The following is a 55,998-nucleotide window of genomic DNA, read 5'->3' on the forward strand; positions in this document are numbered from 1 at the left end:
CGTAAGAAGTTCCTTTTATTTTTATACAATGGTGTTAATTTAAATATATTTAATCCTTTATTTTTGCACTTGCTTTTAAGTAAGTGCTATTTTTTTACAGCATAAAATACATTGGAAACAAGGGGTATGGAAATCTCCACCGTTGTATACATTTATCTACGTCTATGGTTATAGGCTTCCATTCGTTATTACTATCTTTAATAAACTGATGAATTTCTATATCAGTTCCATTCGTAAGCTGAAAGAATTGAAATTTATATTCATGTCCATCATTACCAGCCATATATATATTTTTAATGTAGCCCTTTTGTTCAGTTGGATATCTTTTTTTAAGAAGCTTACACCAGCCTCCATAAACTATATCTACGTAAAATTCTGCATTATGTCTCCATCCGTGATAAGCCGCACATAGAAAATCTTCGCTCCTTAAATCTATATCAGAAATTTTATATTTTCCATTTTCCTTTTCTATATATACAAACCCATAATAATATGCAAAACTTGTATTACCTTTTATAGATGGCTCTATTGTTTCTATTTCAATAAAATATTTGTAAGTTCCATTTGGAGTAGTTTCATCAGTTACATTATTAAGCTTAATTAAGTTAATGTGTCCTATATCTTTGAAGAAATTTAAATAAGTTTTATAATCTACATTACTTTGATATTTTGAAGTAAAAAAGTTGTATGAAATGGGATATGGGATTTTGACAAGTCCAATTGTACCGCAGCCTCCTGTCGATATATTTTCTGCCTCTCTTAATATGCTAAAATAATTTATGATAGTATCTTCAGGGGAAGTAAATAGCCAATCAGGCAAAATAATTTTATTATAGTCTTCATTTGAATACTTATCAAAAAAATCAAAATTAAAATTTTTATTATTTAAAGCTGGCAGCGGTGAAGGCCTGAAATATTTTTCATTAAAATTAGCTTCACTAAATCTAGTACTTGTTGCATAGTTCAATGTATATACACTCCATATTAATACTAATCAATAATATTATATTCCACTTTAAAAAATTTTCTACTATGATAGAACTATAAGTGGATTTTTAATCATTAATATACTTATGGTTCTTTTTATTTTGTTGAATATAGGTTATAATTACTCGGAGAAAGAGTGTTTAGAAAAGCAGTACTAATGTAAAAACTAAATATATGAACTTAAAGTTAGGAGAAGTTTTTATGAGAGATATAGTTTCAATAATAATAAATGTTGTGGTTATGGCTTTTATAGTCTATGGCTTTGTAATTACAGGTGGCAAATTGAGCACTTTTGGTATAATAATCAATACTGCAGCTATAATAGCTGTAATAGCTAGTACATATATAAATATTAAAAATCTTAAGAAAAGAATTTAAAGGAGTACATTAAAAATGAGAGCAAGTTACAAAAATCCAAAGGAATTGGCAAGTAAATTGAGAGACTTAGTTGATACATATCTTGAGGGATTACTAAGCTATGAGGAACTAGAGAAGACAGTTGTAGCTATAATAAATGCTAATGGAGATAGGGTCTATAAAAATGGATTTATGCCAACAAGGTTATCTGGAGTTCTAGGTCCTGAAAGAGTGGATATTATAAATAAGATAGCAGAAACAATAAAATAAATCATATATTATAAAATTATATTGAAGAATGTTTAAGGTAAAAAGTCCAGTGGTTGATTCAAATCAATTACTGGGCTTTTCATATTTTTGTTTTGATGAAAAAGTAAAGATAGGATATAATATGCATATATTGCACTAATTTGTTAGTGGTTTTATTATCACCTTTATAACGGAGCAATATAATGCGCCTAATGTAATTTTAGGATTTGAATAATATTTTTAGGAAAGGAAGATTATAATGAACATTACAATTAGACAAGCGTCTATAGAAGATGTAGATGAAGTAACAAAAGTAGAAGCAAGTTGTTTTCCAGAGGCAGAAGCGGCTACAAAGAAATCCTTAGAGCAACGTATTAATACATTTCCAGAAAGTTTTTTTGTAGCAGAAACAGATGGCAAAGTAATTGGATTTATCAATGGTTGCATTATCAATGGAACTGTTATATATGATGAACTCTACAAAGATTCAACATTACACATTCCAGATGGAGACTATCAGACTATTTTTGGACTTGATGTAATACCTGAATATCGTAACAAAGGGATTGCAGCGCAATTAATGAATTATATGATAGAAGTATCAAAAGCAGCAGGTCGTAAAGGTGTTATTCTGACTTGCAAAGAAAGACTTATCCATTATTACGAAAAGTTTGGATACGTAAATAAAGGCATATCTGAATCAGTACACGGCGGTGCTAAGTGGTATGATATGATTTTAGAGTTTTAAACTCATTAAAAAGTATTTATGTAACAAAGAACTATGAATAATGATAATAAGTCAAATATTCAGATCGAGTAGTTATAACATTTTTAAATACATTAAATTCAGAGTATTTAAATAAACTATTAGACAAAAATAGTAAGAATTGTTATTATAATAGCGTAAAAGTTGTATTAATTACATTTACAAGGCTCCTTGGTCAAGTGGTTAAGACGCCACCCTCTCACGGTGGAATCAGGGGTTCGAGTCCCCTAGGAGTCACCAAAATGCTGTAACCTAGTAATATGAAGGGTTATAGCTTTTTTTATTCCTACAAATATTATACACCATTTTGAATTTTACACCATTTTTACACCATTATAAAATTTACACCATATTCAATAGACTTAAGGTATCAATAGCCTTCTCCTTTTCTTTTTTCATTACATGTGTGTAAGTATCAGCAGTAATATCAATACTAGCATGACCTAATAATTTAGATATCGTTAATAATGGTCTATCATTTTAAAATTGCAAGGTAGCATAGGTATGTCTTAAGGCATGAAATTTCTTGTGAGCAACGCCACATCTTTTAAGAAAATATGTCCATGATTTATTTAAATTGCTCGCTTCAATGTATTCACCATTAGCAGCTAGAAAAATTAAGTCTTTATTTTCTTCATTAAAACTGCTTGTGGCTTTCAGCATATCTAATTTTTTAAGGGCTATAGATTGCTTAATTATTTGTATTAATGATTTAGGCAAAGGAATATCTCTTACAGATGTATAAGTCTTTGTGTCATCTAAAAATGTTTCTTTATGTTTATTACCTTTATCATCAAACACATAAGTTGTTACCAGAGCTCTTCTTATGTGAATTTCATTATTACTATAATCAATGTCGGACTCCTTCAAGCCTAAAATCTCACCTCGTCTCATGCCAGTAGCATAAGAAATTAGGGCTATATATCTTATTTTTGTATCCTCTTTTTGATTTAATATTTTCTCCATTTCTTCTTTAGAAAATATAGGTAATGCTTTATCTTCTTTTCTTTCATTACTATCTTTAGGAATAATAACTTTCTTTCCATCACATGGATTTTTTAAAATATAGCCACAATCTACACAGTAATTTAAGAATTGTTTAAGTAACTTATTGGCATTCTTAATCACATTACTACTTTTACCTTTTTTAAATAAATCATTATAATATCTTTGTATATCAATAGGTTTAAGCTTATCTAATGCTAGGCATGCAATAGTGGATTTTTCAAAATAGTTTCTATATATGCCTTCATATTTGGAAAAGAAGCAGGCTTTATTTGCCCCATTTTAACTACTTCAAACAACCAACTTTTCATAGTTGCCCCTAGCCACATGGATTTAGTTTCAACTATTCCACTATTAATTTTATTTATATACTCTAATTTTTTCTGTTCTGCTTCTTTTTTACTTTTGCCTAAAAACTGTTTTCTAATTCTTTTACCATTTGCATTTATTCCAACATCATAAGTAATTCTATAATACTCTTTACCATTTATCTTTGTATTTGTTTTTACTGCCACAATATCACATCTTTTATACGAACTTATGTTCTGATAAAAAGTAAAAAAATATAATGCTATCTTAAACATGTATATATGAATCACAATTTTTACATTCAATAACTCCATGCAAAGAATCACTAAACATAGCTAGTGCTCCATAAGCTTGATTTTGGCAAATAGGACATTTCAATTTTGTATTAATCAAGGTATTGAAATATCGGGAGAAAAGAAAAAAGTAAGGTTTAGATATAACTTAGAAAGATTATTCAACATATCAAAGAAAGGAGAATAAGAAATGCTAAAAATAAGAATCATTGAGGAACGTACAGGTGAAGTTAAAGACATAGAGTGTGTAGGTGATGAAGTAAGGCGTGATGATGATGTAATGTGGATTAAGAAAGCTCCAAAGCAGCTCACAGAATTAACAGGATATATGTTCATTGTAGAAAGCAGAGAATTTTGGATGTCTAGGATCAGCACTGATCAGATATTATGGCACCTATATTCAGTATTAAGGCAAATAGAAGATGGAAGCAAGTTAAGAGAACCGGATTTAAAAGGATGGAAAGAGGTAATAGGAAACTTAGGGCTAGGATGGGAAACAACATTAAGTCCTGTATCTAACATAATGGATGGCTTTAATAAAGAAGATTTTGCAATGCTAAAGAGAGCAGATAGGCAAATGAAATTTGATTTTAATAAAGCAGAATAAAAAACCAGGGGTGAAAAGACCCTGGCATAAAGGCTATATAAATTGTATCAATATCATAACAACATTTAAAACTGTTTATTGACAGCAAATATTATCAGGAGACACGAATCCAATGATATAACTTTTACAAAAATAGAATGTGCAGAATTAAGATTATTATTCTGGTAAATGTAGGTGATTAGATGGCAATAGATATGGTAGACATAGCCAAAGAGATATACACTGCAGCTAAAAGACTTCAAAAAAGTGGAGATAAGCTTTTTGCATTAGCTAGGGAATATGCAGAAGCTGAACAAAAGTATAGACAAGCTTTAGGAATAGAACTTCTTAAGCTAAGAGAGCAGAAAGCTCCTGTCACTCTTATAGGAGATGTAGCAAGGGCAAATATATCTGACTTAAAATTCAATAGAGATATGGCCGAATATAAATATAAGGCAGGCAGAGACAAGGCACAAGCATTGCAAGCTGAAATAAGTGCACTACAAACATTATATAAGCGACAGGAGGATATATAGGTGAAATAATGATTATGAATTGTTCTAAGAAAGACTTCTGGTATAAAAACAGTATAGGAAAGACATTCGAAGTTAAAAGAGAAGATAAGAATAGATTCTATGTAAATCAAAAGGGTGTGTTAGTATCTGTACTTAAGTCGGATGCTGAGGTAATAGAAAAGTAGTAAATTAAAGTAGTATAAATTAATCCTCAAGAGATTTTAAAAAGCTCTAGTTTTACTAAGGAACCATAGAATATAACTACTACAAATAATTAAATTAGCAACTATTATAGGTATTTCAACGCTATGCTTTTCTTTAGATTCTATAGAAGACAATGATATCCATATGCTTATACAAGTAAGGATTGATACTATAAAAAAAGTAAAAATAAATGCGCCGAACAAGCTACCATCATTACCAATATGTAATCCATAAAGTAAAAAGAGTAGAGTAGAGATTATTAGTAGAGATATAAGAGGATATATCCATGAATGTTTAAACAAGTATATCACGACCTTTGCTGTGAAAATGGAATGTTATGTAATGATTTTACCAAGAATTTATAAATAAATCAAATGAAAGAGAGGAAAATGCAATGTATCCAACTAAGGTAAGCATAAAAGACTTCTTAGGAGGGACAGAGATAAGATTTGAGAGTATACACAGGCCTGTATATCATAGTTGCAGATATAAAATAGATGGACGTTGGAAAAGGGCAAGGATACGCTTTCAGAATGGGAAAATAAAAGTAAATGGACAAGTAGTTAGGAGATGCAATATATGTTAGCAATAGTAATTCTAACTACAACTATAACCTTAATAATAGTAGCTCCAGTTGTAGCCATAGCTATATGTAAGACAGCAAAAGAACTTAAAGAGGAGGACAACTATGATAAATGAAGAGAATTTTAGAAAAACAGAAGGCAGACTATATAGGCATTATAGAAAACTAAAGGAAATAGATAAACTAGAACATAGAATAAATATATTAGAAAATCAAAAAGAAGAGATAAGGCAGGACTTAAGAGAAACTAATATAACAATAGAGCCAGAAAGTAGGAGTATAGATTATAGCCAGGAGAGAGTTCAAAACTCCTCTTCTGGAACCTCATATGCAGAAGCAGCAGCCATAAGAGAAATAGAAAAATTAGAAGAAGAATTAAAGCGTACTATAAGGCAAATTCGTAAGCTTAGAGCCAAAATAAGAGAGATAAAGAATCAAGATTCAGACATTGAACATGCTATAGGGTTGTTAGATGAAATCTATAAACAATTTGTTCTATTAAAGTATAAAGACGACCTATCGGTTGAGCAAATAAGCAGAGAACTACACATGTCTTCAAAGTCAACCGTAAGCGATTGGAGAGAAAAGGTAATTATAGACATAGCTAAGTTGCTATATAAGAATGCTGGATAACATGAAAAATTTGCGACGTAACTGCTGAAAACATAAATATGAAGGATGGTCTTTGAAAACCGAATAATGTGGTGTTAAAAATTCCTATGATTTTTGCAAAGTAATGAATGTACATGGATATTATGGTATAATTTTCATATAAGTTAAACAACAATTGCAATTTATTATGAATTAAAAAGGGGAGTTTTAATGAGTAAAAATACAAAATTACTTTATTGCATTTTGGGGAGTGCTATACTTGCTCTATCAGCTAATCCTGTATTTGAATGCGCTAAACTTGGAATGTTTCCAAGTGGTTATGGAGGGCATTTATTTGGAGAGTTAATAGTTATATTTACTAATATCATATCATTAGTTGGATTTATATTAGTAATAGTATTCTCCATTATGTTAATCATAATAAACATAAATTTCAAAGATAAATAAAAAATTAGAGCAATATATTAGCTCACAATCTTCTTATTTGACGCAACAACTGAAAAAACGACCAATTTACATGGACACCGCATTATTCATGAATTGAATTTTGGAGTGCTTTTACGTCGTATTTCAAAAAAATTATGACATCATTTATGCCAAAACAAGATGGTTTGTTATCAATGTAATATCTTATATTGATTTACACAAAATCATATGGTATAATATGGAATATAAGGTATTTTATGGGAAACGGGATATCTTATGTAATACAATCTAATTTATGCAACGAAAGGGGATATGCATATGAAATTAAAAAGTAAATTACTATCGTTGGCTCTTTTAGCTATGCTTGCAGTTCCTTCAACTGCATTTGCTGCAACAAATGAAATTACTCCACAAGCAGCTACTCCAGAAGGAATAGTTCATCAATTAGGTGCTCCAGTTTGTCCTGTTTACGATGATGGGCATAGGCTTTACAACAAAGTATTTCTAAGAACTGAAAGTGACAAAACCACGCATTATGAATGGGTTGGCGACAATCCACACCTATGCACAATTACTACAACCTATAATGTATTTAGATATCAGTGCGCTTGTGGGTATTATACTCCTAGCTCAACTTTTAGAGAAGTTGTTAATACAAGCCATCAGTGGAATTAAAAAGAGATAATGATTTTATCAATACCTAATTTAGAAAAAATGTTTAAAAACAATAAAAGGGATATATGTATAATATATCCCTTGTTTATATGTTTTATGGATAACTTGTTAATAACTTTTACTTCGTCATACAAGTATAAAATGCCGAACGAAGTCCGAACGATATTACACTAAAAATATTATATAATAAGTATAAGGAAAATTGGATGTGGTCACATACAGCAGGGAAAACTGTGTGGCAACAGTCAGAGTAAGGATTTGCAGTGAACAACTGCCACCTTGCTCTTTTTTAATGCAAAAAATTAATTAAGGGTGAGGATTTAATATGGTAGAGAGCTTTGGAAAAGAAGTCTTTAGAGATATTGAAGGATATGAAGGTTTATATCAAGTTAGCAACTTAGGTAAAGTTTAAAGTGAACAACATAGAAAAAAATTATTATATACACAGATTAGTAGGTCAAGCCTTTATAGCTAATCCTAATAATTCACCCGAAATAAACCATAAAGATGAGGTTAAAACAAATGATAAAGTTCAAAATATTGAATGGCGCACTAGAAAATATAATGTTAATTATGGCACAAGAAATATAAGAGTTGGTTTGCATAATAATAGAATGAAGAGAGAAATTATGTGTTTAACAATAAATGAAACATTTAATTCAATAAGTGAAGCTGCTAAAAAATATAAGATAGATCGTTCAAGCATAATACAGTGCTGTAAAGGAAAAAGAAACTCAGCTGGAAGTTTAAATGGCAAAAAACTTCAATGGATATATGTATTATAAATTTATATGGCAACAGTAAAGCACTTGGAGAAATCTGAGTGCTTATTTTATTTTCATAATAATTTAATACATATGCAATAAAATCGTAACAATAAACCTATATAATAATAAGTGCCTTAAAAGTTAATTTTTATAAATGTCAGTTATTCATATTTTAAGCATTTGGAGAAATCTAAGTGCTTGTTTTTTAAAATACACCAAAAATGTAATAATTTGTTTATAGTTATGTAATAATTGGACGATATAATAATTATTGTCATAAACCGTTGTAAGTATGTAGGATAAATTCCCGATTCCTATGATACAATACATTTGACCAAGCACTGGTGTAAAAGCTGGTGCTTATTTTTATAAATTGTTAAAAAATGATATGATTATTTTACAATATGTTAAAAAAATGCATGGTTATTTAATAGTAATTACATATTGGTGTAACAATTAGTACTTATAATAATACATATCCCTTTTACAATCATATTTGCTGAAGCACTGGTAGAAATACTGGTGCTTCTTTTTTTAGAGAGGCAGGTGAGAGTTATGCAACTAAGAGAGCTTTTAGAAAAGCATATATTCACTATAAAAGATAAAATAGAGCTAAAGAAGCCAATAAAGATAAAGGGGAAGCAATACTGCAAAGACTTTCAAAAAGGTAAAAATGGTTTTTGTAAGTATTATATTGGCTGTAAATATGAAATAAAAAGCTGCATAGATCAATGTGGCAAATAAAGAAGTAATTATAGATATAAAGGAAGTGAGAGGCAATAAAAATAGAGCAAGTAATAAAAGAACAGCAACCAGATATACATAAAAAACTAAATAATAAACCAAGAAAGAAACGCAGGAGAGGTAAAGAAAGCCTCTCCTTTTCTGATTTGGAAAATATGATGAGACATGATAGTTATAGGCGAGGTAGAGGTGGAGCTATAAAGAGAGTGCGATAGATTAATAATAAAAGTGTACTTAATATTAAGTAGTGGTATACTATAACAAAGAGGTGATGATATGGGACGTAAAAATGGTAGAGGTAAAGGAAAAGAGTTAACTGATTTTAGTCACTTAATTAAGGTTGAGGAGAAAAACACTAGTGAAATAGAAGAATCAAAAGAGAAAGAGGATTAACAACCTTCTTTTTTTATTCTAAAAAAAATGATATAATAAAAGCGTGTTAAATACAAACATATATAAAGGCGTTTAGGTCTTAGGACTTAGGCGCCTTTATTCTATTAAATCAAGGTTATAGTAATATTTACAAATCCCTCGTAATAATTTTTACTAGTAATCGATTTGGAGGGATTTAATTATGGAAATAACTAAAGCTTGCAGCGAATGTCATGAGGTGAAGTTTAGAATAAAATCTCAATCAGGCAAGTACAAGGCTATATGTGTTAACTGTGGTAATGTTGAAGCAGAAGTAAATATAGAAAGGTATGAAAGAGTAACCACTACTTGTCAAAACTGTGATAGTAGAACTTTTAAAATAAGGTCTTTAAAAGAAGGAAGAACAGAATATTGGAGCTTAAGGTGCTCTGAATGCGGAACTATTCCAGAGTTTGAGTATTGTGATGAAAATGGAAGGGGAATAGATAGAAACACAAGAGAATTACTATTAATACAGGATTCAATATCTGAACTAAAAGAAAAAGTAGACTCTTTAGAAAGTGATATAAATAGTTTAGAAGGAAGAGTAAACATAATAGATAACTCGATAGATACTTATGACTATGAGCTTAGAGGCTTAAAAGGAGATATAAGTAGTATGGAAAGTAATATATCTAGTTTAGAAAGTGACATATCTAATTTAGAATGGAGAATTGGAAATATAGAATAATAGGTTTTAATAAAAAATTCTTTAGGATAAAAGAAATTCAGAGAGCTCATAAAGGGCTCTTTTTTCATGTACAAAACAAAACAGATGAATTTTAACATTTGTGCATAATTAACGTATAAATCACTGGAATATGCATAAATATTAGAATTTTAGAATGCATAAATGAATAATTAATAAAATACAACAATGTTAAAATAAGAAAATGGCTCAACCAAGCTACTTATCAGGTAATCATCAACTTCGCTAAATATAGTTTATTCGAAGTTGTAAGAAAATAATGTATAAATAAAAACAAACGAGGTGGTGACAATGTAAGCATGGCTAGAGTAAGAAGTCCAGATAGAGATAAAGCTTATGAAATATATAAAGAACATGCTGGAGGTATTGATTTAGTTAAGATAGCAGATATTTTAAATCTTTCACCTGGGACCATAAGAGGATGGAAGAATAAAGATAAGTGGAATGATAAATTAAACGTAACGTTCCAAAAGAATACGGAACGTTCCAAACGTAAAAAGGGAGCTCCAAAAGGTAATAAAAACTCTGTAGGCCATGCATCCAGTGTGCCTAAAGGAAATAAGAATGCTGAAACTCATGGCTTTTTTTCTAAGTATCTTCCAGAGGAAACATTAGAAATAATGCAAGAGATTGAACAAAAGAATCCGTTGGATATACTATGGGAAAATATCATAATTCAGTATGCTGCTATTATAAGAGCACAGAGGATTATGCATGTTACTGAAAAGGAAGAAATAATTAAAGAGCTTAAGAGGTCTAAGGTTAAAACTAATAGTAAAAGAACTGAAAAAACTTCAAGCAACTCTTCAGAAGAAGAATATGAATATGAGTTTCAGTTTGCATGGGATAGACAGGCCACTTTTTTACATGCTCAGTCTAGGGCAATGGCAGAACTTCGCGGCTTGATTAGGCAGTATGATGAGCTATTAAATGCTAACAGAGAATTAGCTACAGAGGAGCAGAAACTTAGAATAGAAAAGCTTAAGGTTGATATAGCAGCCTCGAATAAAGAAACTCTAGATAATGAATTAAAAATAGTTGTAGATTATGGTGATGAAAATGGCAATAGTTAAAGCTGAATTTAATCCAATTTTCAAAGAAGCCAATAACACAAAGAAAAGATACAGAGCTATGAAAGGTTCAGCTGGTAGTGGTAAATCAGTTAATGTAGCTCAAGACTATATACTTAAGCTTGGAGATAATAAATATCAAGGGGCCAACCTATTAGTTGCAAGAAAATCAGAATCTACACATAAGTATTCAACCTATGCAGAACTTACAGGTACAATAAATAGAATATATGGGCCGTATGCAGATAAATACTGGATTATCAGACTCAACCCTTTAGAAATAATAAGTAGAGTTACAGGAAATTCAGTCATTTTCAGAGGAGTAAACGATGCAAGACAAAGAGAAAAGTTGAAATCTATAAACTTTTCAAAGGGTAAACTTACATGGATATGGTGTGAAGAAGCTACTGAACTTATGGAAAATGATGTGGACATATTAGATGATAGACTTAGAGGTATTTTAAATAACAATGAACTATACTATCAAATGACATTTACATTTAATCCAGTATCAGCTACACATTGGATTAAGAGAAAGTACTTTGATTTTAAAAGTGAAGATATATTCTCACATCATAGTACTTATTTAAACAATAGATTTATTGATGCAGCTTATCACAGACGTATGCTTATGAGAAAGGAACAAGATCCAGAAGGTTATAAAGTTTATGGGCTTGGTGATTGGGGAGAAACTGGAGGCGTAATTCTTCATAATTACTTAATATATGAGTTTTCAACAGACTTTGAATGTTTTGATAATATGAGACTATCTCAAGACTTTGGATTCAACCATGCCGATTGTATTTTAAGAATAGGATTTAAAGATGGAGAACTTTATATTTGTGATGAAATATATGTATTAGAAAAGGACACTTCAGAAATAATTCCTATAGCTAATGAAAAAAGATTTGAAAAAAGTTTATTTATGTATTGTGATAGTGCTGAACCAGATAGAATAAAAATGTGGAAGAAAGCAGGATATAAGGCTAAAGGTGTAAAGAAAGGTCCAGGTAGTGTTAAGCTCAAATAGATCACTTAAAGCAGTTAAAAATACACATACACCATTCATGTGTAAATACAATAAGAGAGATTCAACAATGGAAGTGGAAAAAGGATGAAAAAACGGGATTATATCTTGATGAACCAGTAGAGTTTATGGATTATGCTATGGCAGCGTTAAGGTACTCAATAGATAATATGTTAAAAGGCAAAGGAGTATCAGTATTAAAATAAAAGTAGGAGGTGATATTTTGGCTATAGAAAATCTAAACTTAGAAAAAATAAAGAGAAAATTAATTAATCATCAAAATACAAAAACTGAAATGTTAAAAGCGAAAAGTTACTATGAAAATAAAACTGATATAGAGCAATGTGGTGTTATACCCAAGAATTCAGAAAACAAAGATCCTTTAAGAAATGCAGATAATAGAATAAGCCATAATTTTCACCAAATATTAGTTGATGAAAAGGTAGCTTATATGTTTACTTATCCAGTGTTATTTGATGTAGACAATAGCAAAGAGATAAACGATAAGGTCAATACAATGCTAGGAGATGAGTTTGGGAGAAAAATAAAAAACTTAGCTATAGAAGCATCAAACTGTGGCGTGGAATGGCTGCATTATTGGATAGATGAAACAGATCCAAGTAATAAGACTTTCAAATATGAAAACTAATTTTGATTACTTTAGTAGCTTTACTTGCCTTTTGAATGTATTCTTTTCCTTGTTCAATATAATCTGGTGAATACTTATTTAATATTTCTAAAAAAGCTATATTTTTTTCATCATCAGAAACTTCAGCTGCCCTTCCAAATACAATTGCACTCTCATATTTTGTACTAAATTTATCAGGTAGAATTTGAGTTTGACCAACTATGCAAAAAGATACTTTATCATTATTTTTTATATTATCTAATTTATGTCCTTCTACAGCACAATGAAAATATATTGAACCATTGATGTAAATATAACTTATTGGTACGCCATAAGGATACCCACTTTCACCTACAGTTGACAGAACACCATAAGTATTGCTATTTAAAATTTCGATAGCTTCATCATTTTTCAGTTTTCTATCTTTTCTTCTCATTTCTCTAATCATTATAATTCTCCTTATCATTTTAAAAATCTTCTTTTGGTTAATTCGCTATAAAATACGAATATAACTTTACGTATTAATGCAATTATACAATTTTTACCAATACAAATAAAGGAATTAATAAGTAGTCCTGCATTCTTTTAATCAAGAGTGTAGGACTTGTTAGTTTTACGATATATAAAGATTGCGTATTAGTTTTGGTACCGAAAATGCTTATACTGTTCGCAAAGTACCAAATTCAGTTAATAAATTCTGAAACCTACATTTTTCATGTTCCATCACAGGAAAAAGCGGATTATATAAATAATGTTGCAAAACATCTGCATCTTTTAATACTTCATCAAATGCAGAATGAGTAGTCGCCTTTGAACTGTGGTTGCGAATAGCTGAACATAATAAATCTGTTTCATTATCAGTTGTCAATGACAACTCCTCAAGAATTTGACGTGCTAAAACTGCACCGTGCTCAGCATGATTTTCAGTATTCATGGCTTTGTAAGAATGTAAATCATGTAACATACCAGCCATGGTCGCCAATTCAACATCTTGATTTCTTTTTAGAGCAATCATAGCACATGCTTGCGAAACTCCATAAAGATGGAGATACCCACACCTTCTTTCTTGAGTGTCTTTCATATTTAATAGAATATCATCAATATACTTTCGAAGTCTTTCAATGCGATTTTCCATATCTTCAGCACGTCCATTATGTAAATACTTTTGAATTTTTTCAATATGGTTTTCCATGGCTTCCTCCGCCCATTATATAAATTTTCTAACTTCATAGTTTTAATCTTAAGTTTACAATAATTTACAACTGCGAATTAACTGAAAAAATAGTGTGTTTATTTTGTATGATTTTTATTTATATATTTATGAAGAGCATTTATGTGCATAGGATAAAATTTTTCAGGATTTCTTTCGAGCAAACTTTCTATATTTGATAATAGCTCCCAACGAATATTGATTGTCTCATTTGTTTGTTTTAAAACTTCACCTTCTGCACGACAAATAAATGTTTGGAGTATTATAGAATATCCACCTGATAAATTTTGAGTGCAACAAAATGGTATGTAACTAATGGTTTCATAACCATCATCAACTGAAACTATTTTGTCTTTTTCTCCTACTATTTCTGTTATATTTAATCCAGTTTCTTCCCAAACTTCACGTCTCAAAGCATCAAAAATATTTTCGTATTCTCTTATTTTTCCTGCTGGAATCTCAATCATTCCCGTTTCTATAGCAGCATTATCCTTGTTCCTATCTTGAATTAAAATATACCTTTTATTATTGCCTATTTTTTCAATTATTGCACCTACTGCTGGTTTTGCAAAAACTTCCACCATTTTTATTTCCTCCAAATAATTAATAAATATTCTTTATGCACACTTATTTGCGAATATGACTTATGTATTAATATAATTATATAGTTTTTGCCAATACAAATAAAGGAATTTTATTAAAGTAAAAGAGCCTGTATCTACTTAAGACGCAGGCTCTTTGTTAAAAATCCTTTTCTTGTACACTTCTTATATGTCTAATAAAAAATGCTGCTAATACTGTTATATATATATATAAAATAATATAATTGCACTTCCAAAACCGTAATATACTAGTTTTATTAATTCTAGTTCCATGATTTTACCTCCAAGAAGAAAACTATTACCTATATTCTTAGCAAGAAAAGAGAATTGTAAACACTTTGCAGAATATATACATAAACTAATGATATGAGGTGATTGTATGGGATGAAAAATAAGCTTAAAGAGATTAGAATGAAGGAATTCATAATGGAACAAGGGGAATTTGCAAAATTATTGGGTGACAGAGCTATATAAATTATATGAGGCGCAAATATGGATTATAATACTTATCATATCTATAACTTAAAAGAAGAAATATTTGAAAATGAACATATTGATAATACTATAAACAGTTATACTGTCTATAATTATTAAAGCGTTGCTTATAAACATCAAACTTAAATAATAAAAAGGCTTATAGTTAAAATGTCTATAAGCCCTTTTAATAAATATTTTATATTATTCTATCAAAAGTTATGCATTCAATACTTTTAAACAAAGTCATTGTAAATTATTTAGACTCTGGATTACGAACTGTAACAACACAAGTAGCGGTCTTACCTCCATCAACTGTAGTTGCTGTAATAGTAGCAGTACCAGGATTCATTGCAATTAATAATCTATTTTTATGCACCGATACCACAAGAGGATTTGAAGATGTCAATATTACTTCTTTATTTAGAGCATTAATTGGGGTTATTGTTGCTATTAGTATATCTACTCCTCCTACTGGTAATATATCAGAAGTTTTATCTAAAGATAGTGATTCTACTGAATTTAGAGAATCAACTACAACAGTACAAAAAGCAGTCTTATCTCCAGCAGTTGCAGTAATTAATGATATTCCTGGACTTACTGCTTTTAAGTTTCCAGAGGATACCGTTACTACATCAGGATGTGAAGATGCCCATGTTATGTCCTTATATATAGCGTCACTTGGAATTACAGTTGCTGTTAAAGTATCTGTTTCTCCAACTATTAATTTATCTGATAGTTTGCTTAAAAGGATTCCAGTATTAGGACTTCTTGAATTTGAAGTTGTAGTATCTTCTGTAACGTTATAAGCCTGTACCTTTGTATTAATCCCTAATAATCCATAAGAAATTAATCCTAATGATAATGCTAAGGATACTATTTTTCTTATTAAATTTTTGGATAAATAATTTTTGATATACAATGCAAATCCTCCTTCATTTTATTGGTTTTACAGTACTAATTTATATATATGCTTTTTGACATCATTTTTTTACTATTGCATTAAATAATTTATTACATTAATTAAAAAAAGTTTAAGGTATTTCCTACGTCTTAACTTCATAAGTTTTAGTGTCATAACCTAAAAGCTAGTAAGATAGACATTGAGATCTATAAGGAGAATGAGAACATGGAGTTAATATATCCCTTTATTATATTATTTATGGATAATCTGTTGATAAATTTGTTTATAATTTTAAGCTCGTAAAATAAGAAAAATGTGAATTAAAGTTAGGTAAATATTAATTAAGGGTTAAATCATTTCTATTCTCTTTCTTTATGGATTCGATTCCCTCCAAAAGCATGAATTGTTCTTGTTCCTGCAATACACTTTCCTCCTTGTATTGTTCCTTTCGGAATAAAGAGTTCGTCACCTGCATTTAGGATAAATTCTTGTCCATTCATAGTGACAGTATATTGTCCACAAACACAAACCATATATTCATCAAATTCATGTTTATGTTCTTTAGAGACTCTATCAGAATAGCATGTCCAGAAAGCCATCTGACTACCATCTGCACCTTCAAAAAAATAACCGTTAATATCCTTTGTATTTTGTTGATTACTACTAATATGATTCTTCTCATTTTTCATAAACTCTGGAAAGTCCTTCATTGTTACTACCTCCTATATATAAATAACTTTCATAATAACTTACTGTTCAATCACTTCATGAGAATATTGTGATTTACTTTCGTTGATTTTCGTTAGTTAAATTCATTTCTTGTAATCTTTTCTCTGCTGCTTTAATTGCTTCAGCACCTGTTTTAGTCAATACATTGATACCTTTCACAATTGTTACAATTACAAATGCTTCTACTAATTCTTCCATGGTTAAGCCTGATTCTATAGCAGCAACAGCATGTGCCTTAGCACCACTTACTTCATCATCTAAACTATCTAATATCGTGAAAATTAATTCTCTTGTCTTTTTAGGCAAATGTCCATTTTGAATAGATTCACGCATTACTAAATATCCTTTTAATCCATCTGGAGAATATTTAGAGAGTACTTCAGCAAAAGGTGGGTTCCATTTCAATTCATCCTTATAATAGTTAAGTATACTTTCAAAATCGCTCATAACTAAATTTAACCTCCGTTTTACTTCATATTAATTTATGGATATGATTTTATGTATTAATATAATTTTTACCAATACAAATAAAGGGAAATACTGCCTAATAGCATTTCCCTTAGATTTATTTTTGTTGTTGCTTTTCTTTCTCATTTGTATATTTTTGTTTTGCAACCTCAACCGGACAGGTACCGAATTCCTTATCTGTGCGCATAAGGCATTTTTTAAATTCACAATTCTTACAGTTCAATGTTTGAAACTCCCTTCACTAAGCTTTTATTATAACAATTATACAATCTATTACAGGGGATATAAAGCCCACGTAGTTAAAAGACCAAATAAATCCTGTAATAGTTATTTTGTAACTGTATAAACTATAGATGAAAATCTTTACGATTAGCCTCCTAAATTATCTATATAAAGCCTGTATCTAGAAGTAGATGCAGGTTCTATTATTTTGTCTAAAATAATAGAATTTTTAGTGACATATTTAGAGGGAATTGAATATTTATATTAATGGGAGCCCCCTATCCCTAACCTAAATTAACAGATACGTTTATGTGGGCCTTGATCGTAGCATTTCTCTATTTAATATAAAGTTTATAAAAGATTATATATAGAGGTATCTTTCGGCGGTACCTCTTTTTTATTTGATTTCATAATGATTATTGTAACAAATAATCTATGACCGAATATAATATAATTATAGATTTAATATAAGATTGCATAACATAAACTCCTAAATGACCACCTTAATTGCTATATAGTTTCAGCCTGTATCTATTTAAGATGCAGATTGTTCTATTTTCATTTAAAATATTATTCCACAAATTAGCCCCACAATAAAAATACAAGCTATAGTTATAAGTACATCTATTCTTATATAACTTTTACTTTTCAAAGTATCACATCATTATAAGTCTGGACATAAAGATTTAGGTGATATTAATAAGGTAATATTTTTTACACCATTTTTACACCAAAGTCATTTTTAGATATAAATATTTATAAATGCATATAGCCTATAAATGTTGATACATAAGCATTTATAGACTATCGCAATTATTTATAAAGCATTTTAAAAGGAATCAGGGGTTCGAGTCCCCTAGGAGTCACCAAGTATGCAAACATAAGAGTTTCAAGGATTTGAAGTTCTTATGTTTTTGTTTTCCCACACTTTTCCCACATTAGTTTTAGATGAGCCTAGAAGATTAGCCAAATAATGAATTTAATTTTTCCACAGCGTTAGTTTTCTGTTTAGGCATGACATGAGTATAAATATCAGCTGTTATGGACATATCGGAGTGGCCAAGTAGTATTTGAACTGCTTTTAAAGGAACACCAGCTTCGAATAACTTAGTTGCATAGGTATGTCTTAAAGCATGAAATTTTTTATGTTTTATTTTGGCTTTCGCTAATAAAGCCTTATAGCTCTTGAACAGGTTTTTAGCATTGATAGGATTGCCGGTAACTGTAGGAAAAACAAATTTATCATCAGTATAAAAAGGACCTGCTTTTAATTTTTCATGCTTTTGTAGTAGTTAATGTTCCTTTATTATTGGAATTAAACTTGATGGAATAGGAACAGTGCGATTGCTATTTTTAGATTTTGGAGGCTGCAGTATAACTTCAGTTTTTCTAGATCCATCGTTTTCTAATTTTCTGGACTTTAATTTCATATTGTTATTAATGTCTATATCCTCCCATTTCAGAGCTAGTAATTCACCTTGCTTTAAACCTGTACCTAAGGCAATTAATATTAAACTTTTTAATCTATGACCTTCTAAGACTTTTTTTAAGCTATCTATTTCATCATTTGTAAAGATTTCAACTTCTTTTGTATCTGTTACATCCTTTTCAGATGGAATGACTATCTTTTTACCACTGATAGGATTTTTTAAAAGATACCCTTCATCGACAGCATAGTTTAAAAATTGCTTTAATAACTTATTTAAGTTTTTAATTACATTACTACTAATACTATTATCAAATAATTTGTTATAATACCTTTGAATTTGGATATACTTCAAATTTGATATCTTTAAACCATATAGTTCACATTCACTAATGTAATTTCTGTAAATGCCTTCATATTTTTGAAATGATGACGGTTTTACTTTAAGCCTAACAATTTCAAAGAGCCAAGTGTGCATTAATCCACCTAAAGTAGCATTTTTAAAATCTACATTCAGACCGTTTTTTACCCCTGATAAATATTCATCTCTTCTAGCTTCTGCTTCTTTCTTGGTTTTACCATAAAACTCCTTTCTTATTAGCTTTCCATTTAAATCTCTGCCAATGGAAGCTGTTATTCTAAAGTAATCACTACCGTATTATTAAAATATTTTTAAAACCCCAAAATGAGGTTTAAAATATACTAAATAGTTATCAATTTCGCAATAAATCCCATACTTTTCTCTATAGTGATTTATTGCTTTATTCAAAAAATCTTCAGTGATATTTAAGTATTCAGCTAATTCGTATTTATTTCGAATACCTCTTTCAAATGCATTTACTAAAGAGATAATACCCACTAACTTTTCATAGGCCCAGTTTCTAGCACGCTTTTCCTGCTTTATATTGTTTATATCAGATTGATCTAATATATTTCCATAAGTGGTATGGTGATGTCCAAGATCTTCTGACAGTATACATTTTTTCTCAGCTAATGTATCTATTTTGTTATCTATAGCGATTGTATTATCACCATTTATAAAAGTATTAAGGATCCGGCCAAGATAACAGTTGTAAATGACAAGAATGATGAACTTATTAATTACATGTTAGTTCTTAGGGACTGGCCGGAAGAATTATATAAAGCATGTAATGCACTTCCTTATAGTGAAAGTCTATATGAAAAATATAAGTGGGAGCCGGTACCTGATGATAACTTAGAAAGAGCAGTAAGGTTTTTCTATAAAATGAGGTTAATATTCTCGTCCAGTCAGGACCGAATTGATTTTAATGAATTATAAACCTATAGGGTTTGAACAATTAAGTATAATTTAGCAAATATAAACATGAGTTCAGGCACATTTACGACTTAAATGTATTAGTGAAATAAAACAATAATACAAAGGAGGATACTAATTTGAAAGAGCATAAATGCTGCGAGGAGTGTAATAAGAACGTAACAGAGTTACATCATATCGTATTTAGATCACAGGCTCCTTATATGGCTAATATAAAAATAAATTTTAAGTATTTATGCCCTGAGGATCACAGAGGCAACAATGGTCCTCATATGAATAAAGATATTGATTTTAAATATAAATATGAGCTGCAGACAAAGCTATTTGAAATGTTCAATAAACCATATTGTACAGAAAAAGAAATAAAGGAATTACTAAAAACCACATCAAGCGAAGTTAGAAAAATAGTTAAAAAGCTTAAGCTTTATAAAGAAGGCACATATTTTGAAGAAAGAGAAGTTCAATTTGAGGATGGTAAGTTTGTTGCAGCTCCAGTAAAAATTAAGGATGAACAAATGAGTATTGAAGATATAGGTTAGCAAATAAAAAAACCAGGGATGAAAAGCCCTGGCATAAAGGTTATATCAATTGTATCAATATCATAACAACATTTAAAACTGTTTATTGACAGCAAATATTATCAGGAGACACGAATCCAATGATATAACTTTTACAAAAATAGAATGTGCAGAATTAAGATTATTATTCTGGTAAATATAGGTGATTAGATGGCACTAGATATGGTAGACATAGCCAAAGAGATATACACTGCAGCTAAAAGGCTTCAAAAAAGTGGAGATAAGCTTTTTACATTAGCTAGGGGATATGCAGAAGCTGAACAAAAGTATAGACAAGATTTAGGAATAGAACTTCTTAAGCTAAGAGAGCAGAAAGTTCCTGTCACTCTTATAGGAGATGTAGCAAGGGCAAATATATCTGACTTAAAATTCAATAGAGATATGGCCGAATATAAATATAAGGCAGGCAGAGACAAGGCACAAGCATTGCAGCCGAAATAAGTGCACTACAAACATTATATAAGCGACAGGAGGATATATAGGTGAAAATAATGATTATGAATTGTTTTAAGAAAGACTTCTGGTATAAAAACAGTATAGGCAAGACTTTTGAAGTTAAAAGAGAAGATAAGAATAGATATTATGTAAATCAAAAGAGTGTGTTAGTATCTGTGCTTAAGGCAGATGCAGAGGTGATTTAAGTGTACAAAGTTAAGAGAATCAAACTAACTTTTATTTGATCCTCTAACTTGAGTATAAAGGAGTGACATTATAATGGCTAATAAAGCAATATCAAATAATGCACAAGCAACAGAAAAGGTTTTGAGACTAGGTATAATAACAGTATTAAAAAATAATAAAACTAGGCTTAAGTACAAAGGAGTATTGCTTATATTTTTTCTTTTATTCATAATTAAGACCTCCGAGTATTTTAGTTAAATTATAACATGACATGGGTTAAATGAAAATTAATTTTAAAATATATAGGAAACATATAAAATACTTTAGTTTCAATTTAAAACCAACATTGAGGAGGATAGAACCATGGAACAGCTTAAGAAAATATTAATTCATGACTTCTTAGCTGGGACAGAAATAAGATTTGAGAGTATACACAGACCTGTATATCATAATTGCAGATATAAAATAGATGGACGTTGGAGAAGGGCAAGGATAAGCTTTCAAACTAGGAAAATAAAAGTTAATGGACAAGTAGTTAGGAGGTGCAACATATGTTAGCAATAGTAATTCTAACTACAACTATAACCTTAATAATAGTAGCTCCAGTTGTAGCAATGGCCATATGTAAGACAGCAAAAGAACTTAAAGAGGAGGACAACAATGATAGATAAAGAGACTTTCAGAAAAACAGAATCAAGGTTATATAGGCACTTTAAGCAGTTAAAACTAATTGAAAAATTAAAACATAAAGTATTAATACTATGGAAGCAGAAAGAACAGGTAGAAAAGGATATTAAGAATAATAATGTAACTATCGAAACAGGCCTAAACATGGGAATAGACTACAGTAGAGAGAGGGTACAACAGGCTATGCAGAACAGGAAATGATAAGGGCTATAGGAAAACTTGAAAGAGAGTTACTGAATAAAAAGAAAAAGATATTAAAGATTCATACTAGAATAAGAGAGATGGAAGAACAGGTCCAGGATATGCAATTCAATTTATCTATGTTCAATGAAGAATCTAAAAGGTTTATAGAGTGGAAGTATGGAGAGTGTAAGAGCGTTGAGTGGATAGCTAATAAAATGTATGCAGGAGCTAGGGCAACAGCTTATAGGAAGAGAGAGGAACTTGTAGAGGATATAGCACAGTGGTGTAATTTTGCAAAGTGAAGATAAATTGAGGATTTAATAGAATCTTTGTATTGAAATAAATATTTTAGATTAAAGTATATTATAAAGAGGTAGGATTGTCCAAACCTACCTCTTAAAAAATATTGAACTTACTATTCTTTTAATATACCTTATTTTGTTAGAAAGGTTGTACCAGTATAGTAGAAATCAAGTGTTGCAGTGTTAATTGTATTTCCACTACTATCTAGTGCTTTTATTTCAACCTGATAATTGCAATTTGGGTGAGCCATGGCATTATCTGCGAAAATATCTTTTCTAATATTTGAATAAGTATATATGCCATTATCAGCGCCACCTATTTGTTGATTAGTGTATGGAGCTGTTTTATTATATATTTTGAATTTATAAGTCGTAGCATTTTTTTGAGGGGTCCAATAAAGTACTCCATCTGTACTAACTGCTGGTGATAATGAAACAAACGAAGCTGCCAAAACATTAGAAATATTAGTTTGCACAATATTCTTTGCAGGTGCTGCTTGTACATTAGCAAAAGTTAAGCTAGAAGCTAATAACACGCCACATAGAGTAGAAGTTAAAAGTTTAATTTTTTTGTTCATAACATAAATCTCCTTTTGTAATAAGTTTTACATAATATTCGTCTACAACAAAAATTTTACAATAATTAAGTAATAATGTAAAATTCCAAATTTAGTCATATTTAACTGTAAATTGGATTAACACGCTGATATGTTAATATAATCTAAATATGGTAATGATTTTGAAAGATTTCTTGTAAAATATGAGACGAATTTGAGACAAACTTGAGATAAATACATTAAATATATATTATATAATAAGTATAAGTAAAATTGCCTAATGGTTGTAGTGGGGATTACATACTGTGTGGCAACAGTAAAGCACTTGGAGAAATCTGAGTGCTTATTTTATTTTCATAATAATTTAATACATATGCAATAAAATCGTAACAATAAATCTATATAATAATAAGTGCCTTAAAAGTTAATTTTTATAAATGTCCGTTATTCATATTTTAAGCATTGGTAGAAATACTGATGCTTATTTTTTAAATATACAAAAATGTAACAATTTAGCTATAACTTTGTAATAATTGGAAGCTATAATTATGATTGTCCTGAGTTATTAAAAGATTAGGAGATAGATTACCCAATCTTATCAAACAATACATTTGACCAAGCACTGGTGTAAAAACTGGTGCTTATTTAATATTAAGAACAAATAAAGTAGTACCAAAATATGGAATGTTAAATGTTAACTTTAGGCAAATTATACTTTAAAATAAAATTTTTACTCAAATTTCAACATATGTAGACATTTATAATAATTTGTATTACGGTTTTCGTTGCAAGCTTAGCTAAGGGCATTTAAAATAATTATTGGACATGTTCAAAAAATGTTAAAAATTATTCTAAATGGAGGAATATTGAATGAGTAAATTTAAGAGTTTTATAGATGAAATTATATTGGTATTTTGTATAACTTTAATATTCGGAGTTTGTGTAAGCAGTAGTGCAAAAGCAGATGATATATACTCAAGTAATTTAATTCCTGTGATGAGAGACTATACTAATCCTAGTGGACAAGTAATTTATAGTAACGATCGTTCCTATGGTGAAGCGTGGAAAGCGTTTAATGGAACAACCAATGATTGGACAGACAGATGGTTTGCAACTTCTAAAACTGGGTATATAGGTTACAAATTTGTATCTCCTCAAAAAATATGTAAATATGTGATAACACCAGTTGTTGGAGATAGTATAAATGGAAGCATTAGATGTTGTAAGAGTTGGACTTTTGAAGGTTCAAATGATGGAAAGTACTGGTATACATTAGATAAAAGGACTGATATAACAAATTGGCAAAATGGCATTAAAAATGAATTTGTATTTAATAATCAAAATGAATATTTATATTACAGGATAAATATTACAGATATAAACGGTGGGGACTGTTTAGAAATAGGTGAGCTTGAAATGATGTCGAGAGTAGAGATTAAATCAAGCAATATTTCAATTAATAAAACAGCATTAGATATGAAGGTGGATCAAATAGATGTTCTAACAACAACAATAACACCAGATAATGCAACAAATAAAACTGTAACTTGGAAAAGTAGTAACGATTCAATAGCAAAAGTAGATGTTGCTACAGGAAAAGTTACAGCAGTAGGAGTTGGCACAGCAACAATAACAGCTACAACTACAGATGGAAGTAATTTAAGTGCTTCATGCACAGTAAATGTAACAGCTCCAACCACAACTAGTAGTGGAATAGTATTAAATATAGAACCTGAAAAAACTAAAATAAAGACTACTGAAACCGTATCTGCTAACTTAGTTATTGATAATATAAAAGAAATAGCAGCAGAAGATGTAAGAATAAAATACGATAATACTAAATTAGAATTCTTAGGCATGGATGAAGTTGATGGAATTAAATTAGTAAAAAATGATACTCAACCTGGGGAACTAAGAGTTATAGTTGCAAGCAAAGGAGCTGATAACGTAGTTAATGCCAAAAAGGCATTATTAAAACTAAACTTTAAAGGAATAGCAGCAGGTGAAGCTTTAGTTGATGTAATTAAAGGTAGAGTTTCAGATGGTATTACAATGGAGAAAGATTTAACAGACGCAGAGTGTGGACAGGCTACAATAACTATAGAAGATTTAAAGGATGTAAATAACAGTGGAGAATTTACACTTTTGGACTTAGCTATAGATGCAAGGCACTTAGGGAAAGATCCTAAAACACTTACTCAGTACAATACAGATATAGTTGAAAATAATGCTATCGATGATGATGACCTGTTAAAGATAGGAGAATACATGTTAGCAAATCCTAATTATAAATTTTAATAATATTAATTATGTAAGACAGGAGAAAAGAAATGAAAAAATTTTATAAAAGTTTTATTTGTAAAATAGGATTAGTATTCGCGATGGCTCTAATGTTTGGAGTTTTGGGACATACTAATGTTTATGCTGCAACTATAGGACAGCAATTAACTTCACCAGAAGCTGGGTGGCAAAGAATTGATGATACAGATTCTAAAATATAATATATAGGTGGCGTTTGGAGCGCTCATAATAATGATAATACAAATATTTCACCTAGCTGCTATAATAAAACCTATCATAATGGAAGTGGAATAATTAAATTTAAATTTAAAGGTACTAAATTAAGGATTATAGCATTCTATACTCTATCTAATCGCTCAGATAATATTCAAGTTAACATAGATGGAGTTAAAATTGGTAGTTATTCGCAGTCAAAGGCAAATACAGGAGCACAAATATTATTATTTGAAAAACCAAATTTGAATGATGGAATTCATACTGTTCAAATAATAAATAATGTACAAGGAACTATCATTGATTTAGATGCAATAGATATAGATGATGCAGGAAAATTATTACCATATGATTATACAACTTTAACAGCAGTAGCAAATACTACAAATCAAGCTATAACATTAAACTGGGACAAGGTCGAAGGAGCTACAGGATATAATATTAAAAAGTCAACTACTCAAGGAAGTGGATATACAACAATAGCCTCAAATGTTATAGAAAATACTTGTAATGACAGAGATGTAGAAGCAGGAAAAACTTATTACTATATAGTTACACCTATAATTAATGGCCAAGAAGGTACTCCGTCAAATGAAGCTTCTGCAACAGCTAATAAACCAACTGAGACAGGAAATGCAATATTAACTATAACTATGACAAATGGAAATGTAAAATCATATACAGTAAGTATGGCTAAAGTAAATGACTTTATAAGTTGGTACAACAGTAGATCCAGTGGAAGTAATGGAAGCCCATGTTATACATTTGATAAAACAGATAGTTTACAACCATTTACAAAGAAAACTGAATATGTAGTATTTGATAAAATATCATCTTTTGAAGTAGATGAATATAGTAAATAGAAATAAGTAATATAAGAAATAAGGCACTTGGTTAACTCCAGGTGCTTATTATTTTACAAGTTGTTAAAGAAGTATATGATTATTTAACAATAATGACACAAGGATGTAACAATTGACATTTATAATAATAATTGTCCTAAGCTAATAAAGCTTAGAGGAAGAAATAATGCTTTTAATGCATAATAGTCCCCCTTATTATATATAAAATAAGCACTGGTAGAAATACTGGTGCTTATTTTCGTTTCAAAAAGTTATACACAACATATTGTGGATAGTGTGAATAACATATACTATATATTGTTAAAAGTAGGTGAAGAATATGTTAAATATCTATACGAGTTATAAATGTAAAACATGTAAATTAGAATTTGTATTACTATCAGAAGATGTAGATAAAATGGCTAAGGATAGATATCTAACATGTCCTTATTGCAGTAGTAAAAGAGTGAATAAGGAAAAGACCACAGATAGTCTTAAGGAATGCATGAAGCAAAGAAGTTATAGAAGAAATAGGCGTGGAGCTATTGAACAGAGATAAAAAAATAGGGTAGAAACAATCCACCCTATTTTAAACGTGCAAGTATGTCTTCTTTAAAGAATATTTTAGTTTTAGATAAGCTACGTATAGGGGTTAACTTACCTCTTTTGACAAGATCGTTAAGGTTTTGCCTGCTGCATTGAAGGAGTTCGGCTGCTTTTGAAGTATCTACAACCTCCGAAGCAATAAACTGAGCTAACTCTTCTTTAGAATTAAAACTAAACATATAAGCACCTACTTTCTAAGCGTTAGAACTAATGTTATTAAAATAATAACTATGGTTATACTAATTATTGCTAGAGTTATCTTTTGAATATTTTTCATAGTAACACTCCTTTTAATAATATTTTAATTATGATATTATTAAGGAAGAAGAAGTTTTAAGGGGAGGGCTATTTGTTAGCCCTCAGCATGAAGATTATTAGGTTTATCAAAGCTATAATCAAGTTCGTTATTGCAGTTACCAACTGGATTATAGCTTTTTTATCCGACCCTTTCGACTTCTTCTTTTTCATGTTTATCACCTCCCTACAATTATGCTACATCAAAACTATTGACGTACATCAATTAAATTTAAGAAATAAATAGAATAAATGTTATAATATTCAACAAGGTAATATAAATAATTCGACTTTTTGAAGGAAACCTCCTTTTAACATAGAAGTTATTTATAATGTATTCTAAAATTGGAGGTTGAGAAATGATACTTATTAAAAAGGAAACCATGTCAGACATAGAGCGATGTCAACAAGTTCTTGAAAAGAAAGATATAGGAGAAGCTAAGAAATTATTAGAAATTTTACTTGGAGCATATTCCGATTACATTCCAGGCATAAGGAACAACTTAGATTTTTACTCTTATCATTATAGTAGTCCTGTAGATTATTTAGGGGATATAGAAAAGATGAAAAGAAAACTGGAACTTTTTTTAGGTAACGGATGTGTAGTTAACAATGGGCAAGCAAATGGTAATATTCAAATTAATAATACTAATGACAATAATAATGCTAATACAAATACTAACACAAATACTAACACAATAGATTTAAATGTATTATTTGATGAAACTAGACAAAAAATCGAAAATGATGAAACTCTAGGAGAAGAAGAAATTAAAGAAATATTAGAAAGAATAGATGAGATAAAAGTTGTTCACGAAAGTGGCGAACCTAGAAATAGAAAGTGGTTTAGATTAAGAGAGTTAATGTCATGGGTGGGAACTAAGGGTTTAGTAGTTGGCACATCGATTCTTAATTTGATAACTGCAATATTAAAAGCACAATAATAGCTTATAAATGGTATAATAAATAGCGTGTTAAGTACAAACATATATTAACTGGCGTTTAGGTCTTAGGACTTAGGCGTCTTTATTCATTAACAAAGGAGGTGAGCCCAATAGCTAAATCAAAATGGGAAGATGTCAAAGAAAAGTTAATTCTTGTTGAGGGGTGGGGACGAGAAGGGCTCACTGATGAACAAATAGCACATAACTTAGAGATAGGTAAAACTGCATTTTATAAATATAAAAAGGAACATACGGAGTTTGCGAACGCCCTAAAAAAGGGAAAAGAAGTAATTGACTTTGAAGTGGAAAATGCTTTATTTAAAAGAGCTCTAGGATATGAGTATCAAGAAGTTACAAGGGAAAGAACTGTAATAAAGGATGATAAAGGTCAGATAGTAACTGATATTCATGGGTTTCCTTGCTATAAGATGATAGTTGTAAAGACTGTTAGGAAAGAAGTTGCTCCAGGCACTATAGCTCAGATTTTCTGGCTAAAGAATAGGAAGCCTGAGAAGTGGAGAGATAAGCAGGAAGTACAGCATAGTGGTGGAATAAATACTAAGAATCCATTTGAAGGGCTTACAAAGGAACAGCTATTAAAATTAGCTAGTGAAGATGATGGATAAAAAGTTAATACAGTTAGGGGCAAAGATAGAACTTACAAGACGTGAGTTCTTTTTTTATTGTAATTTAAAAGCACCTGATTTTTATAAATCTAATAGAAAATACTTAGTTGACTTATGTAATGATCTACAGGAATTTTATGAAGGTGATGATGAAGTACTAATTGTTAATGAGCCTCCTAGACATGGAAAATCTAGAACAGCAGGTTTATTTGTTGAGTGGGTATTAGGAAAGAGTCAGTCTGAAAAGATTATGACAGGTTCATACAATGAAACTTTATTAACTATGTTTTCTAAGAATGTTAGAAATTCTATACAAGAAGAAAAGGCCGATAAATATAAACCAGTATTTAGTGATGTATTTTCAGGAGTAGCAATTAAACGTGGAGATGGAGCTATGAACCTATGGTCTTTAGAAGGTGGATATAATAACTATCTAGCAACTTCACTCATAGGAACTGCAACTGGTTTTGGATGCTCTTTAATGATTATAGACGACCTTATTAAAAATGCAGAAGAAGCTTATAATGAAGCAGTACTTGAGAAACATTGGGATTGGCTTACTAATACCATGCTATCACGTTTAGAAGAAGGCGGAAAAATAATTATTATAATGACAAGGTGGGCAAGTGGTGATTTAGCTGGTAGAGCTTTAGAATATTACAAAGAGCAGGGAATAAAAGTTAAACATATATCTATGAAAGCACTGATTGATATAGAGAAAAAACAAATGTTATGTGCAGAAGTATTAAGCTATAAAAGCTATAAAAATAAAGTTAAAGCTATGGGAGAAGATATAGCTAGTGCTAACTATCAACAGGAACCTATAGATCTTAAGGGAAGGTTATACAGCAGCTTCAAGACGTATACAGATATATCAAGAGATGATAAGGGTAACCCTCTATTTACATCTATTAAAGCTTATGTTGATACTACAGATGAAGGAACCGACTATTTATGTGCAATTGCATATGGAGAATACAATAAAGAAGCCTATGTATTAGATGGAGGAAGTTTAAGAATAACGCCTGATAGACTAGAAATTAAAGCATTAGGAGTTCATTTGACTGAATTTTTTGGCATGGGTGATTAATTCTGTTAGGAGGTAAACTATGGATGAACTAATGAACAAATTTATGAAAAGTTGCCTAGAACTCGGAAAAGAGTTATTAGATAAAGAGGAACTAACCCAAAAGGAAGAAGAATTTTTAAAAAACTTAGATTTAGTAGTTGAGAAGTATATGAAATAGATTCCATAGAGAGTTTGGAGTAACCAAGCTCTTTTTATTTTGTACAAATATAAATGCTGAATGAAAAATTAAGTTTAATATAAATATCATTATTCATATATCGTAAAAAGTCTATTTTAGTGCGGAAAATAATTATTTTACCAATTTAGCTACTTTATGATAAAAAAAGCATAGTTCACGACAATAGGGTTGTCTTCTTTAGGTGTCTATACTATCATTGGTGCTGTAGATATTTGTAAATTTACAGTTTAAGTGGTAAAAAAATCTACAAGAACAGTAAATATGCGCAATATAAAACATATGATGGGGGAGAAATAAAATGAAATTAAAAAAATTATTATCAAGTTTAATGGCTCTTTCAATTATTGCTGCAAGTAGTTTAGCTTTTGGAGCGACTGCTAAAGCAGCACCAACTAAATCACTTCAACCTACACAAAATTCTACAACCACAAAAAATAATGTAAAATCAGAAAGTAATATAAGATCTATAATACCTGTTAATCAGAAATATTCAGTTTATTGTGAGTTGAGTAGCAAGACAATATCAAATGTAGAAAGATATATAAGGAAAAGTTTGCAGAATAAGGAGACACCTACTGCTGATGGAATTAGAAATGTTTTAATTGAAAATGGAGTAAGTAGAAACATTGCAAATAATATTTCATATAGCTTATCAGATTTATCAGTAAGAACTTATGGTGGTTCATCATATCATTCAATATTTCCAGAAACATGGTTTAGTGAAAGTTCAGTAGAAAATGCATATTTAATATTAACTGATGGAAATGGTAATTTTAGTTTAGCTATGGGACAATCAGGCTTTAAGAATTATTCAACTTATGGAATTTTAAGCAATAGAGATATTGAAAATTTATGTAAAACTATAAAAAATAACCCTATGACAACTTCAGATGCTTTTGCTTATGCAGAAGAAGTTGTTGTCAAAAGTAATATAACTAAAGATAGAGTTATGGCAAGAAAAATAGGAAAAACTATTATCAATTTTGTGCATAATCCAGATAGCGCTTATGAAGAACTTAAAGATTTAAATGAGAATCTTATTGTTTTAGTAAGTGATAACAATGAAAAAGTTTTAATAACTCGTGAAGCAAGATAAAAAATTAATAAAAAAAGAGTTTGGAAGAATAATCCAAGCTCTTTTTTTATTAATTTTTTATACATTTGAATGCAGGAGGCGGAAAAGGCAGTGAAGTATTTGCCATGAGCGCTGAGGGAAACGCTTTAGCCTCTAATGTGGTAAAAGCTTTGGTGGCACTGGGATTTGTAAATCGTGGTGTAAAAGATGGTAGTAGTTTATATGTAATAAGGCATAGTAAACCTGTAGCAATTCTTATAGAAGTATGTTTTGTAGATACTCAAAGTGATGCGGGCTTATACAATAAATTAGGAACTGAAGTTATAGCCTCAGCTATAGTTCAAGGACTCACCGGGCAAACAGCTCAGGTGGATAATAGTAATTTTGACTTTATTAAATCAATACAACATGACTTACAAAGAGTTAGTTGCCTAGCTACTGGTGAAGTTAATGCCACTGGTGTATTAGATATAAAAACTAAAGCAGCAATAAAACAGTTTAGATATGTAGTAGAGTTACCAGATAGTGAAAATATTGATTCTCAGCTTATAGATGCGTTGAATGCAATCACTAAGATGCCGACTATAGGATAAGGGTGGATAGCAAACGTAGTTGCGACTAGGTTTATGCAATGGTTTATAGGGATTACACCTAAAAGTGGTGTATTTGATTCTAACACAATACAAAAGGTTAAAGAATGGCAAAAGAAAGAAGGAATTTGGAGTGATCCAGATGCTGTAATAAGACCGAAAGATTGGAGTAAGATTTTAAAATAGGAGATGATAACATATGAAGGAATTACTACAAATTAAAAAGATTATAGCTCTATTACTTACTTATAGTATTTTGTTTTCTTGCTATCGTTGGAAAAGTTACAGCAGATCAATATCTAACGGTATTCAGCTTGGTTATTGCTTTTTACTTTGGACAATCTACTGCTAGACAGGTAGTTAAGGAGAATAAGTAATTTACCCCGGGCTTAGGCCTGGGGATTTTTGCTTTTATCTAAGAAGGAATTTTAAGGTCGATGTAGAAAGTTTTATTATATGAGTAGGAGGGAGATAATGGCTGGTAGCAAGAATAAAGAAATTAACTATATATGAGGGAAGATGAAAATTATGATAAGTGAAGATAATGCAAAAGAATTAGCAGAATCTATAAAAGATAAAGGAATTGCATGTGTTAAATACTGGGGTATAGAAACAGTACCAAATTCACACATCAAAATGACTTATAAAGTTTTCCCAGAGGAGTTAAAAAATAAAAAGGTCCATGTATTTGAAGGATTATCCTCTACGGATGAAAAAATTAGATATCTTAAGCTTGTACCTAATTTATCACAAAACATAGGTATAGACTTTGGTTGTTGAGAAAATTGATCTACTTTTCATATAACTCTATAGGTAAATCATCTGGGTCACTAAAGAAAGTGAATTTTTTTTCGGTAATTTCATCAATTCTAATAGGCTCAATAATTATGTTTTTTGGGATAACTCTTTTATTATTTCCTCAATATTATCCACCTCAAAAGCTAAGTGCCTTAGGCCTCTTGCTTCTGGATAACTTAGTCTTTCGGGTGAACGAGGAAAAGAAAATAATTCTATTTGGTAATCCTGGCCAAGAGCTAAATCCAACTTATGTGATTCCATTTTTTTTCTATATGTTTCCTTAATGATTTTTAAACCCAAAATGTTAACATAAAAATCCTTAGATTTTTTATAATCTGAACAAATAATAGCTATATGATGAATTTTATTTAATTTCATTAGAATATCCTCTTTATTATCAAAATTTAGGTGCGCTAAGTTAAACACTGGTTTAATAGTTTTATATGGCTTCTGTAATAATTATTTTATAACTGTATAAACTATAGATACATAAATATCCTCTATTCCACATTGGAATTTTATTATGGCAATAAACAGTCCTACATTCTTTTAATCAAGAGTGTAGGGCTCGCTAACTTTATATGTTATGTACTTGACTTTTATATCAATTTTAAAAGTTCATCAAAACTATCAATAACATAATCATATTCCTTAACCTGTCCAAAGCCATATCTGGCATAAATAAAAGGTATACCAGCAAATCTTGCTGCATTTAAGTCTCCCTCAGTATCTCCAACATACACTGAATTGCTTAAGTTATTTCTTTCTATTATTAATTTTATATTTTCACCTTTAGTTAACCCTGTTCTACCTGAGTTTTCATAGTCTATAAAGTATTTATTTAATTTATGAGATTCAAAAAATGATTCTATATATCCACATTGACAGTTACTAACAATAAACAGATTGTGATTCTTTGATAATTCCTCTAAAGTTTCCTCTAATTTATCATATAAGATAGCTCCGTGCTTTGCTAAATATTCGCATTCATTCTTACAACAATTTTTCATTATTTCAAGTCTCTTATCAACTTCTAAGTATGGAAAGAAAATTTTTGCAATATCACTTATTACTAATCCCATAACTCCCTTCATATCATCAACTGTTAATCTATTTTTTACTTCATCATATTTGTCCAATGTTTTATTCCAAGAATCTATAACACTACTTGAAGAATCCCACAAAGTCCCATCTAAATCAAAAATAATACTATTCATTTTCATAATTCCTCCCTTTACTTCACATTATAGGAAAGTTGCGAAACAGTATAGTATTAGTGTCTTTTTATTTTAGTTTTGGTCATTACATAATTCTCCCACATATATATAGTAATAATATAAAGATAAGAGAATTCTCTTGGATAGTCAGATTTCTCCATTTGATATGTAATATTGAATTTTGATAAAAAATAGTTAGAACGTCTTAAATGCCAGGGAGAAGTTACTACCATTGCTGATGACCAATTTTTATCTACCATTATCTTTATTGAATTTTGTATATTTTGATATGTATTTCTTGATTTATCCTCTTTAATCAAACAACTATTTGGAATACCTAATGATTCTGCGAAATTAGCCATAATATCTGCTTCAATATATTTATTATAGACTCCCCCACCTGAACATATAATGTTATTAGCGTATCCCTTATTAAATAATTCAACTGCTTTTATAACTCTTTCTCTCATTATCGGAGAAGGCTTCCCGTCCTGTAATGCAGGAAAGCCTAAAATAATTATCACATCAAATCTATCCCGTTTCAATTTTGTTGCAGGAGACTTATAAAGCAAAAGAGGATATAAGTTGATTAATACAAGGATTATAATAATAAAAATAAAAACACTTATTGCCATATACTTTAATAAACTAATAAGAATATTAGCATCCATTTCCTTTTGTACTCCATTCATTGCGTATAATTTATTTATACATGTTTCGCAGTTTCTTACGAATATGACTTTATATATTAATATAATTATATAGTTTTTACCAATGCAAATAAAGGAAAATACTACTTAATAGCATTTCCCTTAGATTTATTTTTGTTGTTGCTTTTCTTTCTCATTTGCATATTTTTGTTTTGCAACATCAACCGGACAGGTATCGAACTCCTTATCTGTACGCATTAAGCATCTTTTAAATTCACAATCCTTACAGTTCAATGGTATAACCCCTTTCTTTAAATTTATTACTGCTCTTTTTTCTTTAACTTTCGTAGTTGCAAATCACTTTTAACCACATTTAAAATCATGTTAGTAACATCGTCACTAAGGTTGTTGGCATCTTTGACAATGTCTTGCTCAATCAATCTATCAAGGAATTCGTCTATAACACTCTTCTTTTCAGTAACATTTTCTTCTTCTTCGCTTTCAGTAAAGTATGAAATTTTTCTACCAGTAACATCTGAAATTTTTTTTAGAGTTTCAACACTTGGTTTGTTTATGTCGGTTTCCCATTTAGACACAACTTTATACCCAGACTTTTCATCTAATCCTAGCTTATCTGCAAATCCTTGTTGAGTTAATCCCATGTTTACACGTATTTCTCTTATTTTTTCTCCCATTGCCATCTTTGAATCACCTCTAATTTCATTATATCAACTTTTATTCTCTTTGAAAACGATAAATCACTTATTAAAGTCAATAACTCTTATATTCTATAAAAACAGAACATTATATAGAAATTTAGAAGTGAATATAAAATAGTAAATAGCAATAGACCGGTGATATGCTAATAGACTTATATATTCGAGATACTACATCGAAATTTTACTATAGAATATGAGTTTACATTAATTGGATGTAGGCTCTTTTATTTGTTGAAATAATAAAAATAAAGGATTTTATGTAAAATTGTAGAATATAATTTAAATGTTAGCATTTTATTAATCATCATAAGGGGGATATCTTATGTTAAGCAAGGATAAGGTAAAAAGGATATCAATTATAATTGCAATAGCAGTGATAGGATTTATTGGAGCAGGACTTGGTGCCTATAAATATCATAAGGCGCAAGAATATAAAAATTTAATAACTACAGCTAATAATTATATGAATTCAGGCGAATATGATAAAGCGATTGCACTATTTAACCAATCATTATCTTATAAAGAAGACATTAGTATAAAGAGTAATATAAAATTAGCTGAAAATTTAAAAGAAGTTAAGAGTTCCTATGATAAGGGTATAAGCTTAATGAATGATAAAAAATATTTAGAGGCTATGGAGCAGTTCAAGAAAGTAACTAAAGAAGATGATAAGTTATATAATAATGCGCAGAAAAGCATAAATGAATGTAAGAAACAATATACAACGCAAAATGTACAGTTAGCAAACAACTCAATTAAAAGTGGTAATTATGGGGATGCTTATAAGTATATAGCTGAAGTTTTAAAAATAGATTCTAATAATGCAGATGCTCAAAAATTAAAAAGTGATGTAGCTAAAGCAGAACAAGAGAAAAAAGCCAATGAAGAACAGGAAAAGACTGCTGCAGCTAATGCTAATAACAGAGCAGTAACTCAAGAGCAAGCCATTAAGATAATTTCAGATAAAATTACCGACAAGGGTCCTAAAACAGTGGTCCAATGTGAAAACATTGAAAACAAGAACGGATCAGAGTATTATTACATCCATGTTTATGATAATATGGGAAGTCATGCTGCTACAAGAGGGTGGTATTATGTTGAAGTAAGCACAGGAAAGGCTTATAAGCAGGATTTAATTACTAATCGATTAACACCTATTAATTAATTTAAAGCAAATTTAATCCAACAATTAAGCCCTTAGGGGCTTTTCTTTATCCTAAAATATTATTCCACAAATAACTCCCACGATAAAAATACAAGCTATAGTCAAAAGTACATCTATTCTTATATAACTTTTCAATAACATCACTTCATTATAAATCTGGACATAAAGATCTTTTTTAAACAAAATAAAAGACTTACTACTTAAGAGTACTTCTAAACACATTAAAGATTTAGGTGATATTAATGGGGTAATATCTTTTACACTATCTGTACACCGAAGTTATTTTTAGATATAAATACTTATGAAAGGTTATAGCTTTTTTATTTCTGCTGTAAGGCTGCATAAGTATGACGAAGAGTATGGGATTTTTTTAGCGCTAGAAATACGTGCTATCAAAACAAATATTACTAAAAGTAGCAACAGATTTTTATTATAAATACTTGAACAATACATATTATACCAATATAATGAATAATATGTAGAAAAATATAAAGTTTTAAAACAATTTGCTGAATGGAGGCTGTGTTTATGGATTATAATAAATACTTTAGTGAAGAGTTAAGTGATGAGGAAATTTTAAGGTCATTTTCTGTTGTTTTACCATATTTAAACGATCTTTCAAGAGATGATACAGCATTTGGATTATCAGATAAGGAAAAATACATTTATTATGAACCTGCTGAAGGATTTGATTTACAAGTCAAATATGGTACTGAAGTAGTTGAAACAGTAAAAGATTCTCTAAATAGCGGTAAAATCCAAAAAGGAAATATACCAGCAAATGTATTAGGCAAAGCTATAAAAGTTATAGTAACACCTATAAAGAATTCAAAAGGACAGATCATCGGAACAATTAGTAATGGAATTGACATGGAAAATTCTAATCAGATGGTAAGTAGTATAAGTGAATTATCTCAATCAATAACACAAGTATCAGGTGGTGTGGGTGAACTAGCAGATGCGGCTTCAGAACTTGCTAAGTCCGGGCAAAGTGCGATTAAGTTAGCTCAGGCTACAATGGAAACTTCAAAAAAGACTTCAGAAGCGCTGGAAATTATTAAAGGTATTGCTGATAAAATAAATCTGCTAGGATTAAATGCAGCCATTGAGTCTGCTAGAGCTGGTGAACAAGGAAGAGGATTTAATGTTGTGTCAAGTGAAATTAGGAAGCTTGCAAAACAAAGTAAGGAATCTGTTACTACTATAAGAGATATTATCGAAGAGATGAATTCATCGGTAAATAACATTACTAAAGCAATTGGTGAATCAGCAACTGTAAGCGAAGAGCAAGCAGCATCTATTGAGGAAATAAGTGCAACTATTGAAAATGTTAATGATAACTTGCAAAATTTAAAAGAATTTAGTAAGAGATTTTTATAATTAGCATGTATCACCATTATGAATTTTAAATATACATATATTATAATGACAAACAGGGACTAGCAATAGTCCCTTAATTTTGTATGTTTTTATGCAAGAGGTACATTGTTTTATGTAATTCAAGCTAAGGTGTTTAAATAAATTTTAACGTTTTACGTAAAAAAGCATAGTCTGTTTAGGAGGTAGATTTTCATGAATATAATAGAAAGCGATTTACAGTTTAGAAGTAATATATCTTATGGAAATAAACCAGATAGTATTGTAGAGCACCATGCGGAAGCTAAATCATGTACTATTGAGGAAATACACCAATGGCACTTGGATAACGGATGGGCCGGATGTGGCTATCATTTCTTTGTTAGGAAAGATGGCAGTATCTATAGAGGAAGGCCAGAAGATGCTATTGGGTCTCATTGTCCAGGAATGAACAATCATTCTATAGGAATATGTGCTGAAGGTGACTATATGACAGAAACTATGCCAGCATCACAAAAACAATCGCTTATAGAACTTGGAATATATATTAAAAATAAATATGGAATTAAAAATGTATATGGACACAAAGAATGCTTTCAAACGTCCTGTCCTGGGACTAATTACCCGCTACAAGATATAAAAGATTCTATTTTATCAGGACAATCAGTACAATCAAATAATAACTATGACTTCGTAAGATCCGTACAACATGACTTGCAAAGAGTTAGTTGCCTAGCTACTGGTGAAGTTAATGCCACTGGTGTATTAGATGTCAAAACCAAAGCAGCAATAAAACAATTTAGATATGTGGTAGGGTTGCCAGACAGTGAAAATATTGATTCTCAGCTTACAGATGCGTTGAATGTAGTCATTAAAATGCCGACTATAGGAGCAGGGTGGATAGCCAATATAGTTGCGACTAGGTTTATACAATGGTTTATAGGAATTACGCCTAAGAGTGGTGTATTTGATCCTAACACAGTTCAAAAGGTTAAAGAATGGCAAAAGAAAGAAGGTATTTGGGGCAATCCTGATGGTGTTATAAGGCAGAAAGATTGGAGTAAGATTTTAAAATAAAATTGGAGAGCTGAAGAGGCTCTCTTTTAATTTACAAGAATTTTGGAGGAATGAATTAAAAAAAACTTTTACAAAGATTATCGGTTTGTCTTATGGACAAAGTTCCATAAGACAAATCTTACTTTCAACCTTGACTGGTTTATTTTCTAGATTTAGCTTCTGGCTAATGCTTTCAATTGGATCACATAAAGCAGCAATATCAGATGTATGTTATTTTTGAACTATAAATCTGATTTTAAAAATGAATACAAATCTAAATCAATAGTGCCTTTTCCTGTCCAAACTGTCCCTTGTCTTATGGTTCCTTCCTTTGTAAATTTATTTCTTTCTAACACATTTTTTGACTTAATATTATTAGGCATAACAAAGGCTTGTACTCTATTTATCCCGATAGTATTTAACAAATAATCACGTAAGGCCTCTACTGTTTTAGTAGCAAAACCATTCCCCCAATGATCTTCGCTTAAAGTGTATCCAATAGTAGCCATATTTACTTTTGCATCAAAATCAAATATTTCAGCAACCCCAATGACTCTTTCCAAATCCGCATTCAAACAAATTGCAAGAAATATGGTTTTCTTTTTACTAAAATCTCTTTCAAAATGAGAAATCATATTTTCGACTGTAGACTTATTCTTTTTTACTTCTCCCGGTCTATATTTGAATAAGTTTTCATTACTGTATATCGAGTAAAGGTCATCCAAATCAGATTTTTCTATTTTTCTGAGAGTAATTTCATTTGTTTGGATGAGGGGAAATTTTGAAAATAAAATGTCCTTATCCATAGTTTTCCTCCTTGTGTATAATAATATTAGTTTTGTAATGTTCTACAAATATGATTTTATGTATCAATATAAGTATACAATTTTTACTATTACCAATAAAGGAATTTGTTACTATCTGTAGACAGGTTAAGTCTACTGTAAGCAGAGAAGAAGCGGAAAATATGAGATATGGACCATGCAGAGTTTGCCATCCATAACATTTAAATTAAGTTCTAGATTTATTCTAGAGCTTTTTTTGTTGTGGTGAAAAGCAAGAAGTAAAGTTTAAAATAAGAAAATTGATAAAAGGATAAAAGATATTAAGCAATGTTGTAAATAATAGTAGGAGCCCTAAGATTCTTTTTATCCAATAATTGGATTGACTACAAACATATGTTCGTATATAATAAAGCATAAAGGACAATACTAGAAACAGGGTGAAACTTATGAATAGTAATAAAAAAATTATTTTTCACATTGATGTAAATTCTGCATTCTTATCATGGGAAGCAGCGTACAGATTACAACAAGGAGAAAAAATTGATTTAAGAGAAATTTCCTCTGTAGTAGGTGGAAATGAAGAAAGTAGACACGGAATTGTGTTAGCAAAATCTATCGCTGCTAAAAAGTTTAATATCAAAACTGGAGAACCTTTATTTACAGCAAGACAGAAATGTCCTGAATTAGTTGTAGTACCACCACGCCACAATCTATATCTGCAGTGTAGTGATTCATTGGTGGAAATATTAAAAGATTACACTCCCATAATACAAAGATATTCTATAGATGAATGCTTTTTAGATTTTACTAATATGGAGCATATATATACTGACATTATAAAACTAGCCAATGATATAAGAGAGCGTGTTAAAAGAGAGCTTGGATTTACTGTAAATATAGGTATCTCTAATAACAAACTACTCGCAAAAATGGCATCAGATTTTAAGAAACCAGATAAAGTTCATACACTATTTCCTGAAGAAATAAAAAGTAAGATGTGGCGTCTTCCGGTAGAAGATTTGTTTTTTGTTGGCAGAGCTACACTTCCTAAGTTGAATAAGCTAAATATATTCACAATAGGTGATTTAGCAAACTACGATTTAAATATTATAAAGAATATATTTAAAAGCCATGGAGTTATGATCTGGAATTATGCAAATGGCATAGATAATAGTGAAGTAAGAAAAAGTAACAAAGTTGAAGTGAAAAGTATTGGAAATTCAATCACATTGCCTTTTGATGTGAAAGATAAAGAAACTGCACATAAAATTCTACTATCCCTTGCTGAAACAGTAGGAATGCGACTTAGAAAATCACAAAACTGTTGTAAGTTAGTTGCTATATATCTTAGAGACGCAGACTTCATCAGCTACTCACATCAAATAAAGTTATATTGTCCAACAGATTCTACTAAAATAGTTTCGAGAGTATGTTTCCAATTATTTGATGAGTGTTGGAAACATAAACCTTTAAGAAGTTTAGGAGTATCAGTTAGTGAATTGTGTAGCAATGATTTTTGCCAGTCATCTATTTTTGATGATCCTAATTTAGAAAAGAATAGGTCTATTGATAAGGCTATGGATTCTATTCGTTTAAAGTATGGTAATAACTCTGTTACAAGAGGTACTTTTTTACACTCAGGGATTCATCCTACTACTGGTGGTATAGAATCCGAAAACTATCCTATTATGTCAAGTATTTTATAAGGAGATAGTATATGAAAGTAGTTGCAAGATCAATAGATATGGTAGCATGGTTCGATAAAAACGGAGTGCCTAATCCCGTAAGATTTAGGTTAGATGGGGAAAAAGATGAGACTATTATTATAAAAATAGATAAGGTTATTACCAGGAATAAAGAGAAGCTAGCAGGTAATCATATGCTTATTTTTAACTGCCAAGGCTGTATTAATGGAGCACAAAAGTTATTTGAAATTAAATACGAGTTAAGCACATGTAAATGGATACTGTATAAAATATAATGCAGAAGGTAATGGCGAAGAGAATATTAGAGAAACAGAAAAGATATTTTTCATTATGTGAATAAAAAGGAGTGGGACAAATATAACTGTAGCCTAAACTACAGTTATATTTGTTAAATTTATATAATTAGAGTTTCAGCTTTTATCTATGCTAAATCCACCATTGAATTTATTAAAATCTAAAAATAATTTAAACCTTAAATTTTTGTACCATATTATTAAGCTTTTGTGCAAGCTCAGCTTGCGCTTGGGCAGATTTTGATACTTCATCAACAGCCATTGTTATCTCATTTATACTATTTGATATTTCTTCAGAGCTAGATACAGATTCTTCTGATACTGCTGACATACTTTCAATGCTGCTAGACACTTGCTTTATTGTTTCGCTAATTTGTGTTGCTGCTGCTGCTATATCTTCAGACATATTACTAATAAATTCCGAATCATTTTCATACTGAATTCCTGTGTTTAATAATAATTCATAGCTTGGTTTTACATTGTTTGTAATATAATCAAGTATTTGTGTTCCGCTATTTGATAAGTTGTCAAAGGCTGATTTAACCTGTTTAACCATGTCCTGAATTTGTGTAACAGCGTAAGATGATTGCTCGGCAAGTTTTCTAACTTCATCTGCCACTACAGCAAATCCTTTACCCTGCTCACCAGCTCTAGCAGCTTCTATTGCTGCATTTAAAGCTAGAAGATTAGTATGCTCTGATATATTTGCTATGGTATCTGCCATTACTTTTATTTCTTCAACTATTTTACCTTCTTCTATAGCTCTTATAATATTGTCATGTTTTTCGCTATAGGTCTTGTTTCCAATAGCTATTTCTTTTTCCGCTCTGGCTTTTATGTCAATAGCACGTTTTCTAATATCTCTTACTGAAACAGCTGAATTGGTTGATTTGTTTGCAAGGTCATCTGTTGTTGAACTTATCTCTTCTGTTGAAGCACTGATTTCTTCTGTGGCAGCACCTAAGTCTTGCGAACCTTGTACTATTTGCTCTGTTGATTCATTTACTGATTCCATATTTGATGAAATTTCTTCAGTCGTAGCTGACAATTCCTCACTTGTAGCACTTATATCGCTAGCGCTGACAATTATATCTGAGATCAAACCTCTCACATTGTTACTTGCATTATTTAATGATTTAGCGAGGTCGCCTATTTCATCTTTAGAATCAATATGTATTGTTTGGGTTAAATCACCTGATCCAAGAGCTTCAGCAAATATTACTACCTGTTTCAACTGTTTTGAGATTATAGAAGCAATTATAAGACCTAGTACAATTGCCGTAAATAAGCCAAATATAATTACGGTGATCACAGTGATAAAAGATGTTCTATATATGGAATTATTTTTTTCATAATCTTTTTGAGCTAAACCCATATTAAAATCAACATATTTATTTAGAACTTCAGTCATCTTAATTCTTATTACATCGGCTTTATGAAAATCAGCTAGCGCCTCATCATATTTGTTAGCTTTTACCGATTTTACAATCTCTTCTCTAGCTGTTCTGTAATCCTGAAGAAGTTTAGTAAATTGTGAATACATTTCTTTATCTTGTTCTGTTGTAATAGTACTTTGGTAATCGGAAAGAAGTTTATCATTTTTATCTTTTAATTGATTGATTTCGTTTTCAAGGATTTGAATTTCATCAACATCTTTATCATATACTAATGATAATACATCTGTATGGATTTGCAAAATGTTTTGCTTTAGTTCTCCTATAGTTTTTACACCCATCAAATCTATTTTATACATAGAAACGGAATTTGAATTTATTCTTGACATATTATAAAGACCTATAAAACCTACTATACCTATAAATAATGAAATTAAAGTAAAAGTGAATATTAATTTTTTAGCGATTTTAAAATCATTAAACCATTTCATACAAATAATACCTCCTAAAAATGAATATAATTAATTTTCGACCATATTCGAGAAAAGTTTATAAAAGTGTACAAATTTTTAGAGTTTTAGCTCGCTAAATTATTGCATTAGTGTTTTTAGGAAGAGGTATATCTCTTAAAGATGTATGAGTTATAAAAAATAGACAGGCTACAAGAGCCCGTCTACGCAATATCTATTTTAAGTCTACCAAGTTTTGGGAGAGAATATATGGCTAGGATTATTTTTATCTGTTGTGCGATATATAGTATGAACTATGTAGAATTTATGTTACAAACTAAATAAAAATAATTAATAGGTATGTAAACTATGGTGCTAAAAATAGATAAAAGAGAAAGAAAATCTAGCAAGATATTTATCAAGGATACAGAGCTATATGAAATTCAATAAGCCGCTCCTAGTGAATCAAGCTGTGCAGAACAGAAAATAACTAAAGGCGTAGATAAGATTAAGAGAGAATTATTAAATAAAAGAGAAGGATATTATAGACTAATACTAGAATAAAATAAATATAAGAATAAATTTAGGATATGCAGTATAATTTATCAGCACTAAAAGATTTATAGAATGGAAGTATGGAGGAAGAAAAATGAAAACAAAAACCAATCTAATTTTAACAAGAATTATATTACTTATAGTATTGGTATTATTGTCTTTTAATGTATCTGCTGTAGGAAACTATGTAAATGATGAAGCAAATGTATTAAGTTCTGGTATTATAAGTAAAACTAATGATAATTTTGCTAAGTTAGAAAAGAATACTAAAGCACAGGTAAAAATATATGTACTTAAGTCCTTAAATGGTAAAAACATAGATGATATGGCTATAGAAATAGCTAATAAAGAAACATCTACAGATAAATATGCTATTTTTGTGGTTGCTGTAAAAGAACATAAGAATAAATTTATAGTTGGCAAAGGGTTAAATGATGTATTTAATCGGGCAGAGTTAGATAGAATAGCAAATTTACCTGATAGTTATTTTAAGAGTAATGACTTTAATACAGGTATTTTGAAAGTAGGGCAAGCTATAGATCAAGATATAACAACAAAAGCTGTTAAGACTGGCGAAGCTGTTGTTAAAACTGATAGATATAGCAAAACAGTGGAGCCTAAAAAAAGTCATGCTTCATCAATAATATTGGTAATAATCTTAATTATTGCTGTGGTAGGATTTATATATTATATTAAGCGTAAATCTGATAAAAGGGTTAGAGAATTTGCTGGAAGACACAATTTAAATGATTCTTCTAGCAATAAATTCAAATCAGCTGATATGGAAGAAAATACTTATAAGTCAAATAATTCATCTACATATACATACAATGAAGAACCGAGACATACTAATTATAATGATCCAAATTCACGGGTAGTACATAATACAACAGTAATAAATAACGGTAATAATATGAATGGCTTTGTAGAAGGAATGTTAGTAAATGAAATGCTGAATAATCACCACGAGCATCATTCTCATTACGAGGAAAATAGGATTATGGATGATAGGCAGCTAGATACAACACCTAGCTATACAAGTAATGATGATGAAAATAAATTAAGCAGTGGAGATTGGGGCCTATCAAGTGGAAGTTCTGATTGGGGATCATCTAGTGACTCTGGATCATGGGATAGTGGATCATCAGATTCAGGATCTTCAGATTGGTAATCAAAAAATTGAGAAATAATTCAGGATTAGTCTAGTCTACTTGTATTTGTTATATAATGGATATAAAGCGAGGCCTGGTTATTAAACTAAATGGTCCCACTGAAGAGGTTACAACCCATGACAATAGTAAAGCACTTGGAGAAATCTGAGTGCTGATTTACTTTAAAATAAATTATGAATGTAATAAAATTGTCACAGTAATGTAACATTAAACATTTATAATAGAAATTGTCCTAAGCTAATAAAGCTTAGAGGAAATAGCTGCGATCCCTTTTTATTCAATAATATATTCATATAGGCACTGGTAGAAATACTGGTGCCTATTATTTTGCGAGATACTAATAAACTAAACAATTATTCAAAATAAATAAAATGAATATTAACAATATTTAAAAAATATAATATAATATTATTAGATAATAAGTTTTGTTAATGGTTGATTTTAATTGAGTCAATAGGCACCTTAGATCACAGACTCCTATATGCAAATCCATTATAATAAGGATTTTAATTTAGGTACAAAGTTAATTGTGGAGGTGTAGATAAATGACAGACTTAACATCCCAAGAACAATCAAATAAAGATGAAAACATTGATCAAGCAATTGAAGTATTGGACGAGGATTATGATACTTCATCAGGAAGTAATGCGGAGACTATAGCGTTAACTGTATTTGCAATTATTATTATGGGTATATTAATAGGTTTGTTCATGTAGAGCCTTAATCGGCTCTTTTTTCGTTTTTAAAATAAACAATAGATGAGATGGTGGTACTATAATATGAGTAGCATGAGCGTTCAAGCCAAGAATAAAAATTCTGTATTCTTGGCATGGGAAGTAGCATACAGGTAAAAAAGTAGCTGCCATAAAAGAGGGCAGCTACTTTGTCGTGGCAATGTAATATTTCCTTGAATTAATCAGCGCTTGTATATCCGCTCATATAGTGAATATGACCATCTTCAAGTTCTACCCTAGTTCTAAAGTAATGATAATGACGCCCATCTGGTAGATCGATTGCAGGACTTGTTTCAGTAACATATCCGTGTTCATGACCGTCATTAAAAGTTGTAATACCCTTCATGCCATGATTATGAGGTACTCCAGTTTGTGCTTTAGAAGTGACTCCACCGTAATGGTGAATATGACCTTGATTGTATGTTGTGGTACCTGAGTAACTGTGAGAATGCTTTGGCATTAAGACTCCTCCAAGTTAATTTATACATACATAGTATATGCTTATTTTAACCATAATGTTACACTTGAAAAATTATGAGTAAAAATGTGAATGAATTTAGATATATAAATTTTCGCTGAATGATTTCTTAACTGACACACAGATAAGTTTTGAAAGTATATACAGAATAGGGAGGTCTGAGTGCTTATTATTTACAAGTTATTAAAAAAGTATATAGTTATTTAACAGTAATGACATATTAATGTAACAATTAGTATTTATAATAATAGTTATCCTAAGTTATCCAAACTTATAAGAAACATTAATGGTCCCCTTTAAAAATACATAATTAATAAAGCACTGGCGAAAATGCTGGTGCTTATTTTTTACAAAGTCTTAACATGAAGATAACTCATATTACATAATTTGATGTTACTATAAACGTGAGGGTAAAGCTGAGCATCAAAATATAAAAATTATAGCCAATTACCAACCTTACAATTAAATATATTCGACAAAGGCATTAGTAGAAATACTAGTGCCTTTTCATTTGATAATAAAGTTCTATTAGTTAGTGCTACAAGTGTTCATTTTCAAGTACTAGATTAAGAAAATCTTTTGGATATATGTAAAATAGAAAAACAAAGAAAGAAAAAAGATAATTCAATAAAAAACTTCTATTTTCCCAGTGCTTGTCATGCAAGTTGCTTTTATGCTATAATATGGTTCTGTAGGGGGGATTTGTATGAAAAAAGTATTAATTAGTATATTCATTGTTATCTTTACATTTATGCTAGTTGGTTGCGCTCCTAAAGGAGATCCATCACAGGTTATGAAAGATTATTACCAAAATATTAAAGATGGCAATATAGAAGGTGCTTATGATAAATTGTCAGAGGCAAGTAAAAAGAATTTTTCTAAAGAAGATTTCATTAAGTGGCAAAGCGTTTCAAAGGAAACTAGTCAATTAAAGGATTTTAAAGTAGAAAAGTCTAATGAATATAAAGATAAAGAGTTAGACGGTTTAAAATTTAAAAATGTTGTAGAATTTAATATTACAGAAAAGATTCAAGATTTTGCTGAGAACAAAGAAGAAGCAGTTAACTATAAAAGAAATGTTGTAAATGATAATGACGCATGGAAGGTATATAGAGGTAAAGAAAATGGAAAAGAAATAGTTGCAAAAGAATTGAATCACTTAGCATATATGTATTCAGAAGGAAAAGGTAAATCTAAAGACTTAAATCAAGCTGCTATGGTATTGAATGAATCTTTAAAATATAATAAGGAGTTCGCAGCAACATACTACTCACTAGGATTCGTATATAGCGACCTAGGAAGATATGATGAGTCTATTAGCGTACTAAATACTTTCTTATCTAAAGAAAAAGATAATATTGAGAAATCTGATGGATATAATATTTTAGGAAATAATTATGTAAGAAAAAATGATTTAGCTAAGGCTAAAGAGAGCTATAATAAAGCGTTAGAACTAAATCCAAATAATCAATACGCTAAAACAAATTTGCAATATACAGAATAAGTTAAAAAGAGCTACATTTATTGTTTAAATGTAGCTCTTTTGCGTGTATAAGTGGTAAAAATATGCCTCAAGAATTAGATGTAAAAATAACATTTAGAAGTAAATACAAGTTTTAGTTATCAAGTAATTTTTTTTAATAACCGGATTCAAATAAGTATAGAAGATATATACTAGTAAGTAAAAAAACCAGGGATTTTCATCCCTGGCATAAAGATTGTATCAACTGTATCAATATCACGGCAACATTAAAACTGTTTATTGACAGCAAATATTACTATTAAAAGATATGCATCCAATGATACAACCTTTACAAAAATAGAATATGCAAAATTGAGATTATTATTCTGGTAAATATAGGTTATAGCAATTGGGAAGTAATCTACTATATAAATTAAAAGAGTCTTGACGAACGGCTTCACCAAACCTAAGAATCAAAGAAATAATGCTCCAAAGGCTGTGGGAGAGATACTTAAACAAAGTTTAATATTAGTTTAAATAATACGTGAAGTGATATATATAATAAAATCAAATTTTACTAAATACGTAGCATAGTTGTATAATTTACTTAAGAATCAAGGGCTCGAGTCTGATAAAAGTCACCATTATATCCAGACATTTTAAGTTAATATAATATGTAAGGAGCTGAGATTTTGGATTATGATGCATTAAAAGCTCTATCTGAAGAAGTACGAGAAAGGTACTTAAGAGAGCAATTAGGCTCAGAGAAATGCAAGATTTTGGATAAGTATAATCTGCGCTCTAATTCTCGTCTTTATTGGGAAAGATATCAAGAGAAATATCCAGTGCAAGAGTATTTTAGCAATAAGTTTGCAATGAAAGCTACACCACTAGGAATGATTTTTCATATAAACCGATTATGTTTTGCAAAGGTTAAGTATTTTGAACAGCATTGGGATGAATACGTTCCCTGCATATATGACTGCAGGAAGGGCTTTATAGAGACTGAGATTTATGATATGGAATTTATAAAACAAAAAAGTACGGGCATTGTTATAGATTTAAGAGAATTGGCAAAGATTCATTGGCTGAAGGATTTTAAAGATCTTTGTGCATATTTAGAGAAGATGCAGGAAAATATACTGAAAGTTGTTTAAAATTTAAATATGATTTGAAGAAGAGTGATTACTATATAAACAGGATTCTTGGCTTCAGGTGGAGTTTTAAACTCCATCTGAAGCTTAGAAGCCGTTATCCAGGGTCTTAGCGCCACTTATCCTAAGCTTTAAGAAAAGCAGAGAGCCCAAATCTCTGATTTGGTGCGAATCGCTTTCACAGAGTGCGTTGAGGTGTTAGTGGCGATAGACATCGGATAAATGTGATTACTCTTTTTAGTATGCCAAAAATGCTGGGCGATTTCAAAAGGGAAAAGAATATTTAAATAAAGGAGAAACATAAAAAGTCGATTTCAGGATAAAACAGCGTAAAAAAATTAAAAGAATAATTGAAGGGGAATGAATGGTTTACAGTGGAAATATTATGTAAGTGTTTTAAGAGTTGAATCAGTATAAAATTCAAAATATATACAAACATATTAGACAAAAGTGAATTTGCTCATCAAGTATTAGATTATAAATGGAAAAAATAAAAAACACGAAATATTCAAATAAATGAATATTGAATAAAATACATTGAATCGTTTTTGTAATATTTGTAAAATACATTAATTTTGTATTTTGATAAATAATATACATTTATTTATTAAATTTATGATTTAACATATACAAAATTAAAATTTTATACTGATTAGTGTAAAATATAAAATTAAATTAATAAATTTGCAATAAAAAGTTTATAAATTAAATATTGAAATTTTATGCCAACATACGTTCGAAAACAGATAAATAATAGAAAATACATGAGAGAGCCCTTCAAAAATGCCGTTGTCAAGCAAATAAATCCATGGTATTATATGTAACAATAAAATGATTTAAATAATTCATTTTGAATTTGTTTGAATTGCATTTAAGGAGGAAGAAAAAAAGAATGAGTAATGGCAACAAAAAAATAAGTTGGAACAGCCTTGCCGTAATGGCCTTTGCAAGTGTTTGGGGCTTTGGAAACATAGTAAACGGTTTCGCAAGCCAAGGCATGAAGGTAGTTGTTTCATGGATATTGATGTTCGCATTATACTTCGTACCATATGCATTAATGGTAGGAGAAATGGGTTCATCCTTCAAAGATAGTAAGGGGGGAGTAAGTTCATGGATAAAAACTACATCTGGTCCAAAATTAGCTTTTTTAGCTGGATGGACATACTGGGTAGTTCACGTTCCTTACTTAGCTCAAAAACCACAAGGAATATTAATAGCTTTAGGATGGGCTGTTAATCAAAATGGATCTTTAGTTAAAAACATGAATCCAATGATATTACAATCGATATGTTTAGTAGTTTTCTTATTATTCTTATGGATAGCATCAAGAGGCGTAAATTCAATAAAGAGAATTGGTACTATAGCAGGAACATCAATGTTTGTTATGTCAATTCTTTACGTAATATTGGCTATAGCAGCGCCAGCTATAACTACTGCTCATACATATAGCATTGATTTCAGCATGAAATCATTAATGCCAGACTTCAATTTTGAATACTTAACAACTTTAGCGATATTAGTATTTGCAGTTGGTGGATGTGAAAAAATATCACCATATGTAAATAACATGAAGAATCCTTCAAAGGACTTCCCTAAGGGAATGATAGCTCTTGCAGTAATGGTTGCTGTAACAGCATTACTTGGTTCTTTTGCAATGGGAATGATGTTTGATCCAAACAATATTCCAAAAGACTTAATGATGAATGGTGCATACTATGCATTCCAAAAGCTAGGACAATACTATGGATTAGGAAACTTCTTCCTAATAATATATGCAATTGCAAACACAATAGGACAGATTTCAGCATTAGCAATTTCAATAGATGCTCCAATAAAGGTTTTATTGGCTGATACTGATAACAGATTCATACCAAAGTCATTAACTAAAGTTACTGAAAATGGTACACCAATTAACGGATATAAGTTAACAGCGGTATTAGTTGGAACACTTATAATAGTGCCTGCACTTGGAATAGGCGATATGACATCATTATTTAACTGGTTATTAAGATTAAATGCAGTAGTTATGCCATTAAGATACTTGTGGGTATTCTTTGCTTACATGGCATTAAAGAAAGCTGTAGAAGGCAAGTTCGAAGCAACTTACCAGTTTGCTAAGAACAAGGCTTTTGGATTCCTAGCAGGATTATGGTGTTTTGGATTTACAGCTTTTGCTTGTATAATGGGTATGTTCCCTAAGGGAGTTAAAACTTACTCAAGTGAATGGTACTTCCAAATAACGCTTAATGTATTAACTCCAGTTGTATTATTAGGACTAGGATTAATACTACCAATGATAGCTAAGAAAACGAATAAAGAAACTGAAAATACGGCAGCATAGAAATTAGCTCCCTAGTTAAAGGCAAATAAAACCTTTAGTTAGGGAGTTTTTTAGTCCTAAATAACTATACTTTTAACTTAATTTAATGGGAAAATTTTAAAGAATAAAATTGACCACTAGAACTTGATACAAACAAAATGGCAAAAAATGTTGAAAATAAAAGTCGTATATGGTAAGATGTTGATGGTTTATATTACTTATAATTTAATTATATGGAAACAATGAAGAGCTTTCTATAAGTGGGCGCCTTGAAAGCTTTGAGTTAGTGGTGCAACCGGCCTGTATTTATTGAACAGATATTACAATGTTGTCTGTTTATAATTCAGGTCTTTTTCATGTGATTATATATATTTGAAGAGGGGGTAGCATATGATGTAGTTAACTACATCATGTAAAGTGTATGGGGAAATTAGGACTAAAAATACTAAAAAGAATAGGGTCAATATTTATTTTTTCAATGATTATATTATTTACAACTAATCTATTTGTATTTAAGCATGTGTTCTCAAAGATACAAGAGGATGTAGCAAATTGTGCTAGTAAAGCAGTGAGTTCTGTTGATGGGGATAAGGTAGATAAGATTATTAAAAGTAAATCTATGAACAGTAAGGAATATAAAGAAATAAAGGAATCTCTTATAATATATAAAAATGATACAGATGTAAAATTTTTGTATATTATGGGGAAAGGACAAGATAACAGTGCCTACACTTTAGTGGATGCAAATATAAAGCAAAGTGATAATCTTGGTGAAAAATACAACTTGGAAAAAGAGATGTCTGAGGCATTTGAAGGAAAAATAACTTATTCCAAAAATCCTGTAGAAGATAAAGACGGTATACTTATATCTGGATATGCTCCTATTAAAAACTCTTCAGGGCAGATCATAGCTATTATGGGAGCGGATATAGATGTACACTTACATACATATACTAAAAAGGTTATGTGTATAAGTTTTATAGTTATAGCTTTTATTATGTCTATTTTAACTGCCTTAATAACTCTTAACTTATCAAAGAAAATATCATTAAATGTAGGGAAAATTAAATATGGACTTGATAAAATATCAAAAGGGGACTTAACAGTTTCTCTAAACGTTAAAAGTGGAGATGAAATTGAAGATATCGCCATATATATTGATAAAGTTAGGATGGATATTAAAGAAATTATTGAAGATATAGGGTTAAGTTCAAATAGAGTAAGGCAGCAGACAGAAAATCTATCTTCTGTATCAGAGGAATTGGCAGCAGCTTCTGAAGTAGTTGCTGGGGCCATTGGTGACGGTGCAAGAAACCTAAGTGAACAGTCAGAAGAAATGTCAATTATAAGCAACATATTAGATGATTTTGGAGGGAAAGTTAATCAGATTTCATCATTAGCAGAGATGTTAAATTCTGAAGTTAAAACTATAAATAATAAGGCACAGGACAGTAATGAGGATTTAGCAATTTTTGAACAATCAATTAAAGACGTAAATTTATCTTTTAATGATGTAAGAGCTAAAATAAAAGGCTTTAATATACACTTAGATGAAATTAGCAAAATAACTAATATAATAAATGACATTGCAGATCAAACGAATTTACTTGCCCTAAATGCAGCTATTGAAGCTGCAAGTGCTGGAGAAGGGGGAAGAGGCTTCTCGGTGGTTGCAGAAGAAATAAGAAAGTTAGCAGAACAATCAAAGAATTCGTCACAGAAGATAACTTCCTTAATTGAAGTTATCTTACATGAGGGGGAGTTAATTGCCGAGACCTCAGAAGATATGAATGACAAGCTTAATAATCAGATGGTAAAGCTTGATAGGTCTACAAACAGTCTTAAAATGGTTATCAATTATATTGAAGGGATTTTTCCTAAAATTAGTGACATACACAGCAATATAGTTGTTATTAATGAAGAAAAACAAAAGATAATTGAAGATACTAAAGCTATATCTTATGCATTAGAGGATGTTTCATCTTCTGTAGAGGAGATATCATCTTCTACTCAGGAGATAAATGCTTCTTCGCAAGAAATAGCAGGTGCAACTGAGCAGCTAACTGATATAACACAGCAAATGGTAAAAAATATAGATAAATTTCAAATTTCTGAAGCAAAATAGAAGGTAATATAGCGTTAACAAAGGCTGTATCAAAAGTGCAAGATAAAGCACAAGCAATAGATAGCTATATAGATGTGAAACTACCAATTTTAATAAAGATAACAGAGAATTTATTATATGAGCCTGCATTCTAAGCTAGATGCAGGCTCTTTGATGTGTTCAAAAATTGCATTTAATGTAAAATTATAATCCTTTAATTTTTCATTCCTTATAGAATCCTTATAATTATCTATTATGATTTAATTGTACAGGAGGTTGGTAAGAATGAAGGATTTAATTTTAGAAACAAAGAATCTTTGTAAAACATTTAAGAAACAAAAGGTAGTACAGGATATATCGCTGTCGGTAAGGAGAAATTCTATCTATGGATTGCTTGGGCCTAATGGAGCAGGAAAATCCACAACTTTAAAAATGATAACTGGAATGCTTCGTCCAAGTAGTGGAGAGATTTTATTTGAAAATAAGCCTTGGAGCAGAAAGAGCTTAAGCAATATGGGAGCTTTAATTGAGTCAGCACCACTTTATGAAAATCTCACTGCAAGAGAAAATCTGAAGGTGCGTACCACAGTTTTAGGATTGCCTGATGATAGGATTGATGAAGTATTGCATATAGTTGACTTAGAAAAAACAGGGAAAAAACAGGCTCACCAATTTTCTATGGGAATGAAGCAAAGGTTAGGTATTGCAATTGCTCTCATTAATCATCCAAAGCTGCTGATTTTAGATGAGCCTACTAATGGACTAGATCCTTTTGGAATACAGGAACTTCGAGAATTAATTCGTTCTTTCCCAAAACAAGGAATTACGGTGATTTTGTCAAGCCATATCTTAAGCGAGGTAGAACAGATAGTTGACCAGATTGGAATTATCTCAGGAGGGATCTTAGGATATCAAGGAGACATAAAGCAGGGACAGGATTTAGAACAATTATTTATGGAAGTTGCGGGAAAATATAGGAGGGAAGGCGAATAATATGTATTCTTATTTTAAATCAGAAGAGTTGAAAATGAAACATACCTTTGCAAGAAAGCTTATTTTTCTGGCACCAATTTTTACAATACTTCTAGCTATAGTTTTAGCTCCTAAGTATTTTCAAATAGACTGCTATAACTGGTGGTATGCCATGATACTTCCTGGAATGATATCCTTAGTATGTGCGCTAGTTGCTATTAAGGATAAGAGGATGAAAAACAGAGCAGTGCTTTCCTTGCCAATTAATCTTAGAAAGATATGGATAGCGAAAGTGCTTGTATGTACAGCTATGCTCACTTACGCTTCTATAGTTCTTTTATTTGGAAGTATAGTAATAGGAAACATTCTCAAGTTTGGACCAATAGGAAGAATTCCAATTACTAATGGATTTATAGGAAGTGTAATTTTAGTAGTTACCTTTCTATGGCAGATTCCATTTTGTTTATTTCTTGGCAGTAAGATTGGAATGTTTCCAACCATATTGATTAATATTACTTCTTATATGATATTGGGGATATTAGCTGCCACAAAAAGTATTTGGTGGATGATACCTTATGCGATTCCAGCTAGACTAATGTGTCCTATTCTAAAGGTGTTGCCAAATGGACTACCAGCTGTAGAGGGAAGTGTGACATTTAAACCAGAGCTATTATCTAACAGCGTAATTCTTCCTGGAGTCATAATTACAGTGATTTTGTTTATTGTCTTGACAATGATAACCGCAAAATGGTATGAAGGTCAGGAGGCAAAATAAATGAAGACATTTTTTAGACTTATAAGCGCAGATTTTCAAAAATCCGCCGTAGTCCACTGCATTGGATCCATATTGTGATTCCAATGCTAATGGTAATACTGTTTCTTTCCTATTATTCCTTTTCCAGTGTAAGTAGCCCTGGAAAGGTAGGAGGATATATGGAGGTTTTAGCAATAGGATTTCCACTGATAATTGGTATTATCAGCGCTAATGCTGTAGAACAGGAAGCTTTATCAGGAGATTTTCAAGAGCTCTTAATGGCAAGATATAAATTAATGAGTTTTTTTAGCAAAGTGTGCATGTTGCTTTTGCTGGCATTTGGTTCACTTCTTATAGCGGTAGGCGGTTTTGCTTTCGGATTTCAATTTTTGCTTCATCAAAATATGTTTTCAACCAACTTTTATGCAAAGATGATTTTGGTCTTGTTTTCTAGCCAGATTTTTCTGTATTTATTACATATTCTATGCAGCTTTCGATTTGGATCAGGAGCTTCTATAGGACTTGGAGTTGCAGAAAGTTTGATTGCTGCTCTTATGCTTACGGGCCTTGGGGATGGAATTTGGAAGTGGATTCCCTGCAGCTGGGGTGCAAGGCTTTGTAACTATTACATGCTATGGAGCACTAATAATAATGGTATCAGTATCTTTATGAAGGAGTTTCAAAGTGGAGCATTGATTTGCTTTATCATGACAGTTCTTTTGTTTTTTATTAGCTCATTCTGGTTTCACTATTTCGAAGGAAG

General features: G+C 30.3%; 72 protein-coding genes, 1 tRNA gene, 2 pseudogenes and 1 riboswitch (1 of these 76 running past the window's edge). Of the genes and pseudogenes, 52 read left to right on the plus strand and 23 right to left on the minus strand.

Features of this window, described 5'->3' with window-relative positions; all coding sequences use genetic code 11:
- Positions 1-94: 94 nt before the first annotated feature.
- Positions 95-967, minus strand: a complete 873-nt coding sequence (locus RCG18_RS17725; RefSeq protein ID WP_308037354.1) for a hypothetical protein — start codon at positions 965-967, stop codon at positions 95-97.
- 221 nt (positions 968-1,188) lie between these two features.
- On the opposite strand from RCG18_RS17725, the gene RCG18_RS17730 reads away from it, so the two are divergent.
- The 4 genes from RCG18_RS17730 to RCG18_RS17745 all read left to right on the plus strand — a co-directional run bounded on the left by RCG18_RS17730 (position 1,189) and on the right by RCG18_RS17745 (position 2,599).
- Positions 1,189-1,365, plus strand: a complete 177-nt coding sequence (locus RCG18_RS17730) for a hypothetical protein (protein ID WP_308037355.1) — start codon at positions 1,189-1,191, stop codon at positions 1,363-1,365.
- Positions 1,366-1,380: 15 nt separating this feature from the next.
- A complete protein-coding gene (locus RCG18_RS17735) occupies positions 1,381-1,614 on the plus strand; it encodes a TIGR04540 family protein (protein WP_308037356.1) in 234 nt (77 codons plus the stop codon).
- Positions 1,615-1,852: 238 nt separating this feature from the next.
- Positions 1,853-2,341 carry a GNAT family N-acetyltransferase gene (locus tag RCG18_RS17740; protein WP_308037357.1) on the plus strand — a complete coding sequence of 163 codons (489 nt, stop codon included), beginning with the start codon at positions 1,853-1,855 and terminating at the stop codon, positions 2,339-2,341.
- A gap of 183 nt (positions 2,342-2,524) precedes the next feature.
- Positions 2,525-2,599 (plus strand) — tRNA-Glu (locus RCG18_RS17745).
- A gap of 240 nt (positions 2,600-2,839) precedes the next feature.
- Here the strand turns inward: RCG18_RS17745 and RCG18_RS17750 are convergent.
- Positions 2,840-3,487 (minus strand): site-specific integrase, encoded by a 648-nt coding sequence (locus RCG18_RS17750; RefSeq protein ID WP_308037358.1) that lies wholly within the window; start codon positions 3,485-3,487, stop codon positions 2,840-2,842.
- Positions 3,488-3,561: 74 nt separating this feature from the next.
- Entirely contained in the window at positions 3,562-3,948 is a 387-nt protein-coding gene (locus RCG18_RS17755) for a hypothetical protein (RefSeq protein ID WP_308037359.1), read from the minus strand.
- Between the two features lie 208 nt (positions 3,949-4,156).
- On the opposite strand from RCG18_RS17755, the gene RCG18_RS17760 reads away from it, so the two are divergent.
- The 14 genes from RCG18_RS17760 (at position 4,157) to RCG18_RS17820 (ending at position 12,944) form a co-directional block, all read left to right on the plus strand.
- Positions 4,157-4,573: a hypothetical protein gene (locus tag RCG18_RS17760; RefSeq protein ID WP_308037360.1), complete on the plus strand. Its 417-nt coding sequence runs from the start codon at positions 4,157-4,159 to the stop codon at positions 4,571-4,573.
- A gap of 182 nt (positions 4,574-4,755) precedes the next feature.
- Positions 4,756-5,088: a hypothetical protein gene (locus RCG18_RS17765; protein ID WP_308037361.1), complete on the plus strand. Its 333-nt coding sequence runs from the start codon at positions 4,756-4,758 to the stop codon at positions 5,086-5,088.
- A 14-nt stretch (positions 5,089-5,102) separates the two neighbouring features.
- Positions 5,103-5,252, plus strand: a complete 150-nt coding sequence (locus tag RCG18_RS17770; RefSeq protein WP_308037362.1) for a hypothetical protein — start codon at positions 5,103-5,105, stop codon at positions 5,250-5,252.
- Between the two features lie 413 nt (positions 5,253-5,665).
- On the plus strand, positions 5,666-5,857 hold the full coding sequence (locus tag RCG18_RS17775) for a hypothetical protein (protein WP_308037363.1): 192 nt from the start codon (positions 5,666-5,668) through the stop codon (positions 5,855-5,857).
- Between the two features lie 102 nt (positions 5,858-5,959).
- Positions 5,960-6,487, plus strand: a complete 528-nt coding sequence (locus RCG18_RS17780; protein ID WP_308037364.1) for a hypothetical protein — start codon at positions 5,960-5,962, stop codon at positions 6,485-6,487.
- Positions 6,488-6,676: 189 nt separating this feature from the next.
- A complete protein-coding gene (locus tag RCG18_RS17785; RefSeq protein WP_308037365.1) occupies positions 6,677-6,913 on the plus strand; it encodes a hypothetical protein in 237 nt (78 codons plus the stop codon).
- A 297-nt stretch (positions 6,914-7,210) separates the two neighbouring features.
- Positions 7,211-7,567, plus strand: a complete 357-nt coding sequence (locus RCG18_RS17790; protein WP_308037366.1) for a hypothetical protein — start codon at positions 7,211-7,213, stop codon at positions 7,565-7,567.
- 325 nt (positions 7,568-7,892) lie between these two features.
- Complete coding sequence (locus RCG18_RS29120) at positions 7,893-7,979, plus strand: NUMOD4 domain-containing protein (protein ID WP_374119149.1); 87 nt, start codon at positions 7,893-7,895, stop codon at positions 7,977-7,979.
- Between the two features lies 1 nt (position 7,980).
- Entirely contained in the window at positions 7,981-8,352 is a 372-nt protein-coding gene (locus RCG18_RS17795) for a hypothetical protein (RefSeq protein ID WP_308037367.1), read from the plus strand.
- 537 nt (positions 8,353-8,889) lie between these two features.
- Positions 8,890-9,078, plus strand: a complete 189-nt coding sequence (locus RCG18_RS17800) for a hypothetical protein (protein WP_308037368.1) — start codon at positions 8,890-8,892, stop codon at positions 9,076-9,078.
- Between the two features lie 574 nt (positions 9,079-9,652).
- Positions 9,653-10,180, plus strand: a complete 528-nt coding sequence (locus tag RCG18_RS17805) for a hypothetical protein (protein ID WP_308037369.1) — start codon at positions 9,653-9,655, stop codon at positions 10,178-10,180.
- 317 nt (positions 10,181-10,497) lie between these two features.
- Positions 10,498-11,271, plus strand: coding sequence for a phage terminase small subunit (gene terS / locus RCG18_RS17810; protein WP_308037370.1), 774 nt, complete (start codon positions 10,498-10,500; stop codon positions 11,269-11,271).
- Positions 11,258-12,298: a PBSX family phage terminase large subunit gene (locus RCG18_RS17815; RefSeq protein WP_308037371.1), complete on the plus strand. Its 1,041-nt coding sequence runs from the start codon at positions 11,258-11,260 to the stop codon at positions 12,296-12,298. The genes terS and RCG18_RS17815 overlap by 14 nt, the downstream gene beginning before the upstream one ends.
- 220 nt (positions 12,299-12,518) lie before the next feature.
- Positions 12,519-12,944: a phage portal protein gene (locus RCG18_RS17820; RefSeq protein ID WP_308037372.1), complete on the plus strand. Its 426-nt coding sequence runs from the start codon at positions 12,519-12,521 to the stop codon at positions 12,942-12,944.
- On the opposite strand, the gene RCG18_RS17825 is transcribed toward RCG18_RS17820, so the two are convergent.
- The 9 genes and pseudogenes from RCG18_RS17825 to RCG18_RS29130 all read right to left on the minus strand — a co-directional run bounded on the left by RCG18_RS17825 (position 12,928) and on the right by RCG18_RS29130 (position 19,436).
- Complete coding sequence (locus RCG18_RS17825; RefSeq protein WP_308037373.1) at positions 12,928-13,371, minus strand: pyridoxamine 5'-phosphate oxidase family protein; 444 nt, start codon at positions 13,369-13,371, stop codon at positions 12,928-12,930. The genes RCG18_RS17820 and RCG18_RS17825 overlap by 17 nt on opposite strands.
- Positions 13,372-13,581: 210 nt before the next feature.
- Positions 13,582-14,115 carry an HD domain-containing protein gene (locus RCG18_RS17830; RefSeq protein ID WP_308037374.1) on the minus strand — a complete coding sequence of 178 codons (534 nt, stop codon included), beginning with the start codon at positions 14,113-14,115 and terminating at the stop codon, positions 13,582-13,584.
- A 98-nt stretch (positions 14,116-14,213) separates the two neighbouring features.
- Positions 14,214-14,717, minus strand: coding sequence for an NUDIX domain-containing protein (locus RCG18_RS17835; RefSeq protein WP_308037375.1), 504 nt, complete (start codon positions 14,715-14,717; stop codon positions 14,214-14,216).
- A gap of 748 nt (positions 14,718-15,465) precedes the next feature.
- Complete coding sequence (locus RCG18_RS17840; protein ID WP_308037376.1) at positions 15,466-16,131, minus strand: Ig-like domain-containing protein; 666 nt, start codon at positions 16,129-16,131, stop codon at positions 15,466-15,468.
- Between the two features lie 341 nt (positions 16,132-16,472).
- Complete coding sequence (locus RCG18_RS17845) at positions 16,473-16,823, minus strand: cupin domain-containing protein (RefSeq protein ID WP_308037377.1); 351 nt, start codon at positions 16,821-16,823, stop codon at positions 16,473-16,475.
- A gap of 73 nt (positions 16,824-16,896) precedes the next feature.
- Positions 16,897-17,289, minus strand: a complete 393-nt coding sequence (locus tag RCG18_RS17850; RefSeq protein WP_308037378.1) for a carboxymuconolactone decarboxylase family protein — start codon at positions 17,287-17,289, stop codon at positions 16,897-16,899.
- 118 nt (positions 17,290-17,407) lie between these two features.
- Positions 17,408-17,533, minus strand: a complete 126-nt coding sequence (locus RCG18_RS17855) for a hypothetical protein (RefSeq protein ID WP_308037379.1) — start codon at positions 17,531-17,533, stop codon at positions 17,408-17,410.
- 961 nt (positions 17,534-18,494) lie between these two features.
- A pseudogene (locus RCG18_RS29125) lies at positions 18,495-18,767 on the minus strand (tyrosine-type recombinase/integrase); the annotation flags it as partial.
- 57 nt (positions 18,768-18,824) lie between these two features.
- The gene (locus RCG18_RS29130; RefSeq protein WP_374118926.1) at positions 18,825-19,436 is read right to left on the minus strand and encodes a tyrosine-type recombinase/integrase; all 612 of its coding nucleotides are present in this window, start codon (positions 19,434-19,436) and stop codon (positions 18,825-18,827) included.
- A 627-nt stretch (positions 19,437-20,063) separates the two neighbouring features.
- Here RCG18_RS29130 and RCG18_RS17865 point away from each other — a divergent pair.
- The 8 genes from RCG18_RS17865 (at position 20,064) to RCG18_RS17900 (ending at position 22,626) form a co-directional block, all read left to right on the plus strand.
- Positions 20,064-20,258 (plus strand): hypothetical protein, encoded by a 195-nt coding sequence (locus RCG18_RS17865; RefSeq protein WP_308037380.1) that lies wholly within the window; start codon positions 20,064-20,066, stop codon positions 20,256-20,258.
- Between the two features lie 116 nt (positions 20,259-20,374).
- Positions 20,375-20,794 (plus strand): hypothetical protein, encoded by a 420-nt coding sequence (locus tag RCG18_RS17870; protein WP_308037381.1) that lies wholly within the window; start codon positions 20,375-20,377, stop codon positions 20,792-20,794.
- 189 nt (positions 20,795-20,983) lie between these two features.
- Positions 20,984-21,274 (plus strand): hypothetical protein, encoded by a 291-nt coding sequence (locus RCG18_RS17875; RefSeq protein WP_308037382.1) that lies wholly within the window; start codon positions 20,984-20,986, stop codon positions 21,272-21,274.
- A gap of 41 nt (positions 21,275-21,315) precedes the next feature.
- Complete coding sequence (locus RCG18_RS17880; RefSeq protein WP_308042133.1) at positions 21,316-21,474, plus strand: hypothetical protein; 159 nt, start codon at positions 21,316-21,318, stop codon at positions 21,472-21,474.
- A 73-nt stretch (positions 21,475-21,547) separates the two neighbouring features.
- Positions 21,548-21,712, plus strand: coding sequence for a hypothetical protein (locus RCG18_RS17885; RefSeq protein ID WP_308037383.1), 165 nt, complete (start codon positions 21,548-21,550; stop codon positions 21,710-21,712).
- Positions 21,713-21,817: 105 nt separating this feature from the next.
- A complete protein-coding gene (locus RCG18_RS17890) occupies positions 21,818-22,012 on the plus strand; it encodes a hypothetical protein (RefSeq protein WP_308037384.1) in 195 nt (64 codons plus the stop codon).
- Between the two features lie 102 nt (positions 22,013-22,114).
- Entirely contained in the window at positions 22,115-22,342 is a 228-nt protein-coding gene (locus RCG18_RS17895; protein ID WP_308037385.1) for a hypothetical protein, read from the plus strand.
- Entirely contained in the window at positions 22,339-22,626 is a 288-nt protein-coding gene (locus RCG18_RS17900; protein WP_308037386.1) for a hypothetical protein, read from the plus strand. The genes RCG18_RS17895 and RCG18_RS17900 overlap by 4 nt, the downstream gene beginning before the upstream one ends.
- A 131-nt stretch (positions 22,627-22,757) precedes the next feature.
- Here RCG18_RS17900 and RCG18_RS17905 read toward each other — a convergent pair whose 3' ends face one another.
- Positions 22,758-23,204: a hypothetical protein gene (locus RCG18_RS17905; RefSeq protein ID WP_308037387.1), complete on the minus strand. Its 447-nt coding sequence runs from the start codon at positions 23,202-23,204 to the stop codon at positions 22,758-22,760.
- A gap of 849 nt (positions 23,205-24,053) precedes the next feature.
- On the opposite strand from RCG18_RS17905, the gene RCG18_RS17910 reads away from it, so the two are divergent.
- The 4 genes from RCG18_RS17910 to RCG18_RS17925 all read left to right on the plus strand — a co-directional run bounded on the left by RCG18_RS17910 (position 24,054) and on the right by RCG18_RS17925 (position 27,098).
- The gene (locus RCG18_RS17910) at positions 24,054-25,481 is read left to right on the plus strand and encodes an Ig-like domain-containing protein (protein WP_308037388.1); all 1,428 of its coding nucleotides are present in this window, start codon (positions 24,054-24,056) and stop codon (positions 25,479-25,481) included.
- A gap of 32 nt (positions 25,482-25,513) precedes the next feature.
- The gene (locus tag RCG18_RS17915) at positions 25,514-25,684 is read left to right on the plus strand and encodes a hypothetical protein (protein ID WP_308037389.1); all 171 of its coding nucleotides are present in this window, start codon (positions 25,514-25,516) and stop codon (positions 25,682-25,684) included.
- Between the two features lie 258 nt (positions 25,685-25,942).
- On the plus strand, positions 25,943-26,560 hold the full coding sequence (locus RCG18_RS17920) for a fibronectin type III domain-containing protein (RefSeq protein ID WP_308037390.1): 618 nt from the start codon (positions 25,943-25,945) through the stop codon (positions 26,558-26,560).
- 319 nt (positions 26,561-26,879) lie between these two features.
- Entirely contained in the window at positions 26,880-27,098 is a 219-nt protein-coding gene (locus RCG18_RS17925) for a hypothetical protein (protein ID WP_308037391.1), read from the plus strand.
- Positions 27,099-27,123: 25 nt separating this feature from the next.
- On the opposite strand, the gene RCG18_RS17930 is transcribed toward RCG18_RS17925, so the two are convergent.
- Positions 27,124-27,324, minus strand: coding sequence for a helix-turn-helix domain-containing protein (locus RCG18_RS17930; protein ID WP_308037392.1), 201 nt, complete (start codon positions 27,322-27,324; stop codon positions 27,124-27,126).
- Between the two features lie 166 nt (positions 27,325-27,490).
- Positions 27,491-27,613, minus strand: coding sequence for a hypothetical protein (locus RCG18_RS17935; protein ID WP_308037393.1), 123 nt, complete (start codon positions 27,611-27,613; stop codon positions 27,491-27,493).
- 185 nt (positions 27,614-27,798) lie between these two features.
- Between RCG18_RS17935 and RCG18_RS17940 the strand changes: the two genes are divergently transcribed.
- The 8 genes from RCG18_RS17940 to RCG18_RS17975 all read left to right on the plus strand — a co-directional run bounded on the left by RCG18_RS17940 (position 27,799) and on the right by RCG18_RS17975 (position 32,722).
- Positions 27,799-28,383 (plus strand): hypothetical protein, encoded by a 585-nt coding sequence (locus RCG18_RS17940; RefSeq protein WP_308037394.1) that lies wholly within the window; start codon positions 27,799-27,801, stop codon positions 28,381-28,383.
- A 110-nt stretch (positions 28,384-28,493) separates the two neighbouring features.
- Positions 28,494-29,009, plus strand: a complete 516-nt coding sequence (locus RCG18_RS17945; RefSeq protein WP_308042056.1) for a transposase — start codon at positions 28,494-28,496, stop codon at positions 29,007-29,009.
- Positions 28,999-30,099 carry a terminase gene (locus RCG18_RS17950; protein ID WP_374118929.1) on the plus strand — a complete coding sequence of 367 codons (1,101 nt, stop codon included), beginning with the start codon at positions 28,999-29,001 and terminating at the stop codon, positions 30,097-30,099. The genes RCG18_RS17945 and RCG18_RS17950 overlap by 11 nt, the downstream gene beginning before the upstream one ends.
- A 19-nt stretch (positions 30,100-30,118) precedes the next feature.
- Positions 30,119-30,256, plus strand: coding sequence for a hypothetical protein (locus RCG18_RS17955; RefSeq protein WP_308037395.1), 138 nt, complete (start codon positions 30,119-30,121; stop codon positions 30,254-30,256).
- Positions 30,257-30,575: 319 nt separating this feature from the next.
- On the plus strand, positions 30,576-31,373 hold the full coding sequence (locus RCG18_RS17960) for a hypothetical protein (protein WP_308037396.1): 798 nt from the start codon (positions 30,576-30,578) through the stop codon (positions 31,371-31,373).
- 65 nt (positions 31,374-31,438) lie between these two features.
- Positions 31,439-31,945 carry an N-acetylmuramoyl-L-alanine amidase gene (locus RCG18_RS17965; RefSeq protein WP_308037397.1) on the plus strand — a complete coding sequence of 169 codons (507 nt, stop codon included), beginning with the start codon at positions 31,439-31,441 and terminating at the stop codon, positions 31,943-31,945.
- 33 nt (positions 31,946-31,978) lie between these two features.
- A complete protein-coding gene (locus tag RCG18_RS17970) occupies positions 31,979-32,128 on the plus strand; it encodes a hypothetical protein (protein WP_308037398.1) in 150 nt (49 codons plus the stop codon).
- Positions 32,129-32,461: 333 nt separating this feature from the next.
- A complete protein-coding gene (locus RCG18_RS17975; RefSeq protein ID WP_308037399.1) occupies positions 32,462-32,722 on the plus strand; it encodes a hypothetical protein in 261 nt (86 codons plus the stop codon).
- A gap of 10 nt (positions 32,723-32,732) precedes the next feature.
- Here the strand turns inward: RCG18_RS17975 and RCG18_RS17980 are convergent.
- From RCG18_RS17980 to RCG18_RS18000, 5 genes and pseudogenes are all read right to left on the minus strand, one after another.
- Positions 32,733-33,118, minus strand: a pseudogene (locus RCG18_RS17980) (VOC family protein).
- 221 nt (positions 33,119-33,339) lie between these two features.
- Entirely contained in the window at positions 33,340-33,963 is a 624-nt protein-coding gene (locus RCG18_RS17985) for an HAD family hydrolase (protein WP_308037400.1), read from the minus strand.
- A gap of 50 nt (positions 33,964-34,013) precedes the next feature.
- Positions 34,014-34,649, minus strand: a complete 636-nt coding sequence (locus RCG18_RS17990) for a YdcF family protein (RefSeq protein WP_308037401.1) — start codon at positions 34,647-34,649, stop codon at positions 34,014-34,016.
- A gap of 126 nt (positions 34,650-34,775) precedes the next feature.
- Positions 34,776-34,901, minus strand: coding sequence for a hypothetical protein (locus RCG18_RS17995; RefSeq protein ID WP_308037402.1), 126 nt, complete (start codon positions 34,899-34,901; stop codon positions 34,776-34,778).
- 26 nt (positions 34,902-34,927) lie between these two features.
- On the minus strand, positions 34,928-35,308 hold the full coding sequence (locus RCG18_RS18000; RefSeq protein WP_308037403.1) for a helix-turn-helix transcriptional regulator: 381 nt from the start codon (positions 35,306-35,308) through the stop codon (positions 34,928-34,930).
- A 340-nt stretch (positions 35,309-35,648) separates the two neighbouring features.
- Between RCG18_RS18000 and RCG18_RS18005 the strand changes: the two genes are divergently transcribed.
- From RCG18_RS18005 to RCG18_RS18015, 3 genes are all read left to right on the plus strand, one after another.
- Positions 35,649-36,491 (plus strand): tetratricopeptide repeat protein, encoded by an 843-nt coding sequence (locus RCG18_RS18005; protein ID WP_308037404.1) that lies wholly within the window; start codon positions 35,649-35,651, stop codon positions 36,489-36,491.
- Positions 36,492-37,019: 528 nt separating this feature from the next.
- Complete coding sequence (locus tag RCG18_RS18010; protein WP_308037405.1) at positions 37,020-37,871, plus strand: methyl-accepting chemotaxis protein; 852 nt, start codon at positions 37,020-37,022, stop codon at positions 37,869-37,871.
- A gap of 192 nt (positions 37,872-38,063) precedes the next feature.
- Positions 38,064-38,924 (plus strand): N-acetylmuramoyl-L-alanine amidase, encoded by an 861-nt coding sequence (locus RCG18_RS18015; protein ID WP_308037406.1) that lies wholly within the window; start codon positions 38,064-38,066, stop codon positions 38,922-38,924.
- A 221-nt stretch (positions 38,925-39,145) separates the two neighbouring features.
- Here RCG18_RS18015 and RCG18_RS18020 read toward each other — a convergent pair whose 3' ends face one another.
- Positions 39,146-39,709: a GNAT family protein gene (locus RCG18_RS18020; protein WP_308037407.1), complete on the minus strand. Its 564-nt coding sequence runs from the start codon at positions 39,707-39,709 to the stop codon at positions 39,146-39,148.
- A gap of 425 nt (positions 39,710-40,134) precedes the next feature.
- Between RCG18_RS18020 and RCG18_RS18025 the strand changes: the two genes are divergently transcribed.
- Positions 40,135-41,394, plus strand: a complete 1,260-nt coding sequence (locus RCG18_RS18025) for a DNA polymerase IV (RefSeq protein ID WP_308037408.1) — start codon at positions 40,135-40,137, stop codon at positions 41,392-41,394.
- Between the two features lie 11 nt (positions 41,395-41,405).
- Positions 41,406-41,669: a hypothetical protein gene (locus RCG18_RS18030; RefSeq protein ID WP_308037409.1), complete on the plus strand. Its 264-nt coding sequence runs from the start codon at positions 41,406-41,408 to the stop codon at positions 41,667-41,669.
- Between the two features lie 190 nt (positions 41,670-41,859).
- Here RCG18_RS18030 and RCG18_RS18035 read toward each other — a convergent pair whose 3' ends face one another.
- A complete protein-coding gene (locus RCG18_RS18035) occupies positions 41,860-43,572 on the minus strand; it encodes a methyl-accepting chemotaxis protein (RefSeq protein ID WP_308037410.1) in 1,713 nt (570 codons plus the stop codon).
- 607 nt (positions 43,573-44,179) lie between these two features.
- On the opposite strand from RCG18_RS18035, the gene RCG18_RS18040 reads away from it, so the two are divergent.
- On the plus strand, positions 44,180-45,256 hold the full coding sequence (locus RCG18_RS18040) for a TPM domain-containing protein (RefSeq protein WP_308037411.1): 1,077 nt from the start codon (positions 44,180-44,182) through the stop codon (positions 45,254-45,256).
- A gap of 546 nt (positions 45,257-45,802) precedes the next feature.
- A complete protein-coding gene (locus RCG18_RS18045) occupies positions 45,803-45,973 on the plus strand; it encodes a hypothetical protein (RefSeq protein WP_308037412.1) in 171 nt (56 codons plus the stop codon).
- Between the two features lie 196 nt (positions 45,974-46,169).
- Here RCG18_RS18045 and RCG18_RS18050 read toward each other — a convergent pair whose 3' ends face one another.
- On the minus strand, positions 46,170-46,451 hold the full coding sequence (locus RCG18_RS18050; protein WP_308037413.1) for a YmaF family protein: 282 nt from the start codon (positions 46,449-46,451) through the stop codon (positions 46,170-46,172).
- 724 nt (positions 46,452-47,175) lie between these two features.
- Between RCG18_RS18050 and RCG18_RS18055 the strand changes: the two genes are divergently transcribed.
- The 7 genes from RCG18_RS18055 to RCG18_RS18085 form a co-directional block, all read left to right on the plus strand.
- On the plus strand, positions 47,176-47,973 hold the full coding sequence (locus RCG18_RS18055) for a tetratricopeptide repeat protein (RefSeq protein ID WP_308037414.1): 798 nt from the start codon (positions 47,176-47,178) through the stop codon (positions 47,971-47,973).
- A 650-nt stretch (positions 47,974-48,623) separates the two neighbouring features.
- Entirely contained in the window at positions 48,624-49,088 is a 465-nt protein-coding gene (locus RCG18_RS18060; protein ID WP_308037415.1) for a hypothetical protein, read from the plus strand.
- 889 nt (positions 49,089-49,977) lie between these two features.
- Positions 49,978-51,426, plus strand: a complete 1,449-nt coding sequence (locus RCG18_RS18065) for an amino acid permease (protein ID WP_308037416.1) — start codon at positions 49,978-49,980, stop codon at positions 51,424-51,426.
- Positions 51,427-51,631: 205 nt separating this feature from the next.
- Positions 51,632-51,714, plus strand: a riboswitch (cyclic di-GMP riboswitch).
- A 112-nt stretch (positions 51,715-51,826) separates the two neighbouring features.
- A complete protein-coding gene (locus tag RCG18_RS18070) occupies positions 51,827-53,530 on the plus strand; it encodes a methyl-accepting chemotaxis protein (RefSeq protein ID WP_308037417.1) in 1,704 nt (567 codons plus the stop codon).
- Positions 53,531-53,794: 264 nt separating this feature from the next.
- Positions 53,795-54,502: a lantibiotic protection ABC transporter ATP-binding protein gene (locus RCG18_RS18075; RefSeq protein ID WP_308037418.1), complete on the plus strand. Its 708-nt coding sequence runs from the start codon at positions 53,795-53,797 to the stop codon at positions 54,500-54,502.
- 1 nt (position 54,503) lies between these two features.
- Complete coding sequence (locus tag RCG18_RS18080) at positions 54,504-55,256, plus strand: lantibiotic immunity ABC transporter MutE/EpiE family permease subunit (RefSeq protein ID WP_308037419.1); 753 nt, start codon at positions 54,504-54,506, stop codon at positions 55,254-55,256.
- Between the two features lie 89 nt (positions 55,257-55,345).
- Positions 55,346-55,998 carry the 5' portion of a lantibiotic immunity ABC transporter MutG family permease subunit gene (locus RCG18_RS18085; RefSeq protein WP_308037420.1) on the plus strand. Its footprint extends 13 nt past the window's final position, so the window shows 653 of its 666 coding nt (coding positions 1-653); the start codon lies at positions 55,346-55,348; the stop codon falls past the right edge of the window.

The sequence above is a fragment of the Clostridium sp. OS1-26 genome (genome assembly GCF_030915445.1).
GTDB lineage: Bacteria > Bacillota > Clostridia > Clostridiales > Clostridiaceae > Clostridium_AM.

Excerpts from the sequence above, each read along its gene's own strand:
- RCG18_RS18020 (WP_308037407.1), bottom strand. The coding sequence starts at position 39,709 with ATGGATAAGGACATTTTATTTTCAAAATTTCCCCTCATCCAAACAAAT.
- RCG18_RS17970 (WP_308037398.1), top strand. The coding sequence starts at position 31,979 with ATGCAATGGTTTATAGGGATTACACCTAAAAGTGGTGTATTTGATTCT.
- RCG18_RS17730 (WP_308037355.1), top strand. The coding sequence starts at position 1,189 with ATGAGAGATATAGTTTCAATAATAATAAATGTTGTGGTTATGGCTTTT.
- RCG18_RS17830 (WP_308037374.1), bottom strand. The coding sequence starts at position 14,115 with ATGGAAAACCATATTGAAAAAATTCAAAAGTATTTACATAATGGACGT.
- RCG18_RS17925 (WP_308037391.1), top strand. The coding sequence starts at position 26,880 with ATGTTAAATATCTATACGAGTTATAAATGTAAAACATGTAAATTAGAA.
- RCG18_RS17765 (WP_308037361.1), top strand. The coding sequence starts at position 4,756 with ATGGCAATAGATATGGTAGACATAGCCAAAGAGATATACACTGCAGCT.
- RCG18_RS17885 (WP_308037383.1), top strand. The coding sequence starts at position 21,548 with ATGGCTAATAAAGCAATATCAAATAATGCACAAGCAACAGAAAAGGTT.
- RCG18_RS18045 (WP_308037412.1), top strand. The coding sequence starts at position 45,803 with ATGACAGACTTAACATCCCAAGAACAATCAAATAAAGATGAAAACATT.
- RCG18_RS18055 (WP_308037414.1), top strand. The coding sequence starts at position 47,176 with ATGAAAAAAGTATTAATTAGTATATTCATTGTTATCTTTACATTTATG.
- RCG18_RS18005 (WP_308037404.1), top strand. The coding sequence starts at position 35,649 with ATGTTAAGCAAGGATAAGGTAAAAAGGATATCAATTATAATTGCAATA.
- RCG18_RS17775 (WP_308037363.1), top strand. The coding sequence starts at position 5,666 with ATGTATCCAACTAAGGTAAGCATAAAAGACTTCTTAGGAGGGACAGAG.
- RCG18_RS17825 (WP_308037373.1), bottom strand. The coding sequence starts at position 13,371 with ATGATTAGAGAAATGAGAAGAAAAGATAGAAAACTGAAAAATGATGAA.
- terS (WP_308037370.1), top strand. The coding sequence starts at position 10,498 with ATGGCTAGAGTAAGAAGTCCAGATAGAGATAAAGCTTATGAAATATAT.
- RCG18_RS18040 (WP_308037411.1), top strand. The coding sequence starts at position 44,180 with ATGAAAACAAAAACCAATCTAATTTTAACAAGAATTATATTACTTATA.
- RCG18_RS17805 (WP_308037369.1), top strand. The coding sequence starts at position 9,653 with ATGGAAATAACTAAAGCTTGCAGCGAATGTCATGAGGTGAAGTTTAGA.
- RCG18_RS17910 (WP_308037388.1), top strand. The coding sequence starts at position 24,054 with ATGAGTAAATTTAAGAGTTTTATAGATGAAATTATATTGGTATTTTGT.
- RCG18_RS17790 (WP_308037366.1), top strand. The coding sequence starts at position 7,211 with ATGAAATTAAAAAGTAAATTACTATCGTTGGCTCTTTTAGCTATGCTT.
- RCG18_RS17845 (WP_308037377.1), bottom strand. The coding sequence starts at position 16,823 with ATGAAGGACTTTCCAGAGTTTATGAAAAATGAGAAGAATCATATTAGT.
- RCG18_RS17800 (WP_308037368.1), top strand. The coding sequence starts at position 8,890 with ATGCAACTAAGAGAGCTTTTAGAAAAGCATATATTCACTATAAAAGAT.
- RCG18_RS18050 (WP_308037413.1), bottom strand. The coding sequence starts at position 46,451 with ATGCCAAAGCATTCTCACAGTTACTCAGGTACCACAACATACAATCAA.
- RCG18_RS18030 (WP_308037409.1), top strand. The coding sequence starts at position 41,406 with ATGAAAGTAGTTGCAAGATCAATAGATATGGTAGCATGGTTCGATAAA.
- RCG18_RS17850 (WP_308037378.1), bottom strand. The coding sequence starts at position 17,289 with ATGAGCGATTTTGAAAGTATACTTAACTATTATAAGGATGAATTGAAA.
- RCG18_RS17930 (WP_308037392.1), bottom strand. The coding sequence starts at position 27,324 with ATGTTTAGTTTTAATTCTAAAGAAGAGTTAGCTCAGTTTATTGCTTCG.
- RCG18_RS17770 (WP_308037362.1), top strand. The coding sequence starts at position 5,103 with ATGAATTGTTCTAAGAAAGACTTCTGGTATAAAAACAGTATAGGAAAG.
- RCG18_RS18065 (WP_308037416.1), top strand. The coding sequence starts at position 49,978 with ATGAGTAATGGCAACAAAAAAATAAGTTGGAACAGCCTTGCCGTAATG.
- RCG18_RS17780 (WP_308037364.1), top strand. The coding sequence starts at position 5,960 with ATGATAAATGAAGAGAATTTTAGAAAAACAGAAGGCAGACTATATAGG.
- RCG18_RS17960 (WP_308037396.1), top strand. The coding sequence starts at position 30,576 with ATGAAATTAAAAAAATTATTATCAAGTTTAATGGCTCTTTCAATTATT.
- RCG18_RS17895 (WP_308037385.1), top strand. The coding sequence starts at position 22,115 with ATGATAGATAAAGAGACTTTCAGAAAAACAGAATCAAGGTTATATAGG.
- RCG18_RS17950 (WP_374118929.1), top strand. The coding sequence starts at position 28,999 with ATGATGGATAAAAAGTTAATACAGTTAGGGGCAAAGATAGAACTTACA.
- RCG18_RS18015 (WP_308037406.1), top strand. The coding sequence starts at position 38,064 with ATGAATATAATAGAAAGCGATTTACAGTTTAGAAGTAATATATCTTAT.
- RCG18_RS17755 (WP_308037359.1), bottom strand. The coding sequence starts at position 3,948 with ATGTTTAAGATAGCATTATATTTTTTTACTTTTTATCAGAACATAAGT.
- RCG18_RS17955 (WP_308037395.1), top strand. The coding sequence starts at position 30,119 with ATGGATGAACTAATGAACAAATTTATGAAAAGTTGCCTAGAACTCGGA.
- RCG18_RS18080 (WP_308037419.1), top strand. The coding sequence starts at position 54,504 with ATGTATTCTTATTTTAAATCAGAAGAGTTGAAAATGAAACATACCTTT.
- RCG18_RS18025 (WP_308037408.1), top strand. The coding sequence starts at position 40,135 with ATGAATAGTAATAAAAAAATTATTTTTCACATTGATGTAAATTCTGCA.
- RCG18_RS18010 (WP_308037405.1), top strand. The coding sequence starts at position 37,020 with ATGGATTATAATAAATACTTTAGTGAAGAGTTAAGTGATGAGGAAATT.
- RCG18_RS17785 (WP_308037365.1), top strand. The coding sequence starts at position 6,677 with ATGAGTAAAAATACAAAATTACTTTATTGCATTTTGGGGAGTGCTATA.
- RCG18_RS17735 (WP_308037356.1), top strand. The coding sequence starts at position 1,381 with ATGAGAGCAAGTTACAAAAATCCAAAGGAATTGGCAAGTAAATTGAGA.
- RCG18_RS18075 (WP_308037418.1), top strand. The coding sequence starts at position 53,795 with ATGAAGGATTTAATTTTAGAAACAAAGAATCTTTGTAAAACATTTAAG.
- RCG18_RS29130 (WP_374118926.1), bottom strand. The coding sequence starts at position 19,436 with ATGCACACTTGGCTCTTTGAAATTGTTAGGCTTAAAGTAAAACCGTCA.
- RCG18_RS18035 (WP_308037410.1), bottom strand. The coding sequence starts at position 43,572 with ATGAAATGGTTTAATGATTTTAAAATCGCTAAAAAATTAATATTCACT.
- RCG18_RS17915 (WP_308037389.1), top strand. The coding sequence starts at position 25,514 with ATGAAAAAATTTTATAAAAGTTTTATTTGTAAAATAGGATTAGTATTC.
- RCG18_RS17900 (WP_308037386.1), top strand. The coding sequence starts at position 22,339 with ATGATAAGGGCTATAGGAAAACTTGAAAGAGAGTTACTGAATAAAAAG.
- RCG18_RS17985 (WP_308037400.1), bottom strand. The coding sequence starts at position 33,963 with ATGAAAATGAATAGTATTATTTTTGATTTAGATGGGACTTTGTGGGAT.
- RCG18_RS17740 (WP_308037357.1), top strand. The coding sequence starts at position 1,853 with ATGAACATTACAATTAGACAAGCGTCTATAGAAGATGTAGATGAAGTA.
- RCG18_RS29120 (WP_374119149.1), top strand. The coding sequence starts at position 7,893 with ATGGTAGAGAGCTTTGGAAAAGAAGTCTTTAGAGATATTGAAGGATAT.
- RCG18_RS17935 (WP_308037393.1), bottom strand. The coding sequence starts at position 27,613 with ATGAAAAAGAAGAAGTCGAAAGGGTCGGATAAAAAAGCTATAATCCAG.
- RCG18_RS17975 (WP_308037399.1), top strand. The coding sequence starts at position 32,462 with ATGAAAATTATGATAAGTGAAGATAATGCAAAAGAATTAGCAGAATCT.
- RCG18_RS17890 (WP_308037384.1), top strand. The coding sequence starts at position 21,818 with ATGGAACAGCTTAAGAAAATATTAATTCATGACTTCTTAGCTGGGACA.
- RCG18_RS17760 (WP_308037360.1), top strand. The coding sequence starts at position 4,157 with ATGCTAAAAATAAGAATCATTGAGGAACGTACAGGTGAAGTTAAAGAC.
- RCG18_RS17865 (WP_308037380.1), top strand. The coding sequence starts at position 20,064 with ATGTTAGTTCTTAGGGACTGGCCGGAAGAATTATATAAAGCATGTAAT.
- RCG18_RS18000 (WP_308037403.1), bottom strand. The coding sequence starts at position 35,308 with ATGGCAATGGGAGAAAAAATAAGAGAAATACGTGTAAACATGGGATTA.
- RCG18_RS17815 (WP_308037371.1), top strand. The coding sequence starts at position 11,258 with ATGGCAATAGTTAAAGCTGAATTTAATCCAATTTTCAAAGAAGCCAAT.
- RCG18_RS17875 (WP_308037382.1), top strand. The coding sequence starts at position 20,984 with ATGGCACTAGATATGGTAGACATAGCCAAAGAGATATACACTGCAGCT.
- RCG18_RS17990 (WP_308037401.1), bottom strand. The coding sequence starts at position 34,649 with ATGAATGGAGTACAAAAGGAAATGGATGCTAATATTCTTATTAGTTTA.
- RCG18_RS17940 (WP_308037394.1), top strand. The coding sequence starts at position 27,799 with ATGATACTTATTAAAAAGGAAACCATGTCAGACATAGAGCGATGTCAA.
- RCG18_RS17835 (WP_308037375.1), bottom strand. The coding sequence starts at position 14,717 with ATGGTGGAAGTTTTTGCAAAACCAGCAGTAGGTGCAATAATTGAAAAA.
- RCG18_RS17905 (WP_308037387.1), bottom strand. The coding sequence starts at position 23,204 with ATGAACAAAAAAATTAAACTTTTAACTTCTACTCTATGTGGCGTGTTA.
- RCG18_RS18070 (WP_308037417.1), top strand. The coding sequence starts at position 51,827 with ATGGGGAAATTAGGACTAAAAATACTAAAAAGAATAGGGTCAATATTT.